This is a genomic window from Labrys neptuniae, from assembly GCF_040797145.1.
GTDB classification, from domain to species: Bacteria; Pseudomonadota; Alphaproteobacteria; order Rhizobiales; family Labraceae; genus Labrys; species Labrys neptuniae.
In genome coordinates this window covers 230,370-285,231 of the sequence record NZ_JBFNQD010000008.1, presented here as the reverse complement: position 1 = coordinate 285,231, position 54,862 = coordinate 230,370, and the positions used below count along the sequence as shown (strand labels likewise).

The following is a 54,862-nucleotide window of genomic DNA, read 5'->3' as shown; positions in this document are numbered from 1 at the left end:
TTGTTCATGGCTGTCGGCGCCGGCGCGCCCTATACGCTTGTCGCGGCCACGGGCGTCAGGCTGACGTCGGCCGGCCTTGGGGGTGCCATCACGGTCGGCCTCCTGCCGGCGTTCACCTTGATCCTGTCCGTGTTGTTCTTGCGCGAGGCGGTTACGCGAACGCTGGTCACCGGCATCGCCTGCATCGTCATAGGCGCAGGCTGCATGATCGTTGGTACATGGAATGCCGGCTATGACGGCTACGCTCTCGGCTTCTTCGTCGTCGGAGCGTTCATGTGGGCGGGCTACACCGTTTCGCTCAGGCGGACTGGATTGCAGCCTCTGACCGCGACGGCGATCATTTGCGTCGCATCGCTGCTGCTCTACACACCGGCCTGGCTGATCATGTCCGGTCCGGGACATCTGCTTGCCGCAGCCCCTCGAGAATTGCTGCTGCAGATTGTCTATCAGTCCCTGCTCTCGGCGATTGCCGCGCTCTACTGCTACGGCCGGGCCATCGGACGGCTCGGTGCCACGCGCGCCTCCGTCTTCGCAGCGATCGTGCCGCTGTTTTCGGTGATCATCGCGGCAGTCGCCCTGCATGAAAGCCCGAGCATGGTCGAGGCGTCCGGCGCAGCGCTGCTGACCATTGGTGCGATCGTCGCAGCACGAAGGACCGGCAGCCAGCTACGGCCTATTCCCGATGCCGGAAAACACCGAGCTTGAGAGCCGACCAATGGCCTCCCGACAAGCGTCCCCTCGCCGTCGCGACGGCCAACTCAGGAGCAGGCTATGACCGACAGGAGCAGCACTGCTGCAGCCACGCCCCCTTACCACAGCCTGGAAAGCCGAATGTACCGCGTGCCCGCAAGATGGCGACGCGATCGCAACATGGCGCGGACCACGGGAGTGCTTCACGCCCGGCCCGATTCCGCATGGCGCAACATCGACCGGTGTCGCCCGCTTCAAGCCCCCGATTGACCACTGACCCACATCGCCCCCGACACCTCCGGAAAGGATCCAACCATGTCCAACATTCACAGCTCCATTCTCGAAACCATCGGCAATACCCCCGTCGTACGCCTGGCGCGCCTTGAGCCGAAGGGGATCGAACTTTACGCCAAGCTCGAGGCATTCAACCCACTCGGCTCTGTCAAGGACCGGCTGGCGCTCGGCATCATAGAGGCCGCCGAGCGCGACGGCAGGCTGCAGCCAGGCCAGACCGTCATCGAAGCAACGAGCGGCAATACCGGCATAGGCCTTGCGATGGTTTGCGCGCGCAGGGGCTACCCGCTGGTCATCGTGATGGCCGAGAGCTTCTCGGTCGAACGCCGGAAGTTGATGCGCTTCCTCGGAGCGCGGGTCGTCTTGACACCCGCCTCCGAGAAAGGAACGGGAATGGTCGAAAAGGCGCGCGAACTTGCGGCTGCGCATGGATGGTTCTGGCCCCGGCAATTCGAGAACGAAGCAAACGCCGATGTTCACAGCGACACCACCGCGCGCGAGATATTGCGAGATTTCGGAGGGACCGGCCCCGACTATTTCGTCACTGGAGCGGGCACCGGCGGTACGCTCAAGGGGGTTGCGCGGATCCTGCGGGCCGAGAGCCCAAAAACGCGGATCATCGTGGCAGAGCCTGAAAACGCCCCGATGTTGGCAAGCGGCATGGGTCAGCACTACAAGAGCGACGCGACCCCATCCGAAAGCCATCCCCTGTTCCGCCCGCATCCCATGCAGGGATGGAGCCCTGACTTCATCCCCAAACTGACCGCAGATGCCGTCGCCTCCAGCTTGGTCGACGCCATCCAGCCCGTTGGCGGCTCGCAGGCCTTGCATCTGACCCGGGAACTCGCGCGGCAGGAGGGCATTTTCTGCGGTGTCACGGGCGGTGCGACATTGGCGGCTGCGCTTGAGGTCGCAAAGACGGCACGGCCAGGCAGCCGGATCCTGTTCATGGTTCCCGACACCGGCGAGCGTTACCTCTCGACACCGCTGTTCGAGGCGATCGAGCAGGAGATGGACGCGGCCGAGAGAGAAATCTCGAACTCAACGCCACTATGCCGCTTCGGCGTCCCGGCAGCACAACCTGCTGCGGTTTCCGCGGCGGCGATCGATACGGCCCCCGATCATGCGCACAGCTTCGTCGACCAGGCGATCAAGGATCCCGGCCAACCCGTGGTGATGTTCGCGCTGGAATGGTGCGAGTTCTGCTGGGCCGTGCGCAGGTTCCTGAAGGACATGGGCGTCCCCTTCCGTTCTGTCGATCTTGATTCGGTGGCGATGCAGGCTGGCGGTCTGGGCGGAGACATCCGCAAAGTGCTGCGCCCGATGACCGGCGCAGCCACGATCCCGCAGATCTTCATCGGCGGCATTCACGTTGGCGGTTCGGTCGATCTCCTTCAACTTCACGATGCCGGCAAACTGGTATCGCTCCTCGGCACAGCCGGAGTCACGCCGGCAGGCGACATCACGCTGACGGCGCGGAGTTACCTGCCAAAATGGCTCGCCGCCCGGCCCGCCGCATGATGTTCAGCGCATGTATTCCTGACGCCGGCCCAGGGTGACCTTCTTCGAGCTCCTCGAGGCCGGACGTGATCGGGATCGGCGGTGATGCACGAAGGTCCACCCCCACGATCTCCAGCCTGGTCGCGAAGGCCGAAGGTGAGATTTGCCGCTGCGGCACGAGGCAGCCGCAGCGCCATGGCGGTTCTGGATCTGTCCGCACTTCTTCGGCCAAACGCAAAAAGGCCTGAGGGACCCGCATGGAATCCCTCAGGCCTTTTGCGTGAGATGCGACGAAAAGTGCCCTCACCCAGCCTTGGCGGTCTTGGCCGGCGGGTTGTTGCGGCCCCAGCGCAACGACCCGAGGCCTGCAGCCTTGGCGAGGCGCGAGCGTTCCGCAGCATAATTCGGTGCAACCATGGGATAGTCCTCCGCGAGGCCCCATTTGCTACGGTATTCCTCCGGCGACATATTGTATTTGCTGCGCAGATGCCGCCTCAGCGATTTGAATTTCTGGCCATCTTCCAGGCAGACGATGAAATCGGGCGTCACGGACTTGCGTACTGGTACGGCTGGACGCAACGGTGTCGCTTCCTCGACTACCGGCTGTTCGCGAAGCTTGGACAGGCTGTCGTGAACCATTGATATGAAAGATGGCAATCCGTCCGTCGGAATAGAATTGTTAGCGACGTAAGCTGCGACGATATCCACCGTAACATCGATTAAATTATTGTCAGCTTCCTGCATATCCGGAATGATCCCCGAGTTACGTTTGATGAAAGCAGCATTTTGCCACGTTGGGGCAAAAAAGCACATTACATTTCGTTATAGTTAGGAACCTCTGCCTGGACCGACTGCCGACGACCGCGACATATTGAGGCAGCCTGACACCTAAGCCGGGAATATTTGTCCAAATACCATCCCTCCTCATTCGTCAGACATGATTTGGTGACCTGACGCAGGATAACCCGCGCGATCACCGCGCTTCTTCTCCCAACCGGCATCGGCGCCCTGGGTTGCATGAATCAGCTCGTGAGGGGCTTGTTTTTTGAAGAAACGGCCATCGGTGCGGGCAGCGCTCGCTTTCGACCGCCCCTTGGTTCCCATCCCTGCCGGCAGGGCTTGAGGCACTCGCATGCCGGTGGATGAAAGCCGCGCCGGCCCGCAGCCAGGTGTGATCACAATTGCGTGTTCAGCCCAATCGCGCCGGTCGGTGCACGGACGCCGCCTGCCGATGAAGGCATTCGGCATGGCCCCGCGACAGAATCGCATCGGCAGGCTCCCTCCTTTGAAGAGGTCAGGCATCGTCGAGGGCGGGATGTGGTCCTGGGCGCTGCGCGCGGATATGCAAGGCGAGTATCAACACCAGGGCCGCTACCAGCCCGACCAGACCGGCAAGGACGATGGCGAGGCGGAACCCATCCGCGAAAGCATGGGCGAGCAGGTGCCGGAAGTCGTCTGCAGCCATAGCCAGGCCAGCTGGCACCTGATGCCGCCGTACGGCGACGCTGGCCAGTGCAAGCGACGATGTCTGCCCGGTTTCGGCCAGGGCCTGTGCCATCGTCGCCACCGCGCGTCCCGCCATCATGGTGCCGAGCAAGGCGATGCCGATGGTCATGCCCCCCTGCCGCAGAGCGTTCATGGTTGCGGATGCGGCGCCAGAGCGTGTTCGCGGAGCAGAGGCCATGACGGCTGCGCTGGTTGCCGGCACCGCCAGCCCCATGCCGATTCCAAGCAGCGTGAAAAGCGGCGCGATGGCGACATACGACGTATCCGGCTCGAACCGTGACATCATCAGCATGGCGCCGCCGAGCAACGTATAGCCGAGCAGCATCAGACGCTGCAGGCCATAGCGGGCGGAGAGCCGGCCGAACAGCACCGCCGTTACCGCCATGGCGGCAAAGACCGGTGCCATGCGCCAGCCGGCCTGCATGGCCGGCCATCCCTGCGCCTGCTGCAGGAAGAGCGAGAAGAAGAACAGACTGCTATAGCCGGACACGCCGAGAGCGAAGGAAGCGAAATTGAGCGAGGCAAAAGGGATGTTACGGAAGAGATCGATCGGCAGCACAGGACGACTCGCTTTGCCCTCGATCACGATGAAGGCCGGCAGGGCCAGTGCGGCGATCGCCAGTGCCCCGAGTGTCGTGGGCGCGGTCCAGCCTGCCTGCCCCGCAGCGATCAGCGCATAGGTCAGCGTACCCAGGAACAGAATGCTGAGAAACTGGCCCGGCGGGTCAAGTGCGGCCTGACCGGGATCGGCACTTTCGGCGATGCCGACCAGCCCGAGGCCGAAGGCGAGCACGCCGAGCGGCAGATTCACCAGGAAGATGCTGGGCCAACCGACATTGTCGACCAATAGCCCACCCAGCATCGGGCCGAGAATTAGCGAAACGGCACTGAAGGATGACCAGCCACCGATGATGTGCGCACGCTCGGCGGGATCAGGATAGGCCTGCGTGAGGATCGATAACGCGCCCGGGATGACCAGAGCACCCGCGACGCCCTGAAGGGCACTGCCTGCCACCAGCACGGTGAGGGACGGCGCTGCGGCACAGATCGCCGATCCCAGAGTGAACAGGCCGATACCCGTAAGCCAGGCGCGCTTGCGCCCATAGCGGTCTCCAAGGGGACCGGCCGAGAGCATGAAGGCTGAAAGGCACAGGGCGTAGGAGCCAACCACCCATTGCAGATCGGAAAGTTCGGCGTCGAGCCCCTTCTGGATGGCCGGGAGCGCGACCGTGACGATACTGATCGCCAAGGTCGCCATGAAAGTGCCGAGATAGATCGCGGCGACAGCGGTTTTTCTGCGCAAGGGGGACATGACCGTCACTGGACAGGAGAGACTTTCAGCATCGATACATATCGACCGACGGTCGGTCAATTGTTATAAGCTATTCCAAAATCGTTCTAAACATGACAGAAAGTCATTCATTCGGACTCGGATGGAAGAGGCTGGGCATGGCCGGAAAGATGGGAGGCACCGGTGTGCCGCTGCGAGGCGAGCGACCGCGCCAACGGCGTATCCAGCCGGCCGAGGTGCGGGTCGACGACCTGATGTCCGCAGCAGCAGAGCTCTTCATTGCCCGTGGCATCGAGGCCACCACGGTCGACCATATCGTGGCACGCGCGGGTGTGGCCAAGGGCACCTTCTACCATTATTTCGATACCAAGACGGATGTCATCCGCGCCCTGCGCGAACGCTTCTCGCAGGATTTCCTGTCCCGGGTTGCTGCGGCCATCGACGCCTGCCCTCGCGACGACCATGCCGCGCGGCTTTCAGCCTGGATCAGCGGCGCCGTTGCGACCTATCTGGCGAATTTCCAGCTCCACGACGTGGTCTTCCACGATTTCCCCTATAGCCAACGGCAGTCGCGCGAGAAGGACGCCGTCATCGCCCAGCTCGCCACGCTGCTCGACGAGGGGCGGGCGGCGGGAGTCTGGGCCGTTCCGCAAAGCCGCGCCGTGGCGCTCATCCTGTTCGACGGCATGCACGGTGTCGTCGACGATGCCATCGCAGCGGGAGAGCATGCGCCCGAACCGCTATGCCACCTGCTGTCCGGCCTGTTTTTGCGCATGCTCGCGACCTGATCCGGCCGGGAGGGCAGCAGCATCCGAAGGCACCGGGCATCCTCTTCCTGACGAAACAGGCATCGATAATGCACCACCGCACTCTGGGACCGCACACCTAGCGCAGCGGCTGGCCAAGCGATACAGAGCGGCCCGGCCCCGACATCGGCCTTTTCCTCAAGGTGGCGGATTCTGCAATCATGGTCACCAGGATCGCGATCGCCAGAACGGCGACGATGCAGACGGAGAAATGGAATTGCCGGCCGGCATCGCCCCTTGAGACGCGGCGCAGGCGATGGTTTTCCTCGGTGAAGTCCAACAGCGTTTCGTCGCGAGGCATGGCAGCACTCCCTCTGTCACGACAGGCTTCCGATGCCTCTCAATGACAGCGGACCGGTGCTCCGCTCTGTGCGAAATAGCACAGCAGTCTTATGAATTCCTGGCGTTTCGGCTCAAGAAATGACGGTACATTTTGGTTCAAAATAGGAGACAACGATCGTAAAATGCGCGGAATCAAGGCGTTATTGGAGGAAGCAATTCTACGGGAATGCATGCCATTTGGATCCGCGAAAGCGACCGTGCACCCTTACGCTGCGATATCGCTTATTTCCTGTGATCGATCTCCACCCCGCAGGAATCGCGACGACATCGCAGGATGGGAGCTTCGTTCAATCGACGCGCCCTGCCGCGGAGCAACAAACCTGGCATCCCGCGCCTAATATAGGAACATTTGAGCGCCTGGATGCATTTGCTTGCAAAGAGGTATTGCAACCATGATCCTAGACGACAAGAACACCCTCGTGCTGGTCGGTGATGGCAGGAAGGCGCTTTTTCTGCGCCAGATCGGCCATGGCAACAAGGCCAGTCTCGCCGTGGACCAGGTCCTGCAGGAAGACAACCCTGCCACACGGGAGCAGGGCACAGACCAGCCCGGGCGTACCGGCACAGGCAGCAATGGCCGTACCAGCGCCATCAAGGAAACAGACTGGCATCGGCTGGGTGAAGAACGCTTTGCGGCCGGGCTCGCCGAAATACTCTATCGACGCGCTCATGCCGGCCAATTCGACAGGCTGGTCGTGATCGCCCCGCCAAAGGTGCTCGGCGACCTGCGCCAGGCCTTCCACCAGGAAGTCCTGGAACGCGTCAGCCGTGAAATCCCCAAACAGCTGACCTCGCATCCGATCGAGGATATCGCGAGGATGCTGCGGGAATAGTCACACCATCATCCGCTTCGGCCGGCCACAATGCCGATCCGGGATCGGATCGGCATTGTGGCCCGGGCCTTGCAAATGTCCTATCCGACCGCGCTCGCGGCTTCGTCGATCAGCTGGCTGACCTCAACCGGCCTGGAAGCGAGCGAAGCATGGCTGGCCTCGAGCGTGATGACCTTGCGCGGATTCATGCGCCCGGACATGCGCTTCTGGTTGTCGGGAGCGATCATGCGGTCGTGGCTGGAAATCTGGTACCAGACCGGCTTCACCTTCCAGGCCGGTGCAGTGACGTTGTCGCCGAAGGTGGAGGCCAGCGGCGCCTTCTGGGTGACAGCCATGATCCGGGCTTCCTCGGCGCTCAGATCCTGGCAGAAACTTTCGCCGAACTTGTCATATTTGATCCAGAGATAGCCATCGCTGTCCGGCGCGATGTTCGGAAACGCCTCGGGCGGGACCTGTTGGCTGATTGCACCGGGGCTCTCGCCGGCGTCGGGTGCGAAGGCGGCGATGTAGACCAGGCCCGCCACGTTCGGCAGGCCGCCGGCCTCGGTGATCACCGCACCCCCATAGGAATGGCCGACCAGCACCACCCTGCCTTCCTGCTGCTTGACCATCTGGCGGGTACGCTCGGCATCATCCGCCAAGCCGGTGAGCGGCAATTCCACGGCACGGACCTTGTCATACCCCAGGCGCGTGAGTTCCGTGATCACCTTGGCCCAGTGAGCCGCCCCGCCCCAGAAGCCATGGACCAGCACAATCGTCGTATCCTTAGCCATCGTATTCCTCACCCGTGTTGAGCGCGCATGCGCAGGCACCATCCTATCGCGCTTTTGTGTCGGCTCTGCATGAAACGACGCAAAGGAGGAGCGCGGGCCCGCCACGCGCCTGGACGGCGGCCCCCTCATCCTGAGCACCCCTGCGGGCGGAATGACCCGCCCGTGTCTCCCGCTGCGATCGTGGTTTCGAGACTGCCCCATCGGCGCCCATCACGGGGCTGGGCCGCACAACTCGTAGAGTGCCTGGCCCATCGTCGCATTGACCGGGCGCGATCTGGCCCGGGGATGGCGATCCACATAGCGGCCGAGCAGCTCCACTGCCGCCCTGTCGGTCATGCCGGCAAGGCACTGCCGGCGGTGGCGCGTGATACTGCAGCCGTCACCGAGGCAGGTCGAGAGCTGCTCCATCACGATGGCCAGCGCGAAACCCCGCCGATAGTCGTCGGGCCAGGCGAGCCAGGCATCATAGCTCTGCGCCTGCGCTGGGCCGCTGCAGGGCCAGAACGCTACCCCCATGAGCAATCGGCTCGCCACAAGCCAGTTGCCGCTCTTCATCGCGTGCTCCCGACGTTCCGGATTGCAATGTCGCATTTTTTGCCGAAAGCCGGCAGCCTTTTCAGGCTGGAAAAACACGCCCCAACAAGCTGTTGCGGACGAGGCCCGCTTCGCCGGGAGGTCCCTATTTGAACGGGCGCGCCCATTCGGCGAGCCTGCGCCTGAAGGCCGGCGGCCAGGCCTTCACGTCCGGCCGGACGGCGATGGGCTTGTCGCTTTCCTTCCAGGCCAGAAAGACCTGCTTCTTCGAGACGTCGACGACGTAGAATGCCGTCTCGTCCGGGCAGCGGATCTTCAGGCAGGACGAGCCGATCACCGCATCGCCCTCGACATCGACGCTGCCCAAGCCGTTCAGCAGGCGCTTGAACGTCGCCTCGTCCGGCCCGAGCATCTCGACCAGCCGGCTGGCGATCGTGCCATAGCTGAAGATCTGGCTGGGATGCTGCGCCTTCAGGTCGAGCGCGTTTTGCCAGATCATCGGATCGGGCGCGGTAGCCGTTGTCTGCGGGGCGGAAAAACCCGTCTCCGGCAGCCATACCCATCGGGTGCCGTTGCCATAGGACGTGGTCTCCTCGAAGACGAAGCCGACACCGGAACTCGTGAATTCCACATTCTGGCACTCCCCGATGGGGCCATCGAAACGGGCCGGCTTGCCCGGCGGGAAAGCAATGATGAACCGGGCGGGGGCGCAGGCATTGCCGCCGCTGCCGGCATAGCCGATCGCATAGCCCATCCCGCCGATGACGCCGATCTTCTCGAGGGCGATCACCCCGTTCTCGGCGACGATCTTGCCCTCGACCTCAAGCTGGCGGCCGTCATCGTCGGTCTCGATCAAGGCGATCTTGCGTCCGAACAGCTCCAGAGGCTGCCAGCGCACGGGCTTTCCGGCATGGGCAGACGCCGCCAGGAACAGGCCCAGCCCTATTCCCAGGCAGAGTGTCCCGGCAGGGCCGACGCGAAGGGATGGCACATTGCTGTTGCCTGTTGCTCGTTCCCACGGGCCAGCCGCCAGAAACCTGCCCCGCCTCATCGCACCCAGCATCGATGTACTCCTGCCAGACAGGCGTCGATAACGGGCATCTAATAGCACCCGGCCCGCCGCCGCCACTGTTCCGGCCGGAGCAGTTCGGGCCGCAAACCGCCGCTCCGGTTACGGCGCGCTATTTCAACTGGTTCCGCCCGGAGGCTGTTCGACGCGTCCACATGAGCACCCCACGGCCCACCCGATATTGATCCAACGCCATATTGATCCTGCAGGCGCGGCGTATGCGAATTCGACCTCCGCTCACGCCGGATTGTCTTGATGCCTGGAGCAATAAGAATGCCTCGAATAGTCTGGACAATGTCCTTACGCTCGTAGAGCGCATAGGATCAGGCAAAGCAATGCAAGAGAGAAGCCATATGTTTCCGGACCCATTGGTGCATTCTGGCCGAAACTGAAGCCCGGCGGCGTCATGGCTTTCGACGACTACACATTGAGCGGATGGTGGAAAGATGGCGTGGTCGCGCCCGTTCACGCCTTGCTCGGCCGTGAGCGCTGCCAATTGGAATTGGCGGTCGGCAGCCAGGTCGCCGTGCGCAAGCTGTAGCGCTGGATGTGCCTTCCTGTCATGCAGGCCTCCCGTTGCAGGAGGTCGGTCCCGAAGGCGGAACAGGTCACCGATTGATAGTTGATGAAAGAGGGAGGCCCGGGCGGACGGTTGCTGAGGCTGTCATCCGGGCCTCCGGCCTCCATCCTCGTCAGGCGGGAAGCGCACCGAGGCTATCCTGTGACCCGGTTCAGGAGCAATCGCCTCTTTAGTACTAGTGCTTCCAGATGCGAAGGTCCGGCCTTTCCGTCTTCGTTGAACGGACAGTTGCTCCCAATAACGTCATCCGGCTTTGCCCAATATCCGTTCTGCAGCACCTCATGCGTTTGTGGCCCGGCGAGGCATGCGCCATTGCCCGCGCCGACGATCAACGTATAGCCTGCCAAAGGGCCCTACTACCGCAACTGACAGTTTGAGAACCAGGAGGGATGCAAGGAATGCGACAGGCTGGAACGGCACCGCTTCATCCGCTCAAACTTGCCTTGCTGGGCGCGCTTGCCGTTCTTGCGCCCCCCGTGAACGCTAAAGATCTTTCCGATTTTGAGCGCATACTTCCCAAAAGCATTGCGGGCATGACTCAGGTCAAGATCCATAAAACAGCGACGGACGGGCAAGTCATTGCCTTTTACGGAGGCAAGGCGGGACGAGCCACGGTCTTCATCCTGCCCGTAAGCGGCGAGGATGCCCATGGCGTCACCCGGGCCTCGCAGGCCGTGCTCCTGGATGCCACGGCGGCGGGACTCAAGGAGGGTACCAAGGCACTGGGAGATAGCTACTGGACAGGCTCGGTTCAAACGCACACGCTCAAGGCCGACAATATTGAGATGGCCTGCACCAAGGTGGAAATGCGGCAGGCTGGCGAGAAGGGACCGCCAGACCAGATGCGTCTGATGGATCGCCGTTGCTTCACCCAGGTAGGAGACGTTGTGATCGGGACCTATGTGACGACGCCGTTCAAGGAGTCGCTTCGATCTGCGCTGGAAAAGGACCAGCTCATCTTCTGTGGTGCCTTCACCTCGGCGATGGTCAATGAAAAGCGATAGAAACGACTTTCCAGCACCGCCAAGACCGCGTCCTATGACATTTTTGTCTATCTGCGATCGTGCCCGGCCGCGCTCCAATCCGTAGAGACTGCGGCCAGTCAGGTCGTCGAGGTTCGGCACTATGCAAGCTGTTCAACCAACGGTTGGCGCAAGAAGCGTTTCGGCTTCTCGCAAGTGCTACGCACGAAAATCGCGCCGCGGTTCGATCATCTTTTCTATGAGAGAGATGGTAGCGGGAGAGCGTTTCGTTCGTTCTCACCGACAGAGCATCCCCTACGGCGTGGGGACGGTGGCTGTCAGAGGGTGGTGAAGGCGGTTCGCTCACTGTGTCACGCTGATATTCTGCGCTTTCGCTAAATTGCGCCCCGGTCGTCCACGGGGGTGCAGTACGCATGAGGATCCTCGCCATTGTCATACCTGTGGCATCGCTGGCGCTGCTTTCAGGTTGTGCCCCGAGCCAGGAGCAAATCAAGGCGGCTTGTGAAAAGGATGCCGGCACGAAGGGGGCCGATGCCGTCAAGGTGTGCATCGACAGGACAAACTTTGAACTGGCGCGGCAGTGGTGGAAGTTTAACAGGCCGTAGCGACACAATCTCCACGATCTGGCAGCGCACAAAGGTGCCGCCCGCTCCCACATGCCTGGCCACACAAAGGATCCTCCTGAATCACGGGAGTTTCACGCTTCGCTTGCACAGGTAGTTGGCCAGCAATGGAGCCGTGGAACTGATGACCGACAAACCAGCTATATCAGCAGATTGGTTTCGAGCACAGATCGGCCAATATCGAGCGATCCTTCGATCGATCGACGATAGGGAATACACGACTGGCGATGTTGGCAGGGACGGCGTTATCTCCGACCAGACCCCTGAGCTACGCGCTATCTGCGAGCAGGTCATAGAAGGCCTAGAGGCGGCCCTGAAAATGCTGGAGATCGATAGCCGTTGAATGCAACAAAGTCCTTTCGACCCGAAGATCGAGGTCTCGATCGGCTAGTTTTGGTATCGACATCGGATTGAGCAGAATTTTGAATGCATGTGTTCATACGAGCGCAGAGGATACAGAGGATAAGTTTACATGGATTTTGTCTACGTGGATAACTCTAATCTCTACATTGAGGGTCGGAGAGTAAGTGCTGTTGCCCAGGGAATTGCCTCCAATATTCGAGAGGCTATGGAAAAAGGCATTCTTGATCACGGATATACAATCAGCTTCGGAAAACTCTACGAATTTCTATGCGGAAGAGACAAGAGGGAGATCAAAAGAGCCGCCCTTTTTGGATCGCGGCCGCCCCCAAACGACGGAATATGGCAGCACGCCCAAAAGGCGGGCTTTACGCTTCACCTGGAGGATCGCAACTACGCGAACAAGGAAAAGAAAATCGACACCGGTATCGCAACCTTACTTACTAAGGACGCCTATAAAGAAGGGAAGCCCAAACAGGATGTATTCGTCCTCGTGGCTGGCGATAGTGATTATGTTCCGACGATTAAAGCCCTCCAGGAGGACGGATACATCGTGGAAGTTGTTTTCTGGAAACACGCGGCTAAGGAACTTCGCGACGTTGCCTCGAAATTCATACCGCTCGATGATTTCTTAGAGGCGTTGCGCCTTTGAATAATGTAAACTTATTCCCCTCAAGCCCACATGTGAACTGAATCTACCCGAAACCCTAAAAGAGGCTGTAGCTCCAAGGTCAGAGGGGGACGCTCAAATCTGAGCAGTCCAGCGATTTCAACGGGTTGGATGTAGGATGCCGTCGCGATGATTCCGGCACGGTATGGCGAGACGCCGGAGGATCTGGAGGGGTTGGAGTAATATTCCCAGTGCCAGTTAAGTTTGTCGCCTATATCGACGAAGCGGGAGACACCGGCCTACGGGCAGTTCGGCCGAGGAGCGTTGTGGGCGCGACTGAATGGCTCGTCCTGTCCTGCACGGTAGTTCGCATCGAAAACGATATCGCGCAGATTCAATGGATACGCGACATACAGGCACGCTTCAGGACCGTGCAGCGCCCTCAAATTCATTTCAAGGATTTGACGCCCGCTAAACGAGAAATTGCGACAGAAGTTCTTTCTGAAAAGCCATTTCGCGGCTTCGTTGTCATGTCGAACAAGAAGAATATTGTACAATACAATAATAAAAACATTAAAGACGGAAACAGAAATTGGCTGTATTGGTTTTTGTGTCGCATTCTCCTTGAGAGAGTCACAGGTCTATGCGGCAGGATTGCCGACAGAGAGGGCCTTCAAGACGCCAAGCTACGCATAGTTTTCTCAAAGCGCGGGAGGATGCCTTACGACGAGTTTGTTGAATACCTTCGGAAGCTAAAAGAACAAAGCATATCAGAATCTTTGTATCTGAATTCTGGAGATCTAGATTGGCGTTTGGTAGATTTTGAGGAGATTGTCGTACGTCGACACGAGGAAATGGCAGGTCTTCAAATTTCAGATATCGTGGCAAGTTCATTCTTTCATGCCGTTGAACGAGATCGCCCTGACGAATGCAACCCGCTTTATGCAAAGAAATTGAAGCCTATTATGACGAAATCCCGAGGTTTACATTTAGAGTTTGGCGTCAAAACGATGCCAGAGCTTTGGCGTATGGATTTAAAGCCAACTCAACGTGAAATATTTGTTGAGTATGGTTTCCCGCCAAATGGGTGGGATATCTAAAGAGAGGGAGGGGCGGCAGGCCCCTGGCCCACAATACCACCGTCTGTTTCACCGGCTGCCTCACGCGAATTGGAGACTCGGGGTTATTCCAGCGTTGCCTGCCAACACAACTTATATCACTCACAGCGACATATGAGAATCCCAGACCCGCCCACATGGCGGGTTTTTTTTGTTGGATCAGTCAACTAGCGACCGGGGATTCCCCCGAAACAAATTCGTGGTATGCAATTGCCCTCGGAGCGTCAGGCGGGGTCGTTTCCATGAAATTGGTCATCGAGAATTCGGACAAGGACCTGGCCCGGCACGCGGCTTCAGAGGAAGTCGAGAAGACGCTCAGGGAATTCGCGATCAATTTCCTGCGGGTAGTCGCCGGCGGTGGTCGAGCGTGGCAAGTCTATGGCGACATGTTCGAATGTCTCGAAGCCTTTCAGGCCTACGAGAAGGCCCATAACTCCGGTCCTTCCTCCTGGGACATCTCCAACGCGGTCGATGGCAATCGCGCCGATCGGGAGCGGATGGAAAATTGGTCGCAACGCGATCGAGAACGCTGGCGGGCAAGTGCCGAGATAGACAAGATCGAAGCGAAGATGGACATTCGCCAAGCAAGCTTGCGCATTATTGCCGCCCAAATGGCGCATCAGCTAACGATACAGCGCCATGCCGAGAACCTATTCGATGCCGGCATGCGACAGCTCGATGATATTCGCGAAGAACGGCGGCGAGCGCGCGCTGAAGCTGCTAGGCCACGGCCAAAGAAGGCCCGCAAGAAGACAGCACCCTAGACCACAACCCATTCGAGCCCGAAAAACCGTTGCTCGGTTATCCACGCCGACATTGATTTTGCTAGATAATTTTTAGAACAAATTGGGTACGGTTTCGTTGGGTGGGACTTTTTACCCGCACCTTTGTTCGTTTTATGTTCGAAGGCCGTCACCTTTCACAGGTACGTCACGAGCCCTGTCCTGTAGTCGCAACAGGCAAGAATTGGGGGGCGCGGGTGAACTGGAAAATCTCCGCATATATGAGCGCGATCGCAATCGCTGGTCTAGTCAGCCTGAGTACTTCAGGCCGAGCTCAGGACTTTTCTTGCCCTATAGGTAAGACGGCGGCGTGTTTGGACTACTCGGACAAAGTCTGCGACTCTACCTTTGGCGTGTGCGTTAGAAAAAACTCTCAATGTTTCGACGAACTGACGTGTTTCCCTGGTGGTTTCGTTTGCAAATCAGACATGGAAAGCTTGAGGAAAAAGGCACTTGAGGTAGCCGGCAATTACGATGACTTTAGATCTTGTATCAACCAAGCGTCGGATATGGACGCCATTAGGCAGTGCATCAACCTAGATAATATCAGGCGCTGATATGGCTGAACATTGCCACCGAGGGCCACAGCCAATGCTAAGTCCCGAAGCAAGGAATCCCGGCCAGGGCTACGCGGGAATAAGCGCCCCTGACCGGTTCCCATCGGCAGTTCGTGCCTCCTGCCGAGTGCTACTGCCATAGCAGCTTCTCAACCAGCTTGCTTGATAAATCGAAGCCCCGCGCACTTAGCATCGTTCGCCCCTGGCAGAAACCGTGACTTGTTCGGGAGCCACAATCAAGGGTATAAGTTCCACGCGCCGAAAGGCTTCTTACTCGGAAAAGGTCGAAATGAGCACTGGAACGGTCAAATGGTTCAACGAGCAAAAGGGTTACGGCTTCATTCAGCCGGATGACGGTTCGAAGGATGTGTTCGTTCACATCAGCGCTGTCGAGCGGGCCGGATTCCGCACGCTGCAGGAAGGCCAGAAGATCAGCTACGAAATTACCGAGGATCGGCGCTCCGGCAAGATGTCGGCTGGGAACCTGCGGGCCGACTAAGCGCCCTTGAAACCGTCCTCGGTCCTTCGGGACCGCGAGTTCGCAGACACCTGTTTGCGCCCGGCGTTTCGACAGCGCCGGGTTTTTCTTTCAGCACTGGATAGAGTGTCGCCTTGAAAACGGGCCGCCGGGATTCGCGCGGATCTCCGTTTGCTGTTAGAGGTGGGTGGCCAGTTCGTGATACCCGTTCTGCTCCGACATAGTCCCGGCTTCGGAACATGCGGGTATGGGTGAGGTGCCGAAGCGTTCGGAAGGAATGACTGATGGCCCGAAGTCCCCCGCCTCCCAGCAGATCGGAGAAGCGACACGCCGAAACCGATATCGTCGCCAACGCTCTTATCGAAGGTGAGACGCAGGCTCGCGACGCAAAGATTGCACGCCTAAAAGCCTTGCGGGAAAAGCGCGATGGGACCGGCGAGGAACCCAAGCCATCCGTTCAACATGCTCCAGTGAAACGGCAGCGCATTCGCCGTGCCACGACACAGGGGCGACGATAGGCCCAACGCCGGCATCGGAAGGGATGAGCAATGCCCAATAGCGTCGATCCAATTGAGCGCGTCTGTCGCGCCTTGTGCCGGTTTCACGGCAATCCCGAGAACTCGCAATTCGACGGCAGCCCGATGTGGGAGTCCTACAGGGACGAGGCAATGGTCATTCTGTGGGCGTTAAGAGAAGACGATTGGCTACCCAATGGCTTGGTCGTGAGGAAAGACATACGCCGAAGTGTGTGACCGTCGCGGCAGCGCCTCAGCATCGCTTGAGCACGAATAATCAATGACATATCGAAAGTGATGTGCTATTCCAACATATGTCAAAATTAGATTTTCTCGTTCCTGCCGAACTTTTTGTTAAATCAAAATCGGCCGGACGGGCCCGAAATTCCATAAGATATCGGCGCTTTGACAATTTATATTCTGCCGTTCATTTTGCTATGGACGAGTATGGGGCGGACCTTAACAGCATCTCCATACAAACGGATACAGATGAATATTTAGGGTTATCGATCCGATCTCTTTATGAGAATGAGGAATACCCACTAAAGGGAAGACCGGCCGTCAAGCAACGCGCCACGAGTTCAACGTCTAGCACAACTCCCTCGACTATCCGTAAATTCAAGATTGGCGACACCGTCAGATATTCACGTTCTGGTCTGACGGGCCAAGGTGGGCATTACGAGGTGGTCAAAGTCCTTCCTATCGAAAATGCCGAACCAACCTATCGCATTAAGAGCAAGAGCGAGCAGCACGAGCGCGCTGTCAAAGAGCACGAGATAGCACTGGCCTAATGCCCTGCCGCAGTCGGCTGTATTCGTTCGCTTAGCTTCAAATACTCGACCTCTCGAAGCAATGGACAGTGTCCAGATTGCCCTGAGTTTCACTCAACCGGAAAGGAAATGAGTCGTTGCAAGTATTGGTGCGGGACAACAATGTCGATCAGGCTTTGCGCGTTCTGAAAAAGAAGTTGCAGCGCGAAGGCCTCTTCCGCGAAATGAAGCGCCGCAGGGCCTATGAGAAGCCTTCCGAAAGAAAAACCCGGGAAAAGGCCGAAGCAGTGCGTCGAGCAAAAAAGCTGGCTCGAAAACAGGCGCAGCGTGAGGGCCTCCTTCCGCCTCCCAAACCACGTGATACCACGGCCAAGCGTGGAGCTTTAAAGCCACGTCCTGGTCCAGCTGCATAACGGAAGCAGCGGCGATCCATCCCTTTGGTTGTGTGGTCTTGCATTGCCTAGTCGGCACGGCGGCGCTCAGGGCACCGCACAGGAGACGACGTGATTAGCTTCAAAGGCTATGTCTACGAATCCACCAGCCCCGATATGCCCATTATCGCCGTAATTTTCGATGGCGAGGATAACCCAATTCAATTGCAAGTCGTCGCAAACATCGAGCAGGGAATGCAATTTCTCGCTGATTTTATATCCAATGGCGATGAACTCCGCGAGGTTCTGGGGCGAAGCCAACATTGGACCGCGCATTGAGAAGAAGCCAATATCTGATCACGAGGGCTTCCAGATGAAACCCGTTTTTGTTGTTTTCACACGCGTCGCAGCACCCCGGCTAAGTGTCGCGGTGAATGTTGCGCAAATTCAGTATGTCGAACCCATGCAATCTGGAGGTGGATCGCAGATATATTTCTCTGATAGCTCCCAAGTGAACGTATATGATCCACTCGATGAAGTGTTGCGCAAGATACGTCAGGCTACCAGCGAAGCGTATGCATGATGACGAGGCGTTTCCATCGAATCACGATAGTATAGTTGTCTTGACTCGCTTCGCTCACCCTCTGTGTGGCGGACGCTTTTTCGCGGGGAACAACCTGCTGTCCACTTAGTTTGGAGGTCTCTACTCCCGTGGGGACCTCGACCCTATCCCGCTCGCTGATTCCCCGCGCGCGGCATGCATTTTTCGCACTTGTCACGCCCAAACACATGGGCAGGAAAGATACGGCAAACCGCCATGGATGCCGCCCAAGACGAGTTTCTTCTCGCGTGTTATCGCCATTGGGCGAGGGATGCGGGTCTGTCGGAAATCGAAATCCAAATGGTTGAGCACGAGGCCAGAAGAAAGAGTGGCCTCGCCATCGAGCACACGATCGCTGAGCGTTTCTACGCGTTGATTTGCCACCTGATTGAGAGTGGGCACTCGTCAGCTGGGCCAGAGTAATGACGAGAAAAAATTGTGGTGATGGTGCATTCAATTGGCGGCGTGCGGCGCACAAAGCTACCGCCTTGCCAAAGCCGGCAAAAACACCCGGAGGAACGCAGCCATTCGCAATGGCGGCACACGAAAACCGGTCAATACTCAATCATCTTTTTTCTGAAGAGAGATGGTAGCGGGAGAGGGACTTGAACCCCCGACACGCGGATTATGATTCCGCTGCTCTAACCAGCTGAGCTACCCCGCCACGAGGCCCGGCGCTGCCGGACGGGCGGCTTATGCAAGGCTGGGCCGAAACTGTCAAGCGGGTGGGAGAGGAAATCTTCTCCCCTCCCCGTTTTTGCTACGGTTTCGCCCCTGCAGCCGCCCTGTCAGGCCTTGGCGAAGAGGCCGAGCAGGCCCTTGTGGATGGCCTCGTTGCCGGCCACGATGTCACCAGTGTCCAGCATGGTGTCGCCGCCACGAATGTCGCTGACGAAGCCGCCGGCTTCACGCACCAGCACGATGCCGGCCGCCAGGTCCCAGGAGGAGAGCCAGCGCGAGGCCAGACCGTCGAGGCGGCCGGAAGCGACATAGGCCAGGTCCAGGGCAGAAGCGCCGAAATTGCGCACGCCGGCGACCTTGCCCATAACGGCGCCGAGATCGGCAAGATTGGTCTGGTGCTGGCCGCGGCCGAGGCGCGCCAGGCTCATGCCCACCATGGAATCCTCCATCAGGCGGCGGCCGGAGACGCGGATGCGGCGTTCATTGTGGAAGGCGCCCTTGCCGCGCTCGGCCACGAACAGGTCCTCGGTGGCGGGATTGTAGACGACGCCGGCCACCAGCAGGCCCTCGCGCTCCAGCGCCACCGAAACCGCGAAGAAGGGCACGCCGTGCAGGAAATTGGTGGTGCCGTCGAGCGGATCGATATGCCAGCGATGGGTCTTGTCCGCGCCTTCGACGACGCCCGCCTCCTCCATCACGAAGCCATAGCCCGGGCGGGCCCGCTCCAGTTCCTGATGCAGCGTGCGCTCGGCCTTCTTGTCGGCGATGGAGACGAAATCGCCCGGCCCCTTGGCCGAGACCTGCAGGTTCTCCAGCTCGCCGAAATCGCGCTTGAGACCCTTGCCGGCCTTGAGCACGGCAGCAACCATCACATTCATCAAAGGTGAACGCAGCATCATGGAACTTTCAAATAACGGTCGCCCCGGAGATCGGGGCGCGGGAATGGGAAGCGGCCTGTCTAATGGAAAATGCCGCGGATATGAACGGGAAAATGCGACCTGTGTGAAAATTCGAATCGCCGCGGCCTGCGACGCTCACAGGGCCTGATAGTGAGCTTTCCAATGGCTACGCAGCGCCTCTTCCTCGGTGCCGATGTCATAGGCGGGCGAGGAGATCGGTTTCACTGCCTCGACGCGCACGCGCACGAAATGGCGGATGCGGTCGGCCAGCGCGCCCCAGCGATCGAAAGCAGGGCGCAGGGCCGCGAAGGCCACATCCTCGCGCGAGATGATCTCGCAGCGACCGCGAATGCGCACGCCCTTGCGGGCGAGCACATCGACGAAATTGATCTCCACCACCGGGCGCTCGCGGATGTTGCGCAAGGTGCCGGGGGACCGTGCCTCCCCGAAAACGACATGGTGGTCGTCCAGCACCAGAGCAAAGCGCGTTTTAGTAGAAACGCCCTTTTGCTCTCACTCTTTGGCTCGACGCGTCTTTGCGATTCGAGGTGAGGCCTCAAATCGCAAAACGCTTGGCATCATGCCCTTGGGCGACAGATTGGGCGTACCGTCAGGATTGACGCTCGCCACATAGCCGAGCGAATGGCGCTCGATCACTGCCCTCGCCGCTGCATCCAGCACCGCCGGCCTCCCCTTGTCGATCCCCTGGCCACCCCGCGGAAAATACCGGTTGGCATCACATGCCGTAGAAGCGGGCGCCCTGGATGGCGGCCGCCCGCACCTCCGGCGTCTGCCGTGCGACATATTCGTCGAGCTGCTTGTCCTCGAGCCCGGCCGCCTTGGCCAGCAGATGCCACATGCAGGCCAGAACCGGATTGGGCGCCAGGCCCATGCCGGCAGCATACATGCGCGCCAGGCGGTTGCGGGCGATCGGCGAACCGCGCAGCGCGGCGCGCTCGAACCAATCGGCCGCCATTTCCTGGTCGCGCGGCACGCCCTCGCCGTTGAAGAGGGCGATGGCATATTCCACCATGCCGTCGACATTGTTCGTATTGGCCGAGGCGAGGAAGTAGTCGGCCGCCTTCTTCTTGTCGAGCGTGACGCCCTTGCCTTCCTTGGTGAGCACGCCGAGCGAGTAGAGGGCATCGCCATTGTTGGCGAGCGCCGCCTGGCTGAAACGCTTATAGGCGGTGGCATAATCGGGCGGGCCATTCGTCGTGCGCAGGGCGATGATGCCGAGATTATAGGCCGCCTCCGGCACGCCCAGCTCGGCGGCGCGGTTGAGCAGCAACATGCCGCCCGGCTCGTCCTTGGGCACGGTCTTGCCCAGGAGCTTGGTCATGCCATAGGCGAACATGGCATTGCGGTCACCGCGCTCGGCCGCCTCGGAATACCACTGCGCCGCCTTTGCCGGATCGGGCGGCACACCCAGGCCATTGGCATAGAGCTGCGCGATCAAGGTCATCGCCGCAGGATCCTTGTCGGATACCACGCGCTTGGTGGCCTCCTCCAGCGCCTTGAGATAGTAGCCGCGCTGGAAGGCGCCATAAGCCAGATCCGGTGGCGGACCTGCCGGTGCGGCGGGAGCCGCAGCCTCGGCAGGCTTGGCCGAATCGGCCGGAGCGGCGGCTTCGCCAGGCGTACCCTCCGCCGGCTTGGCAGCGTCAGGCGCAGGCTGTGCCGGCGTACCCGTCTGCGCCGGCTTGACAGCCTCGCCGCCATCGGCGCCGGCGGATTGCGCGGCATCGGCCGGAGCCGATGGCTCCGCCCGGCCCGGCAGCGAGGCAAGAAGGACGGGCAGCGCCAGCGCGGCCGCAACAGCGATGCGCTTCATGCGAGACTCCCTCTCTGCTTCAGCAGCCGGTCCGCCAGCGCAACCGCTTCGGCAGGCCCCTGCTCGTGATTCCAGACGGCATTACCGAGCGCCACGAAATCGGCACCGGCGTCGGCGAGCAGCGGCACGGCCGCCAGATCCGGCGCGAAAGCGACGCAGGGCACCTCGAAAAGCTCGGACCACCAGGCGGTGCGCTCAACCACCCCCTCAAGCGGCGGCAGGCGCCCGTCGCGCGCCGGCTCACCGAACATGACATAGTCGACCCCGCTTTCGGCGACGGTCATGGCCTCATCGCGCGTCCGGATGCCGCCTGACCCGACGATGCGCTCCGGCTTGAAGCTGTCGAGTGCATCGGCGAGGCCCTTGCGGCCGTCATTGAGATGCACGCCGTCGGCACCCGCTCGTGCCACCACGGCGCTCCAGCCGCTGACGAGCAGCGCCGCGCCGGCGCCTTGCACCACCGGCGCGATCTCCTTGATCAGCTTCTTGGCGCTGCTGTCGTCGCCGGCCACCGGCGTGAACAGCACGCAGGCAATGTCGCCGGCCGACAGCGCGGCCCGCAGGGCCGGCAGGAAGGCAGCGACATCGTCGATGGCAGGGGTGACCAGATAGATCTGGACGGGGGGGCGGGGTGGAACTTCAGCCATGGCAGGAATCCCGGGTGTCCTTCTTCTCACTACGGCATCGGGGCCGATCCCGGAATCGGCGCCGATGCTGTAAGGTTTCGCCATCGCTTCGCATCGACTGGGGAACGCGAAACGGTTTTCCGGCGCCGCTCAAGCGAATTTCGGCTCGAACTTGCCGGCCTTGTAGTCCTTGGCCATCTCGTGAAGCGGAATGACCTTGATCTTGGCAGCCTGGCCGGCCGTGCCGAATTCCTCATAGCGCTGCTTGCACAGCTTGATCATCGCATCCTGGGCGGGTTTCAGATATTTGCGCGGATCAAATTCGCCCGGATTTTCGGCAAAGATGCGGCGGATCTGGCCGGTGATCGCCATGCGGCAATCGGTATCGATATTCACCTTGCGCACGCCATGCTTGATGCCGAGCTGGATTTCCTCCACCGGCACGCCCCAGGTCTGCGGCATCTCGCCGCCATATTTGTTGATGATGTCCTGGAGTTCCTGCGGCACCGAGGAGGAGCCATGCATGACCAGGTGCATCTCGGGCATGCGCTGGTTGATCTCCTTGATGACATTCATCGCCAGGATGGCGCCATCGGGCTTGCGCGAGAACTTGTAGGCGCCATGCGAGGTGCCCATGGCGATGGCGAGCGCATCGACCCTGGTGTCCTTGACGAACCTCACCGCCTCGTCGGGATCGGTGAGCAGCAGGTCATGCGAGAGCTCGCCTTCGGCGCCATGGCCGTCCTCGGCCTCGCTCATGCCGCTTTCCAGGCTGCCGAGCACGCCGAGCTCGCCCTCCACCGAGGCGCCGACCCAATGGGCCATGTCGACGACACGGCGGGTGATGCCGGCATTATAGGCATAGTCGGCCGGCGTCTTGCCGTCCTCCTTGAGCGAGCCGTCCATCATCACCGAGGTGAAGCCGGCCTGGATGGCAGTCAGGCAGGTGGCTTCGTTGTTGCCATGGTCCTGATGCACGCAGACCGGGATGTCGGGATAGATCTCGACCGCCGCATCCATCATCTTGGTCAGCATGACGTCGTTGGCATATTGGCGCGCCCCGCGGGAGGCCTGCATGATCACCGGCGAGCCGGTGGCCTTGGCGGCCTCCATGATGGCGATCACCTGCTCCATATTGTTGATGTTGAAGGCAGGGACGCCATAGCCTTGCTCGGCGGCATGGTCGAGCAGCTGGCGAAGGGTGATGCGTGCCATTGCGAGATCTCCGAGACGATCGGCGTGGACGGCGAGCCGTACGGCGCCGTTCAGGCGCGCAGGATCTCCACACCCGGCAACGGCTTGCCTTCCAGCCATTCCAGGAAAGCGCCGCCCGCGGTCGAGACATAGGAGAACTGGTCGGCGACCCCGGCATGGTTGAGCGCCGCCACCGTGTCGCCGCCGCCGGCAACCGACAGCAGCTTGCCGGCCTTGGTGCGCGCGGCGACATGCTTGGCCGCCGCCACCGTGCCGTGGTCGAAGGGGTGCAGCTCGAAAGCCCCCAGCGGGCCGTTCCACACCAGCGTCTCCGCCTCGTCGATGGCGCCCTTGATGCGCTCCACCGATTGCGGGCCGGCATCGAGGATCATGCCGTCGAGCGGGATCGAATCGAGGCCATAGGCATGGTTCGGCGCATCGGCGGCGAAATGATAGGCCACCACGGCGTCGACGGGCAGGATGATGGCGCAATTGGCCTTCTCCGCCTTGGCGAGGATGGAGCGGGCGGTATCGGCAAGGTCACGCTCGGCCAGCGATTTGCCGACGCCGACGCCCTGGGCATGCAGGAAGGTGTTGGCCATGCCGCCGCCGATGATCAGGGCATCGACCTTGGCGACGAGATTGCCGAGGAGCTCGAGCTTGGTCGAGACCTTGGCGCCGCCGACCACCGCGACGACCGGGCGCTTGGGCTGTTCGAGGGCGCGGGACAGCGCCTCGATCTCGGCCTGCATGGTGCGGCCGGCATAGGCGGGCAGGACGCGCCCGAGGCCTTCGGTGGAGGCATGGGCGCGATGCGCAGCCGAGAAGGCATCGTTCACCCAGATATCGCCATTGGCGGCCAGCGCCTTGACGAAGTCCGGATCGTTCTTTTCCTCGCCCGGATGGAAGCGGGTGTTCTCCAGGCAGAGGATGTCGCCCGGCTGCATCGCCGCCACCGCCTTGGCCGCGGCTTCGCCGATGCAGTCCTCGGCAAAGGCGACCGGCCGCTTGGCGATCTCGGCGAGCTTGGCGGCGACGGGCTTCAGGCTTTCCTTGGGGTCCACGCCCTTGGGCCGGCCGAAATGGGCGAGCAGGATGACCTTGGCCTTGGCACGAGCGAGTTCGAGGATGGTGGGGATGATGCGCTCGATGCGGGTGGCATCGCCGACGACGCCGTTCTCCATCGGGACGTTCAGGTCGACGCGGACCAGAACGCGCTTGTTTTCCACATTCACGTCGTCGAGGGTGCGAAAAGCGCTCATGCCTGTCCTGTCCATCTGTTTTCGGCAAAGTGCCCGAGGCGTCAGCATGGATTGGCACCAAGCCATACTCACCACACGCCCTAGCACACCCCGCCTGCCTCGCAAAATCACCGGCGAGCAATAGAGCAAGCCGGCGGATCGATAAAGCGTTCAAGACGGCCGAAGGATCTAAATTGCATCGAGAGATAGCTCGGCACGGACATATCGATCCTTTCGGCGTCGGCACTCATCGGAACAATTGCGCGTCGAGCTTTCGCACCGCCAGCTCGATGAAAGCCTTGACCAAAGGCGACAGATGCCGGCTGCTGGGATAGACGACATAGAGACCACCGGCTGACATGGTATGATCTTCGAGAATACGCTGCAGCCGCCCATCCTGCAGGGCCGGTCTTGCGAGCTGGTGGGGCAGTTGGGCGATGCCATAGCCGGCAATGGTCGCCGATAGCGCCGAATGCATGTCGTTGACGGCAAAGCGGCCTGAAACTGCCACTGTTTCCTGGCTCTCCGGCCCCTCAAGCAGCCATGACGCCCCCTCCACCGAGGGGCCGACGATCACGCAGGCATGCCGGGCGAGATCCGCTGGCACCTGCGGCGTTCCGAATCGCGTGAGATAGTCCGGGCTGGCGCACAAAATTCGATGCGTGGTGCCAAGCTTGCGCGCGATCAAAGTGGAATCCGGCAGGATCCCGGTCCGGAAGGCCAGATCGATGCCATGCTCGATCAGGTTGAGCCGGTCGTCGGTCAGGATCAATTCAGCCTTGGTCTTGGGATGGGCGGCCAGGAAGTCGAACACGGCACTGTTGAGCAGATGATCGGCAAATCCGGCAGGGGCGGAGATGCGGATCGTCCCCGAAGGTTCCGTTCTTGCTTCGGCAAGGCGCAGGTTTGCCTCGTCGATCAGCCTCAGCGCCTCGCTGCTGCGTTCGTAATAGAGACGCCCGGCCTCCGTCATGGCGAGGCTCCGCGTCGTGCGCTGCAGCAAGCGTGCACCGACGGCCTGTTCGAGCGCGGCGATGCGGCGGCTCACTGTCGTCTTGGGCGCGCGGAGCAGCCGCGCGGCCCCGGTGAAACTGCCGGCCTCGACCACCCGGGCAAAAACCAGAATGTCGTTGAGATCGAGCATTATATCCAAATTTGGGACGATGTTTTCCGATAATAGCCCATTATGGTTCGATGTGGCAGCGCTAAATTGGCTTCATCACAAGCAATGGAGCGATGCAATGACCACGAAGCGGACTATATTGGTGACCGGCGCCACGGGTCAGCAGGGAGGTGCCGTTACCCGCGCCCTGCTTTCCAGGGGACACAACGTCAAGGCATTGAGCCGCAGGCCCGACAGTGCCGGCGCGCAGGCCCTGGCGGCGGCGGGTGCACAGATCGTGCCTGGCGATCTCGACGACACGGCCTCCATCGTCAAGGCAGCCAGCAACGTCGACACCATGTTCCTGATGGGAACCATGCTGGCTGATGGCACAGACGGAGAAACCCGCCAGGGCATCGCCGCCGCTGATGCGGCCAAGGTGGCCGGCATCGGGCACTTGATCTACTCGTCGGTCGCCGACGCCGACAAGGCCACCGGCATCCCGCATTTCGACAGCAAATATCAGGTCGAACGGCATATTGCGGGGCTGGGTGTGCCCTATACGATCAGCGCCCCGGTCTTTTTCATGGAAAACATCGTGGCCTCCTGGTCGATCGGCGGCCTGCGCCAAGGCGTGCACGCCCTCGCTGTCCCGGCCAAGCGCGCCTTGCAGCAGGTGGCGCTGGCCGATATCGGTGCGTTCAACGCCGCTCTGGTCGAGCGCCGCGAAAAGGTCTTCGGCAAACGCTTCGACTATGCGGGAGACGAACTCTCCGGCGAGGAACAGGTGCGAATTCTCTCGCAGGCAACCGGTCGTCCGATCCGTTACCAGGAAGTGCCGACCGCCGCGATCCGCCAGCAGAGCGAGGATGCCGCCATCATGTTCGAGTGGTTCGATCGGATCGGCTACGACGTCGACATCGCTGCCCTGCGCAGGGATTTTCCCGAGGTGAACTGGCACAGCTTCGCCGATTGGGCCGGCAGCTTCGACTGGCGCATCCTCGACCCGCAGTGAACCCGGAGCCACTGCCAGCGGCGGTGATGCAAAAGACGGCGCCCGGGATGACGGGGCGCCGTCGGCCCGAAAGGGCAGGCGCACCGGTCCGCCGCCGTCAGACCCTCTTGCGCTCGAGCAGCACCGGCAGATCCTCCACTGCGAAAGACGGGTGTATCCTCAGATCGATGCTGACGACCCGCCAGCCCTCGGCCGCATATTCGTTCAGCCGCTGCACGATATAGGCGGAGCGATCGGCCCGGTCGGCGACGTGGATCTTTTCGAGACGATACTCCATCACAAAAGCCTCCTTTGTCGGCAAGGCGGCGAGCAGTGCGTTCGGCTTCAACTCGTCCGGGCATGGCGAAAACGCCACTCAGCCGCCAGGGAAATCACGATCACCAGCCCGCCCACCAGCCAATGGGCGCGTTCGGCCGCTGTGTCGGAGGAAAAGCGCAGCACCCATGGCGCCACGATGAGCCAGAGGCCCAGTCCCAGCGTCACCCATTCCTCCCATTGCCTGGCCTCGCTCAAAGCCGCCAAGGCCAGATAGGCAAGCAGGAAAGCCATCACCCAGGCGTGCCAAGTCGGCACCTCCATCGCCCTGAACCCGGCGAGCCAGGGCGTACTGAACAGACCGAGCGCCAGCAGGAGCAGCAACCAATCCTGTACCCGCTTTCCGGAAAAAAGAGTCGAAATCATCATGGTCTCCACGGTTGTCGCAAACGTGCTTGTGCATGACATTTATATCGTAATACGATATAAATTTCCAATGCGAAGCTATCGCTCGCGAGGCTGTGAAGGGAGCCGACCGTGACTACAGATCCCAACTCCGACCTATCCTCCCCTCTCATGACAATGAAGGGCAGTGACGATGCGATCGTCTGCGCCCGGCACTTGCTGCGTGCCGCCCGGAGGAAGTTCTTCACCAGGCCCTACGATGCCGTCAGCATGGAGGACATCGCCGCAAGTGCCGGCATTGCCGAGGCCAAGGCTTGCGGCCTGTTTGCCAGCAAGGAAGAGCTGTTCGCATCGCTCGTCGTGCAGGAGATGGCCGCCGCTGCGGTCGAGATCTGGTGCAGGACGGTCGGATCGACCGACATGGAAACCGTCTTGCTGCAGGTGGCGCGCAACTATGTCGGACTGTTCGGCTCGAACCGGGCCACGGAGATCTATCGCTCGCTGATCTGCGTGTCGGCACGCTTTCCCCATCTCGGCCGCATCATCTACGAGCACGGCGCACGGGTGCTGCTCGAAAGATTGTCCGCCTATATCGCGGCCCGCAGCGCGGAAGGCTGCCTGGCCGTCTCCGATCCCGATCTCGCCGCCCAGCAATTCCTGAGCCTGATCCACGGCAATCTGCACCTGCGCGAAGTGCTCGCCGCCCAGCCCGTCAGCGATACCGAGATCGACCGCGTGATCGAAAGCGGCGTCCGGCTCTTCCTGTCCGGATATCGGCGGGACCAGCACCAGGAGTCACGCCCAGCGCGCTCCGAACATCTCGAGAGATCTGCCGATGAGTGCCGCTCCGCCGGCGGCGCGACATCTCATTGAACGAGCGGCAAACGCATGATCCCAAGATCAAGGCCGCGCCGGATTCTGCAGGAACACGACATAGCCGCGAAACCAGGGATTGGCGGTGAGGCCAGGCGGCTCCTGCCAGTCGCCGGCCTGCACGAGGCCGATGCGGAAGGGCATCCGCAGCCGGCCCAAACGCGAAAGATAGGCGGCATAGCCGGGGATCGTGCGGCGTCCCTGATAGGTCTGAATGATCACTTCGTCGACGACGCCGCCGAGCGCTTCCAGCCCCTTGGGATCGCCATTGCTGCTCCAATCCATCAGGCCGGTAATGCCGAGCCTGTACTCCGCCGGCAATTGGCGGCGCAGGCCCGAGAGGAAGGAGGTGTAGCTCTCCAGATGGCGCGTCCGGGCGTCGAAATCGATCTGCAGGCCGATGACGCGGTTGCCTGCCGCACGCCAGCGCCCGAGCTGGGCGAGAACCTGGCCGTAGATCTGCGGCGGCCATGCCAGGGTCTCGACGCGCACCACCAGCCACAACGGCGTATCGGGAAGGTGGGGAACGGCGCTTCGCCGCGAAAGGAGGCGAACCGGTTCCCGTCCACCGACCTCCGACGCCAGGAGATAGAGCTCGCGGGCCCGTGCGAGTTCGGGCTGCGTCCTCACGCCCGCCCACAACCAGAAACTGTAATGGCGGGCGGCATCGACGGGAGCTTCCGCGGCCGCGACACCGCCAGCCGCCAAGGCAATGACGAGGGCACACGCCGAGCGCAGCATGTCTACCAGTAATATTCGAGAGACTGCGCCCAACGTGATTGCGCATAATCGCGTTTCAGCTTCTGGAACCAGGCCTTTCGCTGGGCAACGGGCACGACACTGTCGTCGCAGCCATTCTTGCTCGTCGGCGCGAAGCACCAGATGGCACGATAGAGAGCATAGGCCTTTTGATCGGCGGTCGCACCCGCCGCGCCTACAACGGAGCGATACACTTCGAGCCGCGAGAATTTCCGGCCCGGGAAAAGTACCCCATTGCCGCCGAGCTCATCCTTCGCCGGCAGCGTGTCCAGGAAAGCCTGATCGAGGCCGTTGAGACGGATGAACTCCCCCAGACACAAGCGTGCCCCGATGTGGCGTGGAGTGGCGGACAGCGTTGCAATGCTGCTCTTGAGATCGGGGCAAGGGAAATCCGACGCCGTTTCCGGTTTGATGAACACATCCGAGGATGGCGCGCCGTCGCCTTCGGCGTCACCGGGATCCGCCTCAGGCTTGGCATCGGTGGGCACCAGCGCCAAATCCCCTGGAAAGGCCTTGTAGGCGCCGCGGGTGAGATCACGATAGAGCAGCGTATAAAGGGCGGTCGCCCGCTCGGCCGGCGAGGCGGCGGTATCCTTTGCCTGGCCGCGCAGCAATTGGGGACCGGCGCTGTAGCGCAGCAAGGTTTGTCGAATGGTCTCGTTGCGCACCGGCGAGGCTGGCTCGAAGAGCCGTTCGGGCTTGCCCGCCCGCTCGTCATGCAGGGCCAGGGCAAGCTCGATGACGACACGCTGGCTGGTTGGGTTCGCCCCACCGACGAGATCGAGCCAAAAGCCGCGGGCATTGCGGTCCTTCACGGCATCCAGGGCCACCCCGCGCAGCACCTGCCGGCTGAATTCGAGATAGGTGTAGCTTTTCTGTTGCGCCCGATCCGGGATCAGACCCAGCACGGCACGCGGCTGGCGGGCGACATGCAACTGATAGGACGCGAGCAGAAAATCGAACAGCTCCGTCTTGCCTGCGAAGAATTCGCGTTGTCCGTTCAACTCATCCAAGGTCAGGGCCTTGCTGCAGCACGCCTCGCCGCCGAGGGCACCGCCCTTACGCATGCGGACCAGGTCCAGGGTCGCCAGCAGCAAAGGCGAGCGCACCTGTTCGGTCCCGAGCAGGGGCAACAGCTTGGTATCCAGTTCCTCGGCAAGGTCGGCAGCGGAAACACCCCGCTCGCTCGCCTTCTGGCCCAACAGGCGCTCATAGTCGGCGAGCAGCTTGGCGTTGGCGCCGCTCATCCAATAGACCCGTCGCAACAGGCCGCGGGCAGAGGCGGCATAGCGCCCGTTCGGATAGGCTGTCAGATAGCCCTGCAGGGCCGTTTCCGCCTCGGTCGCCTTGCCGATGTCGCGCTGCGCAACCTCCCTCAGATTGCCATACTCGTCGAAGGCACCGGCCTGCAGCCTGTTCACCTCGACGCGGCCCAGAAGATAGCGTCCGCTCTCCTTCAGCCAAGGTTGGGCAGAACCGCCCAGGGCTGCAAAATGCCGGGCAGCAGTGTCGAAATCGCCGGCATAGAAGGCCGCCGCTCCCGACAGATAGGCGGCAAAGTCCCTGGCCAGGGGCGAGCGCGCATGCGCGGCGGCCGCGGAAACGGCCTCCTGCCCAGCGCCGGCTCCCGTGCAATCGGGCCTGAGGCCCTGCCGGGCGACGATCAACTCGTCCCTTTCGCCCGCCGTCACGCCCTGCTCCGCCTTGAGCGTCGCCACGAAATCGGCGGCGCCTGCATCATTGCTGCGGCAGCGCGAGCCCTCGCCCGCGGCATAGGGCCCATTGCCGCCGATCGAAGCCGGCGGATAGAGCGCGCCGCGGAAGGTCGCCCAATCGCTCGGTTCTATGAGCGCCTTTTCCGCGCCCTCCTGATCCGGCCGAACCGGGGCAGGCTGCTTGTCCTCCAGATCGGCGAGCAGGAGCAGCAGATTGGCGCGCGTGTCATTACCGGGCTGCAGGACGGCCAGATTGCTGCAGCTGTTGGATTCGGTACCCGCCACTCTCCAGCCCGGTTTGCAGTCGCTATCGGAACTGGCTCGAGCCGCCATCGGGCTCAAAACGACGAAGAGCAGAACGAACAACCAGACGCCTCGCCGAGCCATGTGGCTTCACTCCCCTTCGCTGCAGCACCAGTCAATCACAGCCGCCTGCCCGGGGACAAGCAACCGATTTCGGCCGGCAGTACTTCCGGTCAGGAAGCTACTCAAAAGAAAAGGCGCCGCAGTTACCCGCGGCACCTTGCTCATTTCATTGAAAACGAACTCAGATCAGGCTGGCGAAATGCACCGCCGTGTCGGACATGCGGTTCGAGAAGCCCCACTCATTGTCGTACCAGGTCAGGATGCGCACGAACTTCTCGTCGATGACCTTGGTCTGATCGAGCGCGAAGATCGAGGACGCCGGGTTGTGGTTGAAGTCGCGGCTCACCAGCGGCTCGTCGGTATAGGTCAGCACGCCTTTGAGCGGGCCGCGCTTGGCAGCCTTGATGATGGCCTCGTTGACCTTCTCGACGCTGGTCTTCTTCTTGGTGTTGATCTTGAGGTCGACCACCGAGACGTTGGGCGTAGGCACGCGGACCGAGGTGCCGTCGAGACGGCCCTTCAGCTCGGGCATCACCAGGCCGACGGCCTTGGCGGCACCGGTCGAGGTCGGGATCATCGACAGCGCCGCAGCGCGGGCGCGGTAGAGATCCTTATGCATCTGGTCCAGCGAGGGCTGGTCGTTGGTGTAGGAGTGGATCGTGGTCATGAAGCCGCGCTCGATGCCGAAGGCATCGTGCAGCACCTTGGCCACCGGCGTCAGGCAGTTGGTGGTGCAGGAAGCGTTGGAGATGACCAGATGGTCCTTGGTCAGGTCCTGGTGGTTGACGCCATAGACCACGGTGAGGTCGGCGCCGTCGCAGGGCGCGGAGACGATCACGCGCTTGGCGCCGGCCTTGAGATGGGCGGCCGCCTTGTCGCGGGACGTGAAGATGCCGGTGCATTCCATCGCGATGTCGATGTTCAGCTCCTTGTGGGGAAGCTGGGCCGGATCCTTGATCGCAGTGACCTTGATCTTCTTGCCCTGCACGACGATGGAATCGCCCTCGACCTTCACCTCGGCGGGGAAAGTGCCATGGATCGAATCGTAGCGCAGCAGATGGGCGTTGGTCTCCACCGGCCCGAGGTCGTTGATGGCGACGACTTCGATATCCTTGCGCTTGCCTTCGACGATGGCGCGCAGGATGTTGCGGCCGATGCGGCCGAAGCCGTTGATGGCGACACGAACTGTCATCCGATATTTCCTTTCTCTGCCTTCAGCTAGAGCATTTTCCGGAAAAGCCGATCGACTTCTCGATTAGGAAAACGCGTCAAAACAAAGAGTTAGAGCGGAGCGCACTCATATGTGCCCCGCCCGTTTACAGCTCATGCTCAGCCGTTGTGGCGGCGCAGGGCGGTTTCGGCCACGGCTTCCGCCGTGATGCCAAAATGGTTGTAGAGGTCCTTGATCGGGCCGGAGGCGCCGAAACCGGTCATGCCGACAAAGCCGCCATCGGGACCGATCACGGCATCCCAGCCGAAGCGGACGGCCGCTTCCACGGCGACCTTCACCGGTGCATCGCCGATGATCTTGGCCTTGACCTCTTCCGGCTGTGCCAGGAGCAGTTCCAGCGAAGGCACCGAGACCACACGGGTCGGCACGCCGCGCTGGTTCAGGATGGAGCGGGCATTCATGGCGATCTCGACCTCGGAGCCCGAAGCGAACAGCGTCACCGCGGCCTTGCCGCCGCCGGTGCCCGCCAGCTCATAGGCGCCCTGAGCGCACAGATTGGCCGTGGTGGCTTCGCGCAGCAGAGGCAGATTCTGGCGGGTCAGCGCCAGGATGGTCGGGCCGTTGGTGCGCTCCAGCGCGAGCTGCCAGCACTCGGCGGTCTCGATCGCGTCGCAGGGACGGAAGACGCGCATGTTCGGGATCGCGCGGCAGGCGGCCAGATGCTCGACCGGCTGGTGGGTCGGGCCGTCCTCGCCGAGGCCGATCGAGTCATGGGTCATGACATAGACCGGGCAGGTGCCCATCAAGGCCGCCAAGCGAATGGCCGGGCGGGCATAGTCGGTGAAGACGAAGAAGGTGCCGCCGGCGGGCACGAAGCCGCCATGCAGATAGATGCCGTTCATCGCGGCGGCCATGCCATGCTCGCGAATGCCCCAATGGATATAGCGTCCCTTGAAATCCTTCGGGGTGATCTCGACCAGGCCCTTGGCCTTGGTGTTGTTGGAGGGCGTCAGGTCGGCCGAGCCGAGCACCAGTTCCGGCATGACCTCGACGATGACGTTGAGGGCTGCTTCGGACGACTTGCGGGTGGCCATCGCGGTGGGATTGGCGGCGAGCGCCTTCTTATGGGCGAGAATGGCCTTGCCGAGCTTGGCCGGGCGCACGTGATCCATGCGGCGCGTGAACTCGGCCTGCTTGCGCTCGGAGAGGGTCGCGAAACGCTCTTCCCAGGCCTGACGGGCGCTGGCGCCACGCGAGCCGGCCTCGCGCCAGGCCTTGAGCACGTCGGCGGGCACCTCGAAGGGTGCACCGGTGATGCCAAGATTCTCCTTGGAGAGCTTGGCTTCTTCCGGCCCCAGCGGTTCGCCATGGGCCTTGGAGGTGCCGGCGCGGTGGGGCGAACCGAAGCCGATCGTGGTCTTGCAGGCGATCAGCGTCGGCTTGTTCGACTTCTGGGCGGCCTCGATGGCGGCAGCGATGGCATCCTGGTCATGGCCGTCGACATTCACGGCGCGCCAGCCGGCGGACTGGAAGCGCTTGATCTGGTCGACCGAGTCCGAAAGCGTCAGCGGACCGTCGATGGAGATGCCGTTGTGATCCCACAGGACGATCATCTTGTTGAGCTTGTAGTGGCCGGCGAGCGCGATCGCCTCCTGGCTGACGCCTTCCATCAGGTCGCCGTCGGAAGCGATCACATAGGTGAAATGGTCGACCACCTTCTTGCCGAACTGGGCAGCCAGCATCTTCTCGGCGAAGGCAAAGCCGACGGCGGTGGAGATGCCCTGGCCGAGCGGGCCGGTGGTGGTCTCGACGCCGACGGTGTGGAAGTTCTCCGGATGGCCGGGGGTCTTGTAGCCGAGCTGGCGGAAATGCTTGAGCTCCTCGACCGTCATGCCCGGCACGCCGGTCAGATAGAGCAGCGAATAGAGCAGCATCGAGCCGTGGCCGGCCGACAGAATGAAGCGATCGCGATCGGCCCAATGGGGATTGGCGGCATCGAACTTCAGGAAACGCGTGAACAGGACGGTGGCGACATCGGCCATGCCCATGGGCATGCCGGGATGGCCGGACTTGGCGGCCTCAACCCCATCAATCGCCAAGCCACGGATGGCGTTGGCCAGGCGGTTCTGCATTTCGGTGAGTGCCATGGAGTGTTTCCTGATGAAATTCGCCGGAATTTGGCAAAAAGAGCGGTGGGTTCTTAGCACCTCATCCCCGACTGTCAATGATCCCCGGGCTTGTGCCTGAAATTCACGCAACCGATGGTGGGGTGATCGAAAGCAGGAGGTATCATCAGGGGAAGGCCGGCGGCTTTCGCTTGGCCGTGGTGCGAAACCGCGATACTTTGATATTTAAGCAAAAACGCGGAGCGGTCCCGTCATGATTCGATGGAATGCCGCCATAGGGAAAGAGTGAGTAGGCCCTTGTCTGTGGATGCAGCCTTGCAACGATTGAATACGGCCCTGGCCCAGCTCGAGGAGGCCGCCGAACATCGCGCGGAACTCGATCGCACCATCGGCGGACATCGCATCGAAGTGCAGGCACTCTCGGAGGATCGCAACCGTCTGGCTCTGGAACTCGACGCGAGCTATGCACGGTTCGCTGCTATGGAAACCGCCAATCGCGATGTATCGCGACGCCTCGACCAGGCGATGGATTCCATCCGTTACGTGCTTGAGCCGCAGGACAGCTAGCATGGCGCATGTATCCGTTACCATTGCGGGCCGCGCCTATCGCATGGCGTGCGACGAGGGCCAGGAAGAACATCTCCTCGGCCTCGGTCGTCAGCTCGACGCCAAGATCGATGCCCTGCGTTCCTCTTTCGGCGAGATCGGCGACATGCGCCTTGCCGTGATGGCCGGCATCATGGTCGCGGACGAATTGTCGGAAATGCAGCGGCGGGCGGCTTCCCTGCAGCATGATCTCGATGAATTGCGCCAGACCCGCGACAATGCGCTGCAGCGCGAGCAGCAGACCCAGATGCGCGTGACGCAGGCCCTGACGGACGCCGCCAGCCGAGTCGAGAAGCTGATCGATTCCTTGTCCAAGACCGGCGTCTAGCGCTTCCATATTTTCTGGGATCGCAGGCATCCCCGCCTGCTCTTGGAAACACTGTGCTTGCAGAAACGGCAGACAATCGCGACATGCAAGCACGTCGCTGAGATGCCCGCGATCCCGGGAAGTCCGCGCTCCGGGAAAACGCCTGAATATTTTCATCGACCTCTGGCGCTCGCACCGTCTCGCCCTTATTATCTCGGTGCGGTGCTGCCTGGTTCGTCAGGACAACTGTATCCCCGGGGCCATACGACTCCCAAGGGAGCTGTCACTGTTCTCGCTCGAGGGCTTGGACATTACGGCGCCCACCTACATCAGTAGGCGCCCGGGATCGAACCGTCCAACGGCCGAGGTGGCCCGCTCCCTCCTCATTCCAAATTTGTCTTTGCCAAGCGTGTAATGGCTTCCACCGATCACAAGACCCAGTTGCGCCACAAGGCAATGGCGGCGCGCTCAGAGATCCGCGGTCATCAGCGCCAGGCAGCGACGGCCAGAGCCGCCCATCACGCCTTCAGCCGCCTGAAATACACCAGCGGCATCGTCGGCCTCTACCAGGCTTTTCGCGACGAGATCCATCCGGACGAGATCGCCGAACGCCTGCACCATACGGGCCGCAGGCTCGCTTTGCCGACTACGCCTCGCTATGGCCACCCCCTCACTTTCCGCTCCTGGGCGCCGGGCGATCCCCTGGTGGTCGGTCGCCACAACATCCCCGAGCCTGCGCCCGAGGCGGAGGAAGTCCATCCGCAGGTGCTGCTGGTGCCCCCGGTCGCTTTCGATCGCCGCGGCTACCGCATCGGCTATGGCGCGGGCTTCTACGACCGCACCATTCCCCAATTGCGGGCAATGCACCCCGTCTTCACCCTCGGCTATGCCTTTGCCTGCCAGGAAGTCGCGTTCCTGCCGTCCGAGCACCATGACGTGCCGCTCGACGCCATCGCCACCGAAAACGAAATCATCACAGTGACGGGGCGTTGATATGCGTCTGTTGTTCTTGGGGGACATCGTCGGCCGCACCGGTCGCAATGCCGTGATCGAACGCCTGCCGGGCCTGCGCGAAGCCTGGAAGCTCGATGCGGTCATCATCAATGGCGAGAACGCCGCCGGCGGCTTCGGCCTGACCGAGGCGATCTTCGACGAGGTCGTCGCCGCCGGTGCCGATGTGGTCACGCTCGGCAACCATTCCTTCGACCAGCGCGAGGCCCTCGTTTTCATCGAGCGAGCCCCAAGGCTGATCCGCCCAGCCAATTATCCCAAGGGCACGCCGGGGCGCGGCGCGACCCTGGTGGATCTGAAGAACGGCACCCGCCTGCTCGTCATCCAGGTGATGGGCCGCGTCTATATGGATGCACTCGATGACCCCTTCGCAGCCCTCGAGCGCGAGCTCGCCGCCTGCCCGCTCGGCCTTGGCGCCGATGCGGTGGTGGTCGACGTGCATGCTGAAGCGACCAGCGAGAAGCAGGCCCTCGGCCATTTCGCCGATGGGCGGGCCAGCCTGGTGATCGGCACCCACACCCATGTGCCGACGGCCGATCATCAGATCCTCAGCCATGGCACCGCCTATATGTCGGATGCCGGCATGTGCGGCGACTATGACAGCGTGCTCGGCATGGACAAGGAGGAGCCGGTGCGCCGCTTCATCCAGAAGACACCGGGCCTGCGCTTCGAGCCGGCGACCGGCGAGGCGACCCTGTCGGGCCTGGCGGTGGAGACCGACGACCGTACGGGCCTGGCGGTGAAGATCGCCCCGGTGAGAATCGGTGGAAAATTGTCGCAGGCCGAGCCGGCGTTTTGGTGAATCCACGGCAAACGACGCGGCGGGATGGATTTTTCTCGCCACCAATTCTATAAGCCGCGCCACAATTGCCGATCTTCGGACCGGCGTTTCATTCGGCTCGTACTTCACCGAGTCCCCAAGACGACATCAAGGCAAGACATATGGCCGGTCATTCCCAGTTCGCCAACATCATGCACCGCAAGGGCAAGCAGGATGCCAAGCGCTCGAAGCTCTTCTCCAAGCTCGCCCGTGAAATCACGGTGTCGGCCAAGCTCGGCCTGCCCGATCCCAACATGAATGCGCGCCTGCGCGCGGCCGTGCTGGCCGCCCGGGCCGAGAACATGCCCAAGGACAATATCGACCGCGCCATCAAGAAGGCTGCCGGCGCCGATGGCGAGAACTATGACGAGATCCGCTATGAGGGCTATGGGCCCGGCGGCGTGGCGCTGATCGTGGAAGCCCTCACCGACAACCGCAACCGCACGGCCTCCGACGTGCGCTCCTATTTCACCAAGGCCGGCGGCAACCTGGCCGAGACGGGCGCGGTGTCCTTCATGTTCGACCGCGTCGGCGTGATCGAATATGACGCCGACAAGGGTTCGCCCGATGCCATGCTGGAAGCGGCACTGGAAGCCGGCGCCGACGATTGCGCCTCCTCGGAGGACGGCCATGAATTCATCTGCGCCGCCGAGAACCTTGCCGAGGTCACCAAGGCTCTGGAAAACCAGCTCGGCGAAGCCCGCAAATCCGGGCTGGTCTGGCGTCCGCAGAACACCATCGCCGTCGACGACGAGACCGGGGAGAAGCTGATGCGCCTGGTCGACAATCTCGACGATCATGACGACGTCCAGCATGTCTACGCCAATTTCGAGCTCTCCGACGCGCTGATGGCGAAACTGGCGGAGTAACCCCTTCCGGGTGCGTGGACGTCACAGCGACATGCGAGCATGTCGCGACGTCCGCATCTGCCCATCCTTCCGCGCGCTAGGGTTCCAAGATGCGGACGAGACGTCCGCGCACCCGGGAAAATCATGTCACAGACCCCCATCCGCATCCTCGGCGTCGACCCAGGCCTGCGCCGCACCGGCTGGGGCGTGATCGAGGTGCTGGCCAACCGGCTGTCCTTCATTGCCTGTGGCACGGTGTTTTCCGACGACAATGAGGAGCTCGCCCACCGCCTGCTCGAGCTGCATACGGGCCTCACCGAGGTAGTGACGCGTTTCGAGCCGGACGAGGCGGCGGTGGAGAAAACCTTCGTCAACAAGGATGCCACGGCGACCCTCAAGCTCGGCCAGGCCCGCGGGATCGCCATGCTGGTACCGGCCCAGGCCGGCCTCGCCGTCAACGAATATGCACCAAACCTGGTCAAGAAGACCGTGGTGGGCTCCGGCCATGCCGACAAGAAGCAGATCCGCCTGATGATCAAGGTGCTGCTGCCCAAGGCGGATCCGAAATCGGACGACGCGGCCGACGCCCTCGCCGTCGCCATCACCCATGCCCATCATCGCACCAGCCACAATCTGGCAGCGCTCCTGAAATAGGTTCCAGGCCGGCCGACGGCTGGCGGTCCCGGGAAATTGCGCTTGCCTCCCGCGATCTCCATCCTTAGAACAAATCGTGAATTTATCCAAGGATTCGCCATGACCCAGGCCAGCCGCGCCGCCGTCTTCTCCGAACTGCATCAGCGTCCCGAACTCTTCCTCATTCCCAATGCCTGGGATGCCGGATCGGCGAAATTGCTGGATTCCCTCGGCTTTTCGGCGATCGCCACCACCAGTGCCGGCCTGGCCTTCACGGTGGGTCGCAAGGACGGCCAGATGTCGCGCGAGGAAACCCTCGCCAATGCGCGAGCCATCGTGGAGGCGACCAGCCTGCCGGTAAGCGCCGATCTCGAAAACGGTTTCGGCGACGCTCCCGAGGACTGCCGGCTCACCATCCTTGCCGGCATCGAGGTGGGGCTTGCCGGCGGCTCGATCGAGGATGCCACCGGTCGGCCCGACCAGCCGATCTATGAATTCGGCCACGCCGTCGACCGGGTGCGTGCAGCGGCAGAGACGGCACGCGCCGGGGGTTTCGTGCTCACCGCCCGCGCCGAGAACTTCCTGCACGGCATCGCCGACCTCGACGACACCATCCGTCGTCTGCAGGCCTTCCAGGAAGCGGGGGCGGAGGTGCTCTACGCACCGGCCCTGACCCGGCTCGACCAGATTTCCAGCGTGCTTAGCTCGATCGACAGGCCGCTCAACGTCCTGTTCACCGTGGGCGGCCAGGATTTCACCGTTGCCGATCTCGCCAGGCTCGGCGTGCGCCGCGTCAGTGTCGGCGGCTCCTTCACCCGGGCGGCTTTCGGCGCCCTGAAGCGGGCTGCCCTCGAACTGCGCGACCAGGGCACCTTCGGCTTTGCCAAGGACGCCATGACCTATGCCGAACTCAGCGCCCTGTTCGGTAAGTGAGAAACCCCGGGGCCGCTGGCGACCAGGATCGCCCCATGCCGCGAATCACGGCAAAGCGCTAGAACTGCCGTGAGAGGACCTTCATGATCGGCAAATTGCGCGGCATCGTTGACAGCTATGGCGAGGACTGGGTGATCCTCGACGTGCAGGGCGTGGGCTACATCGTCTATTGTTCCAGCCGCACGCTTGGCACCCTGCCCTCCCCGGGCGAGGCGACCATGCTCGCCATCGAAACCCATGTGCGCGAGGACCAGATCCGCCTGTTCGGTTTCTCCAGCGACAACGAGCGGGACTGGTTCCGCCTGCTGCAGACCGTGCAGGGCATCGGCACCAAGGTGGCGCTCGCCATCCTGTCGACGCTCAAGCCTGCCGATCTCGCCTCCGCCATCGCCCTCGGCGACAAGGGGGCGGTGGCACGCTCGCCGGGCGTCGGCCCGAAGGTCGCCCAGCGCATCGTCACCGAGCTCAAGGACAAGGTGCCGAGCTTCGGCCATGTTCCTGCCGACGTCATCAGCCTGCAGGCCGATATCGGTGAGCAGCGTGCCGCCGGTCCCGTCAGCGATGCGGTGTCGGCTCTGGTCAATCTCGGCTATGCCCAGACCCAGGCCTCGGCGGCCGTCGCCGCCGCTCTGCGGGAGGCGGGTGAAGGCGCCGAGACGGCCAAGCTCATCCGCCTCGGCCTGAAGGAATTGTCACGATGAAGCCCACGCGCAAGAGCGCCGGCGGCGAGGCGCCCAAATCCGCCCGCCTCCTGAGCGGCGATTCGCGTGACGAGGATGCGACCGATTCCAAGCTGCGCCCGCAGGACCTCGGCGAATTCGTCGGCCAGGCCAAGGCCCGCGAGAATCTGTCGATCTTCATCGAGGCCGCCCGCAAGCGCGGCGACGCCCTCGACCATGTGCTGTTCGTCGGGCCGCCGGGCCTCGGCAAGACCACCTTGGCCCAGATCGTCTCGCGCGAACTCGGCGTCAATTTCCGCGCCACCTCCGGGCCGGTGATCGCCAAGGCCGGAGACCTCGCCGCTTTGCTCACCAATCTGGAAGAACGCGACGTCCTGTTCATCGACGAGATCCACCGCCTCAATCCAGCGGTCGAGGAAATCCTCTATCCCGCGATGGAGGATTTCCAGCTCGACCTCATCATCGGCGAGGGACCGGCAGCGCGATCGGTGCGCATCGATCTCGCCAAGTTCACTTTGGTGGGCGCCACCACCCGCGCCGGCCTGTTGACCACACCGCTGCGCGACCGCTTCGGTATTCCGATCCGCCTGCAGTTCTACACGGTGGAGGAGCTCGAGCTGATCGTGAAGCGCGGCGGCCGGGTGATGGGCACGCCGATCGCCGAGGACGGCGCCAACGAGATCGCCCGCAGGGCTCGCGGCACCCCTCGCATCGCCGGCCGCCTGCTGCGCCGCGTGCGCGACTTCGCTTCGGTGCTCGGCGCCGAAACCATCACCAGAGCCATCGCCGACAAGGCCTTGAGCGCGTTGGAAGTCGACCAGGCCGGGCTCGATGCCATGGACAATCGCTATCTCAACCTGGTGGCGCTGAGCTTCGGCGGTGGCCCGGTGGGCATCGAGACGATCGCCGCCGCGCTATCCGAACCGCGCGACGCCATCGAGGACATCATCGAGCCCTATCTGATCCAGCAGGGCTTCCTGCAGCGTACCCCGCGCGGCCGGGTGATGACGCCGCATGCCTATCGCCATCTGGGCCTGGCGGTACCGAGTTCTACACCACCGCAAATGCCGCTGTTCGGCGACGAGGATTGACGCAACTTTTGAAAAGCAAGAGGCGGACGAGACGTCCGCGGTCCCAGCCTTGACGTTGCCGTTGCAAACCTCGCAAGGTTCGTGTGGTCAACGCGTCGGCTGGGACCGCGGACATTCTGTCCGCCTCAAATACACGCAGGATCAGGCGGGTCCGAAGACCCGCCCGCAACTCAGGAATTGCCGCCGTTCAGCACGGTGACGGCGCGGCGGTTCTGCGACCAGCAGGAGATGTCGTTGCAGGTCGCGACCGGGCGCTCCTTGCCGTAGGAGATGGTGCGCATGCGGCCACCGGAAATGCCCTGCGCCATCAGATAGTCGCGCACCGACTGGGCACGGCGCTGGCCGAGGGCGAAGTTGTAGTCACGCGTGCCGCGCTCGTCGGCATGGCCTTCGATGGTCACGGAGTAGCGCGGATAGGCCTTCAGCCACTGGGCCTGCTTGTTCAGCGTCTGCTGGCCTTCGGGGGTGATGTCGGACTGGTCGACCAGGAAGAGCACGCGATCGCCGACATTCACGACGAAGTCCTGCTGGCTGCCGGGCGATGCAGCACCGCCCGCTCCATAGCCGCCGCCACCGGCACCGCCGGGGCCACCGAGACCGTCGCCGGCACCCGACTTACTCTTACAGGCCGCCAGTGCGAGCACGCAGGTCAGTGCAGCGGCGAAGCGCAGTGCAGGGACCGCGCGCAGGGACGTCATCATTCCGGTTACTCCTCCGGTCGTCAGAATTGGTAAATCAGCCATAGCGAAAGCTGGTTAATCGAACGTTCTGGAAACACGGCTCGCGACGATTTCTTGGCGGTCGCGCAGCCGTCGCGCCTCACTGCAAGAGCCAAACTGCCACTATGGTTAACCAAGTGCTGATCAATTCCGGCACAATGGTGGCCCCGGCTGGGCTCAAGCGAGGCGCACCGTCATTCTCCACCACTGTCGCATTCATGTCACACACACCCGGCGTGTGAATTGATTTATAATACCATTACTCTATGCATTTTATAGATTGACAAGGTTGATTGATTTAGTGGAGATTTGGCCAAGCTTCTCTCGACTGGAAACCGAACCCATGACGATCAAAACGCTTCGCCTGGCGCGCCTGAGGGATACGCTCGGCGTCCTCCTGGTTCTCGGCCTCGTGCTCTGGCTGATTTTCGGCGCGCTCGCCGGGGCTCGCGCTGCCGAATTGCTGAATGTCTCCTACGACCCGACGCGCGAGCTCTACAAGGAGGTCAACACGGCCTTCATCGCCGACTGGAAGGCCAAGGCTGGCGAAGATCTCACCATCAAGCAATCACATGGCGGCTCCGGCAAGCAGGCGCGCTCGGTCATCGACGGCCTCGAGGCCGATGTGGTCACCCTCGCTCTATCCGGCGACATCGATGCCATCGCCACGGCGACCAAGAAGCTTCCCGACAATTGGCAGTCGCGTCTGCCGCACAATTCCTCACCCTACACCTCCACCATCGTCTTCGTGGTGCGCAAGGGCAATCCCAAGGGCGTCAAGGATTGGGACGATCTGGTCAAGCCCGGCATCGCCGTGATCACGCCCAATCCCAAAACCAGCGGCGGCGCGCGCTGGAACTATCTGGCGGCCTGGAGCTATGCTTTCGACAAGAATGGCGGCGACGAGGCCAAGGCCCGCGATTTCGTGGCCGCCCTCTATCGCAACGTTCCGGTGCTCGACTCGGGCGCCCGCGGTTCCACCGTCACCTTCGCCCAGCGCGACACCGGCGACGTGCTGATCGCCTGGGAAAACGAAGCCTTCCTGACGCTGCAGGAGTTCGGCGCCGACAAATACGAGATCGTCTCGCCCTCCTCCTCCATCCTGGCCGAGCCGCCGGTCGCCATCGTCGATGCCAATGTCGACGCCAAGGGCACCCGCAAGCAGGCCGAGGCCTATCTCAACTTCCTCTACACCCCGGCCGCCCAGAAGATCATCGCCCACAATTTCTATCGGCCGATCGATGAGAAGGCCGCCGATCCGGCCGACCTCGCCCGCTTTCCCAAGCTCAAGCTGGTGACGATCGACGACGCCCGCTTCGGGGGCTGGAAGACCGCCCAGCCCAAGCATTTCGGAGATGGCGGGGTCTTCGACCAGATCTACAAGCCGCAATGAGGCAGCGCAGCAATTTTTCGGGGGCGGGTCTTCAGACCCGCCTTTTTTGTACGTGCGCCGGTTCCAGGCGGGTTTGGAGACCCACCCCCAGGAAACCATATAACACATTATTCTTGTGGATTTTATCACATTTAACACATTGACAATGTCGATTGATTTAGTGGATATATGAAGAAGTTGTAAATTCTCCTTTCCCACTTCCAGGTTGTGAAATGAACGGCATGACCAGCCTCACCCGCCTTCGCGACACCCTTGCCGTGCTGCTGGCCCTCGGCTTCGTGCTGTGGATGACCTTCGGCGCGCCTTCGCGCGCTCACGCCGCCGAGCTCCTCAACGTCTCCTATGATGCCACGCGCGAGCTGTACAAGGAGATCAACAAGGCGTTCGCGGCGGATTGGAAGGCCAAGACGGGCGAGGACCTCACCATCAAGCAGTCCCATGCCGGTTCCGGCAAGCAGGCCCGCGCCGTCATCGACGGGCTCGACGCCGATGTGGTGACGCTGGCCCTGTCCAACGACATCGACTCCATCGCCAAGGCGACCAAGAAGATCCCGGAGAACTGGCAGTCCCGTCTGCCGCGCAATTCCACGCCCTACGCCTCCACCATCGTCTTCGTGGTGCGCAAGGGCAATCCCAAGGGCATCAAGGATTGGGGTGACCTCGTGCGCCCCGACGTTGCCGTGATCACCGGCAATCCCAAGACCGGCGGCGGCACGCGCTGGAACTATCTGGCCGCCTGGGGCTATGCCTGGGACAAGACGGGCGGCGACGAGGACAAGACGCGCGAATTCGTGGCGGCCCTCTATCGCAATGTGCCGGTACTCGACAGTGCCGCCCGCGGCGCTACCATCACCTTCGCGCAGCGCGAGGTGGGTGACGTGATGATCGCCTGGGAGAACGAGGCCTTCCTGACGCTGAAGGAATTCGGTGAGGACAAGCTCGAAGTCGTGGTTCCCTCGATCTCGATCCTGGCCGAGCCGCCGGTCAGCATCGTCGACGCCAATGTCGACGCCAAGGGCACCAGGAAGCAGGCCGAGGCCTATCTCGACTTCCTCTACACCCCGGCCGCCCAGAAGATCATCGCCCATAACGGCTATCGTGCCAGCGACGAAGCCGCCGCCGATCCGGCCGATCTCGCCCGTTTCGCCAAGCTGAAGCTGTTCACCATCTCCGATCCGCAATTCGGCGGCTGGGCCAAGGTCCAGGCCAAGCATTTCGCTGACGGTGGCATCTTCGACCAGATCTACAAGCCGAAGGGGTGAAAACCTTCTCCCCTTGCGGGATCTGGCATTTCCTATGGAAGTGCCTTAGGTGGCGCGCAGCGCCGGACGAGGGGTCTTGCGACCTGCCCGGTACGTCTTGCGGCCGCGCGACGAGATAGCGCATCGTTTCACCCCTCATCCGCCCCTCCGGGGCACCTTCTCCCACAAGGGGAGAAGGAAGTCGCCCCACCAGGAACCGCCCATGGCTCTTGCCGCCACCTTGCGAGCTCCCTTCGTCAAGCCGACCGCCCTGCCGGGCTTCGGGCTGACGCTCGGCTACACGATCTTCTATCTCAGCCTGATCGTGTTGATCCCCCTAGCCGCGCTGCTGCAGAAGGCGGCCGTACTCGGCCCTTCCGGCATCCTGGCCATTGCGGCCGAGGGACAGGTTGCCGCGGCCCTCAGGGTCACCTTCGGCATTTCCCTCATCGCCGCCCTGGTCAATGTCGTCTTCGGCGTCATCGTCGCCTGGGTGCTCGTGCGCTATGACTTCCCGGGCAAGCGCCTGGTCGATGCTGCGGTGGACCTGCCCTTTGCCCTGCCGACGGCCGTGGCGGGCCTCGCTTTGTCGAGCCTCTACGCATCCAATGGCTGGATCGGCCAGTTCTTCGCTCTTGCCGGCATCAAGGTCGCCTTCACCACCAAGGGCATCTTCGTCGCCTTGGTCTTCATCGGCCTGCCCTTCGTGGTGCGCACATTGCAGCCGGTACTGGCCGAGATCGACAAGGAGATCGAGGAAGCCTCCGCCACGCTCGGCGCCACCCGCTTCCAGACCGTGACGCGCGTATTGCTGCCCCCGCTGCTGCCCGCCGTGCTGACCGGCTTTGCCCTCGCTTTCGCCCGCGCCGTCGGCGAATACGGTTCGGTGATCTTCATCGCCGGCAACATTCCCTATGTTTCGGAGATCGTGCCCAGCCTGATCTTCCAGAAGCTCGAGCAGAACAAATATGCCGATGCCGCCGCCATCGCCATCATCATGCTGGCGATCTCCTTCGCCATGCTGCTGGCGATCAACCTGATCCAGGCCTGGAGCCGCAGGAGGATGGGCGATGCCTAATTCGACCTCTGAACTGGCGATCGAGCTTTATCGCGAACCGCCCGTCAGCCGTGAACATGCCGTCACCACCGAGACATCCTGGGTCCGCCGCGTGCTGATCGGCATCGCCCTGGTCTTCCTCGCAGCCTTTCTGGTGATGCCGCTGATCGAGGTGTTCTACCAGGCCTTCCGCAGCGGGGCCGCGGCCTATTTTGAATCCTTCGAGGATCCGGACACCCGCACCGCCGTGTGGATGACCGTTATCGTCGCCCTGATCGCCGTACCGCTCAACATCGTCTTCGGGGTGATCGCGGCCTGGGCCGTAGCCAAGTTCGACTTCAAGGGCAAAAGCCTGCTCATCACCTTGATCGACCTGCCCTTCTCCGTCTCCCCGGTGGTGGCGGGCCTAGTCTTCGTGCTGCTGTTCGGCGCGCAAGGCCTGCTCGGTCCCTGGCTCTCCGCGCATCGCATCCAGATCATCTTCGCTCTGCCCGGCATCGTGCTCGCCACCATCTTCGTCACCTTTCCCTTCGTGGCGCGCGAACTCATCCCGCTGATGCAGGCCCAGGGCAAGGCCGACGAGGAAGCCGCGCTGACCCTCGGCGCCTCGCCGCTGAAAATGTTCTGGACGGTAACCATCCCCAATATCCGCTGGGGCCTGCTCTATGGCGTGCTTCTGTGCAATGCCAGGGCGATGGGCGAGTTCGGCGCGGTCTCGGTGGTGTCCGGCCACGTCATCGGCGGCACCAACACCATGCCGCTGCATATCCAGATTCTCTATGAAGGCGGAGGCTCGGCCGCGATCGCCGCCTTCGCCGTCGCTTCCCTGCTCGCAATGCTCGCGCTCGTCACTCTCGTCGCCAAGACCATCCTCGAATGGCGTTATGGCGACGAGTTGGCGCATGGCGCCAAACACTGAGGACCGTCCCATGGACATCCGCGTAACCGGCCTGACCAAGAGCTACGGCGTCTCGCCGGCCCTGCACGGCATCGACCTCGAGATCAAATCCGGCGAGCTCCTCGGCCTGCTCGGCCCCTCAGGGTCGGGCAAGACCACACTGCTGCGCATCATCGCCGGGCTGGAGCGCCCGACCACGGGCACCGTCTTCTTCGGCGCCGACGATACCGCCGGCCTCACCGTGCAGGAACGCCGGGTCGGTTTCGTGTTCCAGCATTACGCGCTGTTCCGCCATATGAGCGTGGCCGACAATGTCGCCTATGGCCTGCGCGTGCGCCCCCGGGCCAAGCGGCCGGCCGAGGCGGAGATCGTCAGGCGCGTCAACGAATTGCTCGATCTCGTGCAGCTCGGCGCCTTCGGCCAGCGTTTCCCCTCCCAGCTCTCCGGCGGCCAGCGCCAGCGCGTCGCCCTCGCCCGTGCGCTCGCGGTAGAACCCAAGGTACTGCTGCTCGACGAGCCCTTCGGCGCCCTCGATGCCAAGGTCCGCAAGGATCTGCGCAGCTGGCTGCGCACCATCCACGACAAGACCGGCCACACCACCATCTTCGTCACCCATGATCAGGACGAAGCGCTGGAACTGTCGGACCGCATTGCCGTGCTCGACAAGGGCCGCATCGACCAGCTCGGCGTGCCCGACGAGATCTACGACCATCCGGCCACGCCCTTCATCTTCGGCTTCATCGGCGAGTCCAGCCGTGTGCCGGTGGCGATCTCGCAGGGCCGGATCCTGCTCGACGGCACGGCCCTGCCCTTCAATGCCGACGGCCTGCCGGACGGGCCGGCCAGCCTGTTCGTACGCCCGCACGACGTCACGCCGGTCGACCCGGGCGCATCGGCTCTCAATGGGCTGATCGTGGCGCAGCGCCGCGTCGGCGCCACCCGCCGCCTCGAGGTCGCCCTCGGTACCCAGGGCACGGTGGTGGAGGTCGACACGCCGAGCCTGCGCAGCAGCGAGAACAACAAGCCGGTCGGCCTCAAACTGCTCAACGCCGCCGTTTTCGCCGCCAATGGCGAGGCCCGCTATTTCCGCGGCGCGGCCACGGAGCCTGTGGTGGTCCGGCCGAGCGCCTTCCAGCGCGCCTGAGCCTACCGATGCCGTGGAGCGGCTGCATCTCCAGTACCCTCGGCCCTACGGCGCGTGCATAGCAGGTCTGCACCGGCACGCGCAGCCGCGAGTGAGGCTTCCGCCCCTCGCAAGGATGGGTTAACGCTGGGCGGCGTTCCAAGGCAGCGGTTCCGGCGCCGGCCCATGAGGCAACGCCGTCTTTCCCGGTCAGGTGGTCATCAACTTGCTTTCGCGCTTCCGCCCCGACAATTTCATGCTGATGCTTCTGGGCGTCGTGGCGTTGGCGAGCTTCCTGCCCATTGCAGGACGGCCAGCCGAAATATTCGCGGCCCTGGCCAATGGTGCGATCGCGCTGCTCTTTTTCCTGCACGGCGCCAGGCTTTCGCGCGACACGGTGATTGCGGGCCTGTCGCACTGGCGCCTGCACCTGACCATCCTGCTCGCAACCTATGCCCTCTTTCCGGTGCTGGCGCTCGCGCTCGATTATGGCCTGGTCTCGGCGCTGACGCCGACGCTCGCCAGCGGCATCCTCTTTCTCGCCATCCTGCCCTCGACGGTGCAGTCCTCGATCGCCTTCACCTCGATAGCGGGCGGCAATGTTCCCGCTGCAGTCTGTGCGGCATCGGGCTCCAACATTCTCGGCATCTTCATCACGCCGCTGCTGGCCGGCCTGCTCTTCGCCTCGCGCGGCGTGGGCTTTTCGGGCTCGGTGCTGATCACCATCGTCACCCAGCTCCTGCTGCCCTTCGTGCTCGGCCAGGTGCTGCAGCCCTGGATCGGCGGTTTCGTGCGCCGGCACCGCTTCGTGCTGAGCTTCGTCGACCGCGGCTCGATCCTGATGGTGGTATATCTGGCCTTTTCCGAGGCGGTCACGGGCGGGCTGTGGCGGCAATTCTCGGCCACGGCCTTACTCACCATGGTGTTCGTCGATGCCGCCCTGCTCGCTTTGGTGCTGTTGATCACCACCTATGGCAGCCGCCGTCTCGGTTTCTCCAAGGAGGACGAGATCACCATCGTGTTCTGCGGCTCCAAGAAGAGCCTGGCCACTGGCGTGCCGATGGCCACCGTGATCTTCGCCGGCCAGAACATCGGGGCCATCGTGCTGCCGCTGATGCTGTTCCACCAGATCCAGCTGATGACCTGCGCCATCCTGGCCCAGCGCTATGCCCGCCGCCTCAAGGCCCTCGCCGCGAGCAAAGAGGAAGACCCCACCGAGGATTGGCCCGAAATCGAGCCCGGTGCTCAGGAAGCGTCATCCCGGGCCAAATAAAAACCCCTCCCCGGCATTGAAACCGGAGAGGGGAACATTCGCATGCTCGAGCATCCTGCCCGTTCTTCCTATAACCCAAACGCTGCGTTTCCAGGCACGGGCCGGATGACCCACGCCCCCCCGGAGCTCGCCCCCGGCGTCAGGCCTGCTTGGACAAGGAGGCGGACCAAGCCGGGTCAGAGGCAAAGCCCTGCGTCGGCACCCGCTGCTCAGGCGTGCCGAAGATCGAGGCCTGCCAGAGCTGCGGCCCCTGGCCGAGATCGCGGAACCACATCAGATAGAGGCCGTTCGGCGCCCAGGTCGGGCCTTCATTGTGGAAGCCCTCGGTGATCATGCGCTCGCCCGAACCGTCGGGATTCATGATGCCGATGCCGAACTGCCCCCCCTTCTGGCGGGTGAAGGCGATCAGGTCGGAGCGGGGCGACCAGACCGGCGTGGAGTAGCGGGCACCGCCCTCGCCGGAGGTGATGCGCTGCTGGTTTGAGCCGTCGGCACCCATGATGTAGATCTGCTGGGTGCCGCCGCGATCGGACTCGAACACGATACGGCCGCCATCCGGCGAATAGGAAGGCGAGGTATCGATCGCGCTGCCATTGGTGAGCTGCGTCGCCTGTTTCGTCTGCAGGTTCAGCAGCTGGATTGTCGAGGAACCGTTTTTCTCCAGGCTCATGATGACCTTGCGCCCGTCCGGCGAAAAGCGCGGCGAGAAGGTCATGCCGGGGAAGTTGCCGACAACCTGGCGCTGGCCGGTCTGGACATTGGTCAGGAAGACGCGCGGATCGGCATCAGCGAAGGAAAGATAGGTCAGTTCCTGCGTGGTCGGCGAGAAGCGGGGCGTCAACACCAGATCGGTGCCGCGGCTGAGATAGACGGTGTTGGCACCGTCCTGGTCCATCACAGCGAGGCGCTTCACCCGCTTGTCCTTGGACCCGGATTCGGAGATGAAGGCAATGCGCGTGTCGAAGGGACCGGGTTCGCCTGTTACCGCCTTGAACACGGCATCGGCAGCGACATGGCCCAGTCTCCGCCAGCTGTTGGCCGGTGCGGAGAACTGCTGGCCGGCAATCTGCCTACCCTGCGCGACATCCCAGACCCGAACCTGGATGCCGAGGCCGCCGCCTGCGGGCACCACCTGGCCTGCGACGACCACCTGTGCGTTGAGAGTCTGCCAGCTGCCGAAATTCGGCGTGGCATTGGGGCCGACCTGTTCGACGAAGGCCTTGGAATCGATCGGCTGGAACAGGCCGGAGCGGCTGAGATCGTTGCTGATGATGCCGGAAAGATCGCGCCCACTGCCGCTGATGCCCATGACGGCAACCGAGACGGGCTGGATACCGCCCTGACCTCGGCCCCTGAGTTCCAGGATGGGAGCAGCCGACTGCGCCCAGGCCGGCATGGCCGCGAGGCCTGCGAGCGCAGAAATCGCCCCAGCGCCAGCCTGCATAAATCCGCGTCGATTCAGATTCATTCGCATGTGTCTCTCGTCACGTTCGGCCATGTTGCCCGGAAGATCAGAAGCCGCCGGGTTCATGGGTGTAGTTGAATTCTTTCCATGCCGCGTAGGTCTGCGGATTGAACGGCAGGGGGTTGTCGGCGGTGATGCAGCGCTTGATCGCCCGGATCAGGGCATTGCCGGTCGCAGCATCGCTGGAATTCACCAAGGTCGGGGCAGCAGCAAGGGTACCGTCGGAGTTCATCGACAGCTTGACCTTGGCAAAGGCCGAGCCTGCATTCACGCCGAAGTTCGGCGGCATGCAACGCGTTACCTGCTTCTCGACCATCCGCCCCATCGCAGCCTGTTCGCTCAGGCTGAGCCTGGGCGCATTGGCATCCTGTCTGCCGGTCGTCCCAGTCTGGTTGACATTGTCGCGGGTGTTGCCAGCCCGTCCGGAGGGCTTGCTCGGTGTCGTGGCGGGACCATTGCTTGCCACCTGCTGGCCTTCCTTGGCCTTGCGCTTCTCCAGGAGGCCAGCGACACCGTCGAGCGCCTTGGCGTTCTTGGCCGCTGCCGCCTGCTTCGCCGCCTCGGCCTTCTTGTCGGCAACGGCTTTGTCGATGGCAGCCTGGCGCTCGGCGTCAGCCTTGGCCTTGGCGTCCGCCAGTTGCTTCTGCTTCTCGGCCTCGGCCTTCTTCGCAGCCTCGGCTTCGGCGAGCTTGCGCTGCTTCTCGGCTTCCGCCTTCTTGGCTGCCTCGGCCTCGGCAATCTTGCGCTGCTTGTCGGCTTCGGCTTTCTTCGCAGCCTCAGCCTCGGCGACCTTGCGCTGCTTGTCGGCTTCCGCCTTCTTGGCCGCCTCAGCCGCCTCGGCGAGCTTCTGCTGGCGCTCGGCCTCCGCCGCTTCCTTGGCCGCAGCCTCGGCCTTGGCGGCAAGCTCGGCACGAGCCTCGGCCTGCGCCTTGGCAGCGGCATCGGCGGCAGCCTTGGCTTGGGCCGCCTTCGCGACGGCGTCCGCCTTGGCCTGCGCGGCCTTCGCTGCGGCAGCGGCCTTGGCCTGCTCCTGCGCCTTGGCAGCCGCCTCGGCAGCGGCAGCAGCCTGCGCCAGCTTGGCGAGGGCCTGCGTGTCCGGTTTCGGATCGGGCTTGGGCGTCGGCGCGGGCGGCGGGGCGTCGTCGGACGTGTCGGCGACTTCGGCATCCGGCACGTCACGCGAAGGCGGCGTCGGCGGAGCCTGCACCTGCTGCGGCGCTTCCTGCCCGCCGCCACCACTGGCCGACGGTGTCGGATCGCCCTTCATGATCTGGTCGTATTGTTCCGGCGTGACCATGTCCACCGGGACGGCCGGGGCCGAGTCGAGCGGCTTGGCGGCCGGAAACGCGAACAGCAACGCTCCCAGCAAAATTACATGCACCGCCGCCGAAACGGGAAGTCCATAATCACGCATCGTACTCAAACCGGCCTTTCAAACCCCAACCCCGACGTCTTCGTTCGCCCCTTCGACGTCGCCAAGCCATCCCTGTCTCTGTGTCATCCGCCTACCCATGCGGTCATCGGTCGAGACAGGGGAATGTGAATGCCCCGTTCCTAGCTCTGCGGCTGGGTCACCAGCGCGGCCTTCTTGAATCCGGCGCCGGTGATGTCGCTCATCACCTTGGCGATCTGATCCCAGCTCGCCTTGCCGTCGCCCTTGACGAAGATACGCTCATCCGCCCCAGCCCCGTTCTCCGTCATCGCCTTGAGGCGACCGAGCAGATCAGGCTCCGGCTTGTCGCTGTCGTTCAGATAGGACTGGCCGTCCGCCTTGATGGAGACGGTGATCGGGCGCTTGTCCACCGAGATGGCCTTCGCCTGGGTCTGCGGCAGATCGATATCGACGCCCTGGGTCAGCAGCGGCGCGGCGACCATGAAGATGATGAGCAGCACCAGCATGACGTCGATGAACGGCGTCATGTTGATATCGGCGATCGGCGCCTTGTGACGGCGCCGGCGGCGCGTCCCGCCGCCCGAGCCGCCGGATCCTGTCGCAACACTTCCACCCATGATGCTTTCCTTGAGATGAAGGACCGAACGAGGTGACCGCTCAGGCGGCCAGGCGCTCGTCGATCTGCCGCGACAGGATGGCGGAGAACTCGTCGGCGAAGCCTTCCAGGCGAGCCTGCTGCTTGGCGACTTCCGCGTTGAACTTGTTGTAGGCGATCACCGCGGGAATGGCGGCGACCAGGCCCATCGCCGTGGCGAAGAGCGCCTCGGAAATGCCGGGCGCCACGGCCGCGAGCGAGGTGTTCTTGGTGGCCGCGATCGACTGGAAGGCGGTCATGATGCCGACGACCGTGCCGAACAGGCCAATGAACGGGCTGGAGGAGCCGACGGTGGCGAGCACCAGGAGCTTGGATTCAAGACGCTCCACCTCGCGCTGAACGGTGACATCCATCACCTTCTCGATGCGCGCCTGCAGGCCGAGGAAGGAACGGCCGGGCGATTCGAGCGAGCGCTTCCATTCGCGCATGGCCGAGACGAACAGGCCGGCCATGCCGTAGTTCTGGCGCTGCGACAGCGAGCGATAGAGCTCTTCCAGGCTCTGGCCCGACCAGAACACCTGCTCGAAGCGGTTCATGGCGGCGCGCGACCGGGAAAACAGGATGGCCTTGTCGATGATGATGGCCCAGCACCAAACCGAGGCTGCCATCAGGCCCAGCATGACGATCTGGACGACCAGACCGGCATTCATGATCAATCCGAGCAGGCTCACATCGGTTACCGGAGCCAGGGCCGTCTGGGCCATATCGGCGGTCGCTTCCATTCCTTCAATTCCTCGTCCTGAGGCCGGCGGGCCAAAGCCGATCCCGAGGATCGGCGTCTTCTCAGTCTATCCGGTCCGCGGAGGATCGGCACATTCGTAGCCAGGCAGATCCGCGCAAGATCGGCCTATTCGCCACAATACTCGGCGAGTTCGATCCCGATCCTGAGCTTCAAGCCAAGATCAAGCCTGCCGAAGGCGTTTTGCTCTAGGGCGCCGCCCCGGCACACACCAAACGTTACTCGGGAAATCCACGCGCCTGATTGTGCAGAGCAACAACTCCAGGCGTCACGGGCTCCTTTTGACGTTTGAATGTGACCGCAGTGCGGCACCCCTTCCCAACCGCGATAAACGGCGGATTCCAGGCCTATTGATCATCGGTACCGTTAATGTCGGGTTACGGCCGGCTTCGATTCGCGAATTCTTATTTACGATGCGCTGCAACATTGATGGCAGCGACTTCAACGCCGGCCGATTACTGATTCCGACTGATGCGTTCCGCGATTTGAGGACAACGACCCAAACCGCGAAGAAGTGTTGAAACAAAAAGTTCGAGCCAAAAAGCGTTCACGCCTTGAGCCATCATGCTTTGGACAGCACAGTGCGCAGACTCTCCGGCAGACGCTGGGGCCTGCCGTTACGGATACATACCACCAGCACCTTGGCAGTGGTCAGGACTTCCGCGCCCCGCCGGATCGACTGTTCGAGGTGCAGCGAAGGCCCGCGCACCTCGCCAGCCTTGGTCTCCACCTCGATGATGTCGTCCATCAAGGCAGGACGCAGGAATTCAACCTGGATCGAACGTACGGCGAAGGCGATTCCCTCCTCGCGGTGAAGGGCGAGTTGGTCGACGCCGAGCGCGCGGATGAACTCGGTCCGCCCGCGTTCGAAGAAGCGCAGATAATTGGCGTGGTAGACGATACCGGAGAAATCGGTGTCCTCGTAATAGACCCGAAGAGGCAGCCTGTGGCAGATATCGTTAAGCACGCCACCGAAATTTGGCGGGGTTTGCGCCTTTTCTATCATGGGGAAAGCCGTTTGTTCAAAGTTTCGCCTGACTTGACCTGTGTGGTATCGACGTGACCGGAGCATGATGCGTTGTGGTGAGAACGCGCCTTGCTCGAATGCCGAGTTTCGACCCATCCTTGCGATTTACGGCGATTCCGCCAGATCGCAGAACGCCTTGGATTGATTGCAACCGAATGAGCCGCCCTATGCTCCGCCCCGCTTCCGCCGCGCTTTTGCTGGCCGTGACCCTGGCCCTGCCCTCGGGCCCGGTGCGCGCAGCGTCCTATGACGAAGGACTGATGCCGCCCGGCAGCGTCGGGCAGGACCAGTCCGCGCAGGATAATGGCTACACGCCCGACCAGCCCTATCCGCAGCCGCCTGCCCAGGCCGCGTATCCTGCCCAAACCGAGTATGACGGCAACGTCACCGGCTCGACCGCCGAGCCCCCCCCGGCGGCCACGGCTGCGGCACCCAGCCCGTCGCAAGGCGGCTATGTCGTGGCCCAGGAATCCACCATGGGCGATCTCCTCGTACGCGTACAGCGGCTGGAGGGTGAGAACCGCCGGCTGCTCGGCACCGTCGAGGATCTGCAGTCGCAGGTGCGCCGCCTCCAGGATGACATGAAGCGTCAGCAGGAAGATACCGAATATCGCCTGCAGGCCCTTGAAGGCGGTGGTGGCAAGGCGTCCGCTCCGAAGCCGGCCCCCAGCACGCCTTCGCGCCAGAAGAGCGGTCAGAACG

At 62.6% G+C, this 54,862-nt stretch carries 58 protein-coding genes, 1 tRNA gene and 1 other RNA gene (2 of these 60 only partly in view); 33 read left to right on the top strand and 27 right to left on the bottom strand.

What is annotated here, in order from left to right:
• Together ABXS05_RS22730 and ABXS05_RS22725 are read left to right on the top strand one after the other, a co-directional pair.
• Nucleotides 1-705 carry the 3' portion of a DMT family transporter gene (locus ABXS05_RS22730; protein WP_367625473.1) on the top strand. 321 nt of this gene lie to the left of the window's left edge, so the window shows 705 of its 1,026 coding nt (coding positions 322-1,026); the start codon falls outside the window, past its left edge; the stop codon is at nucleotides 703-705.
• A 300-nt stretch (nucleotides 706-1,005) separates the two neighbouring features.
• Nucleotides 1,006-2,505, top strand: a complete 1,500-nt coding sequence (locus ABXS05_RS22725) for a pyridoxal-phosphate dependent enzyme (protein ID WP_367625472.1) — start codon at nucleotides 1,006-1,008, stop codon at nucleotides 2,503-2,505.
• Between the two features lie 282 nt (nucleotides 2,506-2,787).
• Here the strand turns inward: ABXS05_RS22725 and ABXS05_RS22720 are convergent, their stop codons facing one another.
• The 3 genes from ABXS05_RS22720 to ABXS05_RS22710 form a co-directional block, all read right to left on the bottom strand.
• Nucleotides 2,788-3,228 (bottom strand): Ros/MucR family transcriptional regulator, encoded by a 441-nt coding sequence (locus tag ABXS05_RS22720; protein ID WP_376717803.1) that lies wholly within the window; start codon nucleotides 3,226-3,228, stop codon nucleotides 2,788-2,790.
• A 180-nt stretch (nucleotides 3,229-3,408) separates the two neighbouring features.
• Nucleotides 3,409-3,732, bottom strand: coding sequence for a hypothetical protein (locus ABXS05_RS22715; protein WP_367625471.1), 324 nt, complete (start codon nucleotides 3,730-3,732; stop codon nucleotides 3,409-3,411).
• 46 nt (nucleotides 3,733-3,778) lie between these two features.
• On the bottom strand, nucleotides 3,779-5,302 hold the full coding sequence (locus ABXS05_RS22710; RefSeq protein ID WP_311945162.1) for an MFS transporter: 1,524 nt from the start codon (nucleotides 5,300-5,302) through the stop codon (nucleotides 3,779-3,781).
• 137 nt (nucleotides 5,303-5,439) lie between these two features.
• On the opposite strand from ABXS05_RS22710, the gene ABXS05_RS22705 reads away from it, so the two are divergent.
• Complete coding sequence (locus ABXS05_RS22705) at nucleotides 5,440-6,069, top strand: TetR/AcrR family transcriptional regulator (protein ID WP_367625470.1); 630 nt, start codon at nucleotides 5,440-5,442, stop codon at nucleotides 6,067-6,069.
• Nucleotides 6,070-6,166: 97 nt separating this feature from the next.
• On the opposite strand, the gene ABXS05_RS22700 is transcribed toward ABXS05_RS22705, so the two are convergent.
• Entirely contained in the window at nucleotides 6,167-6,388 is a 222-nt protein-coding gene (locus ABXS05_RS22700; protein WP_311945159.1) for a hypothetical protein, read from the bottom strand.
• Between the two features lie 433 nt (nucleotides 6,389-6,821).
• Between ABXS05_RS22700 and ABXS05_RS22695 the strand changes: the two genes are divergently transcribed.
• Nucleotides 6,822-7,262, top strand: a complete 441-nt coding sequence (locus ABXS05_RS22695) for a baeRF12 domain-containing protein (RefSeq protein ID WP_311945157.1) — start codon at nucleotides 6,822-6,824, stop codon at nucleotides 7,260-7,262.
• Between the two features lie 80 nt (nucleotides 7,263-7,342).
• On the opposite strand, the gene ABXS05_RS22690 is transcribed toward ABXS05_RS22695, so the two are convergent.
• The 3 genes from ABXS05_RS22690 to ABXS05_RS22680 all read right to left on the bottom strand — a co-directional run bounded on the left by ABXS05_RS22690 (nucleotide 7,343) and on the right by ABXS05_RS22680 (nucleotide 9,560).
• A complete protein-coding gene (locus tag ABXS05_RS22690) occupies nucleotides 7,343-8,035 on the bottom strand; it encodes an alpha/beta hydrolase (protein WP_367625469.1) in 693 nt (230 codons plus the stop codon).
• Nucleotides 8,036-8,245: 210 nt separating this feature from the next.
• Nucleotides 8,246-8,590, bottom strand: coding sequence for a hypothetical protein (locus ABXS05_RS22685; RefSeq protein ID WP_367625468.1), 345 nt, complete (start codon nucleotides 8,588-8,590; stop codon nucleotides 8,246-8,248).
• A gap of 124 nt (nucleotides 8,591-8,714) precedes the next feature.
• Nucleotides 8,715-9,560, bottom strand: a complete 846-nt coding sequence (locus tag ABXS05_RS22680) for an Ivy family c-type lysozyme inhibitor (protein WP_367625467.1) — start codon at nucleotides 9,558-9,560, stop codon at nucleotides 8,715-8,717.
• Between the two features lie 484 nt (nucleotides 9,561-10,044).
• Here ABXS05_RS22680 and ABXS05_RS22675 point away from each other — a divergent pair, with 484 nt between their 5' ends.
• From ABXS05_RS22675 to ABXS05_RS22630, 10 genes are all read left to right on the top strand, one after another.
• A complete protein-coding gene (locus tag ABXS05_RS22675) occupies nucleotides 10,045-10,179 on the top strand; it encodes a hypothetical protein (RefSeq protein WP_367625466.1) in 135 nt (44 codons plus the stop codon).
• A gap of 437 nt (nucleotides 10,180-10,616) precedes the next feature.
• On the top strand, nucleotides 10,617-11,222 hold the full coding sequence (locus ABXS05_RS22670; protein ID WP_367625465.1) for a hypothetical protein: 606 nt from the start codon (nucleotides 10,617-10,619) through the stop codon (nucleotides 11,220-11,222).
• 392 nt (nucleotides 11,223-11,614) lie between these two features.
• Complete coding sequence (locus tag ABXS05_RS22665) at nucleotides 11,615-11,806, top strand: hypothetical protein (RefSeq protein WP_367625464.1); 192 nt, start codon at nucleotides 11,615-11,617, stop codon at nucleotides 11,804-11,806.
• A gap of 142 nt (nucleotides 11,807-11,948) precedes the next feature.
• On the top strand, nucleotides 11,949-12,167 hold the full coding sequence (locus ABXS05_RS22660) for a hypothetical protein (protein WP_367625463.1): 219 nt from the start codon (nucleotides 11,949-11,951) through the stop codon (nucleotides 12,165-12,167).
• A gap of 129 nt (nucleotides 12,168-12,296) precedes the next feature.
• A complete protein-coding gene (locus ABXS05_RS22655) occupies nucleotides 12,297-12,836 on the top strand; it encodes an NYN domain-containing protein (RefSeq protein WP_367625462.1) in 540 nt (179 codons plus the stop codon).
• Between the two features lie 209 nt (nucleotides 12,837-13,045).
• Nucleotides 13,046-13,894 (top strand): DUF3800 domain-containing protein, encoded by an 849-nt coding sequence (locus ABXS05_RS22650; protein ID WP_367625461.1) that lies wholly within the window; start codon nucleotides 13,046-13,048, stop codon nucleotides 13,892-13,894.
• 260 nt (nucleotides 13,895-14,154) lie between these two features.
• Nucleotides 14,155-14,676, top strand: a complete 522-nt coding sequence (locus tag ABXS05_RS22645; protein WP_367625460.1) for a hypothetical protein — start codon at nucleotides 14,155-14,157, stop codon at nucleotides 14,674-14,676.
• An 864-nt stretch (nucleotides 14,677-15,540) separates the two neighbouring features.
• Complete coding sequence (locus ABXS05_RS22640) at nucleotides 15,541-15,750, top strand: cold-shock protein (RefSeq protein WP_367625459.1); 210 nt, start codon at nucleotides 15,541-15,543, stop codon at nucleotides 15,748-15,750.
• A 1,401-nt stretch (nucleotides 15,751-17,151) separates the two neighbouring features.
• Entirely contained in the window at nucleotides 17,152-17,427 is a 276-nt protein-coding gene (gene rpsU, locus ABXS05_RS22635; protein WP_367625458.1) for a 30S ribosomal protein S21, read from the top strand.
• Between the two features lie 90 nt (nucleotides 17,428-17,517).
• Complete coding sequence (locus tag ABXS05_RS22630) at nucleotides 17,518-17,724, top strand: hypothetical protein (RefSeq protein WP_367625457.1); 207 nt, start codon at nucleotides 17,518-17,520, stop codon at nucleotides 17,722-17,724.
• 849 nt (nucleotides 17,725-18,573) lie between these two features.
• Here ABXS05_RS22630 and ABXS05_RS22625 read toward each other — a convergent pair.
• From ABXS05_RS22625 to ABXS05_RS22590, 8 genes are all read right to left on the bottom strand, one after another.
• A tRNA-Met gene (locus ABXS05_RS22625) sits at nucleotides 18,574-18,650 on the bottom strand.
• A 124-nt stretch (nucleotides 18,651-18,774) separates the two neighbouring features.
• A complete protein-coding gene (locus tag ABXS05_RS22620; protein WP_311940142.1) occupies nucleotides 18,775-19,563 on the bottom strand; it encodes an inositol monophosphatase family protein in 789 nt (262 codons plus the stop codon).
• Between the two features lie 138 nt (nucleotides 19,564-19,701).
• Complete coding sequence (locus ABXS05_RS34875) at nucleotides 19,702-20,040, bottom strand: pyridoxamine 5'-phosphate oxidase family protein (RefSeq protein WP_437178689.1); 339 nt, start codon at nucleotides 20,038-20,040, stop codon at nucleotides 19,702-19,704.
• A 262-nt stretch (nucleotides 20,041-20,302) separates the two neighbouring features.
• Entirely contained in the window at nucleotides 20,303-21,400 is a 1,098-nt protein-coding gene (locus tag ABXS05_RS22610; RefSeq protein ID WP_367625456.1) for a tetratricopeptide repeat protein, read from the bottom strand.
• Nucleotides 21,397-22,047 (bottom strand): thiamine phosphate synthase, encoded by a 651-nt coding sequence (locus ABXS05_RS22605; RefSeq protein ID WP_367625455.1) that lies wholly within the window; start codon nucleotides 22,045-22,047, stop codon nucleotides 21,397-21,399. The genes ABXS05_RS22610 and ABXS05_RS22605 overlap by 4 nt, the downstream gene beginning before the upstream one ends.
• 129 nt (nucleotides 22,048-22,176) lie before the next feature.
• On the bottom strand, nucleotides 22,177-23,241 hold the full coding sequence (gene fba, locus ABXS05_RS22600; protein WP_367625454.1) for a class II fructose-bisphosphate aldolase: 1,065 nt from the start codon (nucleotides 23,239-23,241) through the stop codon (nucleotides 22,177-22,179).
• Between the two features lie 50 nt (nucleotides 23,242-23,291).
• The gene (locus tag ABXS05_RS22595) at nucleotides 23,292-24,482 is read right to left on the bottom strand and encodes a phosphoglycerate kinase (protein ID WP_367625453.1); all 1,191 of its coding nucleotides are present in this window, start codon (nucleotides 24,480-24,482) and stop codon (nucleotides 23,292-23,294) included.
• A gap of 226 nt (nucleotides 24,483-24,708) precedes the next feature.
• Nucleotides 24,709-25,605, bottom strand: coding sequence for a LysR family transcriptional regulator (locus tag ABXS05_RS22590; protein WP_367625452.1), 897 nt, complete (start codon nucleotides 25,603-25,605; stop codon nucleotides 24,709-24,711).
• Between the two features lie 97 nt (nucleotides 25,606-25,702).
• Here ABXS05_RS22590 and ABXS05_RS22585 point away from each other — a divergent pair, with 97 nt between their 5' ends.
• The gene (locus ABXS05_RS22585; protein WP_367625451.1) at nucleotides 25,703-26,578 is read left to right on the top strand and encodes an NmrA/HSCARG family protein; all 876 of its coding nucleotides are present in this window, start codon (nucleotides 25,703-25,705) and stop codon (nucleotides 26,576-26,578) included.
• 97 nt (nucleotides 26,579-26,675) lie between these two features.
• Here ABXS05_RS22585 and ABXS05_RS22580 read toward each other — a convergent pair whose 3' ends face one another.
• A complete protein-coding gene (locus tag ABXS05_RS22580; RefSeq protein ID WP_311939945.1) occupies nucleotides 26,676-26,855 on the bottom strand; it encodes a DUF4177 domain-containing protein in 180 nt (59 codons plus the stop codon).
• A 47-nt stretch (nucleotides 26,856-26,902) separates the two neighbouring features.
• The gene (locus tag ABXS05_RS22575) at nucleotides 26,903-27,259 is read right to left on the bottom strand and encodes an SPW repeat protein (RefSeq protein WP_367625450.1); all 357 of its coding nucleotides are present in this window, start codon (nucleotides 27,257-27,259) and stop codon (nucleotides 26,903-26,905) included.
• A gap of 111 nt (nucleotides 27,260-27,370) precedes the next feature.
• Between ABXS05_RS22575 and ABXS05_RS22570 the strand changes: the two genes are divergently transcribed.
• Nucleotides 27,371-28,111, top strand: coding sequence for a TetR/AcrR family transcriptional regulator (locus ABXS05_RS22570; protein ID WP_367625449.1), 741 nt, complete (start codon nucleotides 27,371-27,373; stop codon nucleotides 28,109-28,111).
• Between the two features lie 27 nt (nucleotides 28,112-28,138).
• Here ABXS05_RS22570 and ABXS05_RS22565 read toward each other — a convergent pair whose 3' ends face one another.
• The 4 genes from ABXS05_RS22565 to tkt form a co-directional block, all read right to left on the bottom strand.
• Complete coding sequence (locus ABXS05_RS22565; RefSeq protein ID WP_367625448.1) at nucleotides 28,139-28,852, bottom strand: DUF3142 domain-containing protein; 714 nt, start codon at nucleotides 28,850-28,852, stop codon at nucleotides 28,139-28,141.
• A 2-nt stretch (nucleotides 28,853-28,854) separates the two neighbouring features.
• Nucleotides 28,855-30,972, bottom strand: a complete 2,118-nt coding sequence (locus ABXS05_RS22560) for a PA5441 family protein (RefSeq protein WP_367625447.1) — start codon at nucleotides 30,970-30,972, stop codon at nucleotides 28,855-28,857.
• A 160-nt stretch (nucleotides 30,973-31,132) separates the two neighbouring features.
• Nucleotides 31,133-32,143: a type I glyceraldehyde-3-phosphate dehydrogenase gene (gene gap / locus ABXS05_RS22555; protein ID WP_311939954.1), complete on the bottom strand. Its 1,011-nt coding sequence runs from the start codon at nucleotides 32,141-32,143 to the stop codon at nucleotides 31,133-31,135.
• 137 nt (nucleotides 32,144-32,280) lie between these two features.
• Entirely contained in the window at nucleotides 32,281-34,269 is a 1,989-nt protein-coding gene (tkt, locus tag ABXS05_RS22550; RefSeq protein WP_311939956.1) for a transketolase, read from the bottom strand.
• Nucleotides 34,270-34,563: 294 nt separating this feature from the next.
• Here tkt and ABXS05_RS22545 point away from each other — a divergent pair, with 294 nt between their 5' ends.
• The 10 genes from ABXS05_RS22545 to ruvB all read left to right on the top strand — a co-directional run bounded on the left by ABXS05_RS22545 (nucleotide 34,564) and on the right by ruvB (nucleotide 41,177).
• On the top strand, nucleotides 34,564-34,815 hold the full coding sequence (locus ABXS05_RS22545) for a DUF4164 family protein (RefSeq protein WP_376717717.1): 252 nt from the start codon (nucleotides 34,564-34,566) through the stop codon (nucleotides 34,813-34,815).
• Between the two features lies 1 nt (nucleotide 34,816).
• Nucleotides 34,817-35,182, top strand: a complete 366-nt coding sequence (locus ABXS05_RS22540) for a cell division protein ZapA (protein ID WP_068285691.1) — start codon at nucleotides 34,817-34,819, stop codon at nucleotides 35,180-35,182.
• A gap of 198 nt (nucleotides 35,183-35,380) precedes the next feature.
• Nucleotides 35,381-35,538, top strand: a non-coding RNA gene (gene ssrS, locus ABXS05_RS22535) — 6S RNA.
• Between the two features lie 37 nt (nucleotides 35,539-35,575).
• On the top strand, nucleotides 35,576-36,154 hold the full coding sequence (locus tag ABXS05_RS22530; protein WP_311939962.1) for a 5-formyltetrahydrofolate cyclo-ligase: 579 nt from the start codon (nucleotides 35,576-35,578) through the stop codon (nucleotides 36,152-36,154).
• A 1-nt stretch (nucleotide 36,155) separates the two neighbouring features.
• Nucleotides 36,156-36,974: a TIGR00282 family metallophosphoesterase gene (locus ABXS05_RS22525; protein ID WP_311939964.1), complete on the top strand. Its 819-nt coding sequence runs from the start codon at nucleotides 36,156-36,158 to the stop codon at nucleotides 36,972-36,974.
• 140 nt (nucleotides 36,975-37,114) lie between these two features.
• On the top strand, nucleotides 37,115-37,861 hold the full coding sequence (locus tag ABXS05_RS22520; protein WP_367625446.1) for a YebC/PmpR family DNA-binding transcriptional regulator: 747 nt from the start codon (nucleotides 37,115-37,117) through the stop codon (nucleotides 37,859-37,861).
• A 123-nt stretch (nucleotides 37,862-37,984) separates the two neighbouring features.
• On the top strand, nucleotides 37,985-38,494 hold the full coding sequence (gene ruvC, locus ABXS05_RS22515; RefSeq protein ID WP_311939967.1) for a crossover junction endodeoxyribonuclease RuvC: 510 nt from the start codon (nucleotides 37,985-37,987) through the stop codon (nucleotides 38,492-38,494).
• A gap of 99 nt (nucleotides 38,495-38,593) precedes the next feature.
• Nucleotides 38,594-39,406: an isocitrate lyase/PEP mutase family protein gene (locus ABXS05_RS22510; RefSeq protein ID WP_311939969.1), complete on the top strand. Its 813-nt coding sequence runs from the start codon at nucleotides 38,594-38,596 to the stop codon at nucleotides 39,404-39,406.
• 83 nt (nucleotides 39,407-39,489) lie between these two features.
• Complete coding sequence (gene ruvA, locus ABXS05_RS22505) at nucleotides 39,490-40,107, top strand: Holliday junction branch migration protein RuvA (protein ID WP_322434809.1); 618 nt, start codon at nucleotides 39,490-39,492, stop codon at nucleotides 40,105-40,107.
• The gene (ruvB, locus tag ABXS05_RS22500; protein WP_068285677.1) at nucleotides 40,104-41,177 is read left to right on the top strand and encodes a Holliday junction branch migration DNA helicase RuvB; all 1,074 of its coding nucleotides are present in this window, start codon (nucleotides 40,104-40,106) and stop codon (nucleotides 41,175-41,177) included. The genes ruvA and ruvB overlap by 4 nt, the downstream gene beginning before the upstream one ends.
• Nucleotides 41,178-41,347: 170 nt before the next feature.
• Here ruvB and pal read toward each other — a convergent pair whose 3' ends face one another.
• The gene (gene pal, locus ABXS05_RS22495) at nucleotides 41,348-41,878 is read right to left on the bottom strand and encodes a peptidoglycan-associated lipoprotein Pal (protein ID WP_068285675.1); all 531 of its coding nucleotides are present in this window, start codon (nucleotides 41,876-41,878) and stop codon (nucleotides 41,348-41,350) included.
• A 361-nt stretch (nucleotides 41,879-42,239) separates the two neighbouring features.
• On the opposite strand from pal, the gene ABXS05_RS22490 reads away from it, so the two are divergent.
• From ABXS05_RS22490 to ABXS05_RS22465, 6 genes are all read left to right on the top strand, one after another.
• Nucleotides 42,240-43,289 (top strand): sulfate ABC transporter substrate-binding protein, encoded by a 1,050-nt coding sequence (locus ABXS05_RS22490; RefSeq protein ID WP_437178688.1) that lies wholly within the window; start codon nucleotides 42,240-42,242, stop codon nucleotides 43,287-43,289.
• 221 nt (nucleotides 43,290-43,510) lie between these two features.
• Nucleotides 43,511-44,551 carry a sulfate ABC transporter substrate-binding protein gene (locus ABXS05_RS22485; protein WP_376717719.1) on the top strand — a complete coding sequence of 347 codons (1,041 nt, stop codon included), beginning with the start codon at nucleotides 43,511-43,513 and terminating at the stop codon, nucleotides 44,549-44,551.
• A gap of 202 nt (nucleotides 44,552-44,753) precedes the next feature.
• Nucleotides 44,754-45,608 (top strand): sulfate ABC transporter permease subunit CysT, encoded by an 855-nt coding sequence (cysT, locus tag ABXS05_RS22480; protein ID WP_311939975.1) that lies wholly within the window; start codon nucleotides 44,754-44,756, stop codon nucleotides 45,606-45,608.
• Nucleotides 45,601-46,506, top strand: a complete 906-nt coding sequence (cysW, locus tag ABXS05_RS22475) for a sulfate ABC transporter permease subunit CysW (RefSeq protein WP_311939976.1) — start codon at nucleotides 45,601-45,603, stop codon at nucleotides 46,504-46,506. Before cysT ends, cysW begins: the two co-directional genes overlap by 8 nt.
• Nucleotides 46,472-47,629: a sulfate/molybdate ABC transporter ATP-binding protein gene (locus ABXS05_RS22470; RefSeq protein ID WP_415086443.1), complete on the top strand. Its 1,158-nt coding sequence runs from the start codon at nucleotides 46,472-46,474 to the stop codon at nucleotides 47,627-47,629. The genes cysW and ABXS05_RS22470 overlap by 35 nt, the downstream gene beginning before the upstream one ends.
• Nucleotides 47,630-47,864: 235 nt before the next feature.
• Entirely contained in the window at nucleotides 47,865-48,881 is a 1,017-nt protein-coding gene (locus tag ABXS05_RS22465) for a bile acid:sodium symporter family protein (protein WP_311939978.1), read from the top strand.
• A gap of 139 nt (nucleotides 48,882-49,020) precedes the next feature.
• Here the strand turns inward: ABXS05_RS22465 and tolB are convergent, their stop codons facing one another.
• The 5 genes from tolB to ybgC all read right to left on the bottom strand — a co-directional run bounded on the left by tolB (nucleotide 49,021) and on the right by ybgC (nucleotide 54,139).
• Nucleotides 49,021-50,349, bottom strand: coding sequence for a Tol-Pal system beta propeller repeat protein TolB (tolB, locus tag ABXS05_RS22460; protein WP_415086491.1), 1,329 nt, complete (start codon nucleotides 50,347-50,349; stop codon nucleotides 49,021-49,023).
• 43 nt (nucleotides 50,350-50,392) lie between these two features.
• Nucleotides 50,393-51,760 carry a cell envelope integrity protein TolA gene (gene tolA, locus ABXS05_RS22455; protein ID WP_367625444.1) on the bottom strand — a complete coding sequence of 456 codons (1,368 nt, stop codon included), beginning with the start codon at nucleotides 51,758-51,760 and terminating at the stop codon, nucleotides 50,393-50,395.
• Between the two features lie 140 nt (nucleotides 51,761-51,900).
• On the bottom strand, nucleotides 51,901-52,356 hold the full coding sequence (locus ABXS05_RS22450) for an ExbD/TolR family protein (RefSeq protein ID WP_311939984.1): 456 nt from the start codon (nucleotides 52,354-52,356) through the stop codon (nucleotides 51,901-51,903).
• Nucleotides 52,357-52,396: 40 nt separating this feature from the next.
• Entirely contained in the window at nucleotides 52,397-53,116 is a 720-nt protein-coding gene (tolQ, locus tag ABXS05_RS22445) for a protein TolQ (protein WP_068285660.1), read from the bottom strand.
• Between the two features lie 579 nt (nucleotides 53,117-53,695).
• Nucleotides 53,696-54,139, bottom strand: coding sequence for a tol-pal system-associated acyl-CoA thioesterase (gene ybgC, locus ABXS05_RS22440; RefSeq protein WP_367625443.1), 444 nt, complete (start codon nucleotides 54,137-54,139; stop codon nucleotides 53,696-53,698).
• 188 nt (nucleotides 54,140-54,327) lie between these two features.
• Between ybgC and ybgF the strand changes: the two genes are divergently transcribed.
• Nucleotides 54,328-54,862: the start of a tol-pal system protein YbgF gene (gene ybgF, locus ABXS05_RS22435; protein WP_367625442.1), read on the top strand. Its footprint extends 626 nt past the window's final position; only the first 535 of its 1,161 coding nucleotides appear in the window; the start codon lies at nucleotides 54,328-54,330; its stop codon lies beyond the right edge, outside the window.

Bases quoted from the DNA above. Each gene is read 5' to 3' on its own strand.
- ABXS05_RS22725 (WP_367625472.1), top strand. From the start codon at position 1,006: ATGTCCAACATTCACAGCTCCATTCTCGAAACCATCGGCAATACCCCC.
- ABXS05_RS22720 (WP_376717803.1), bottom strand. From the start codon at position 3,228: ATGCAGGAAGCTGACAATAATTTAATCGATGTTACGGTGGATATCGTC.
- ABXS05_RS22715 (WP_367625471.1), bottom strand. From the start codon at position 3,732: ATGCCGAATGCCTTCATCGGCAGGCGGCGTCCGTGCACCGACCGGCGC.
- ABXS05_RS22710 (WP_311945162.1), bottom strand. From the start codon at position 5,302: ATGTCCCCCTTGCGCAGAAAAACCGCTGTCGCCGCGATCTATCTCGGC.
- ABXS05_RS22705 (WP_367625470.1), top strand. From the start codon at position 5,440: ATGGCCGGAAAGATGGGAGGCACCGGTGTGCCGCTGCGAGGCGAGCGA.
- ABXS05_RS22700 (WP_311945159.1), bottom strand. From the start codon at position 6,388: ATGCCTCGCGACGAAACGCTGTTGGACTTCACCGAGGAAAACCATCGC.
- ABXS05_RS22695 (WP_311945157.1), top strand. From the start codon at position 6,822: ATGATCCTAGACGACAAGAACACCCTCGTGCTGGTCGGTGATGGCAGG.
- ABXS05_RS22690 (WP_367625469.1), bottom strand. From the start codon at position 8,035: ATGGCTAAGGATACGACGATTGTGCTGGTCCATGGCTTCTGGGGCGGG.
- ABXS05_RS22685 (WP_367625468.1), bottom strand. From the start codon at position 8,590: ATGAAGAGCGGCAACTGGCTTGTGGCGAGCCGATTGCTCATGGGGGTA.
- ABXS05_RS22675 (WP_367625466.1), top strand. From the start codon at position 10,045: ATGGCTTTCGACGACTACACATTGAGCGGATGGTGGAAAGATGGCGTG.
- ABXS05_RS22670 (WP_367625465.1), top strand. From the start codon at position 10,617: ATGCGACAGGCTGGAACGGCACCGCTTCATCCGCTCAAACTTGCCTTG.
- ABXS05_RS22665 (WP_367625464.1), top strand. From the start codon at position 11,615: ATGAGGATCCTCGCCATTGTCATACCTGTGGCATCGCTGGCGCTGCTT.
- ABXS05_RS22660 (WP_367625463.1), top strand. From the start codon at position 11,949: ATGACCGACAAACCAGCTATATCAGCAGATTGGTTTCGAGCACAGATC.
- ABXS05_RS22655 (WP_367625462.1), top strand. From the start codon at position 12,297: ATGGATTTTGTCTACGTGGATAACTCTAATCTCTACATTGAGGGTCGG.
- ABXS05_RS22645 (WP_367625460.1), top strand. From the start codon at position 14,155: ATGAAATTGGTCATCGAGAATTCGGACAAGGACCTGGCCCGGCACGCG.
- ABXS05_RS22640 (WP_367625459.1), top strand. From the start codon at position 15,541: ATGAGCACTGGAACGGTCAAATGGTTCAACGAGCAAAAGGGTTACGGC.
- ABXS05_RS22620 (WP_311940142.1), bottom strand. From the start codon at position 19,563: ATGCTGCGTTCACCTTTGATGAATGTGATGGTTGCTGCCGTGCTCAAG.
- ABXS05_RS22610 (WP_367625456.1), bottom strand. From the start codon at position 21,400: ATGAAGCGCATCGCTGTTGCGGCCGCGCTGGCGCTGCCCGTCCTTCTT.
- ABXS05_RS22605 (WP_367625455.1), bottom strand. From the start codon at position 22,047: ATGGCTGAAGTTCCACCCCGCCCCCCCGTCCAGATCTATCTGGTCACC.
- fba (WP_367625454.1), bottom strand. From the start codon at position 23,241: ATGGCACGCATCACCCTTCGCCAGCTGCTCGACCATGCCGCCGAGCAA.
- ABXS05_RS22595 (WP_367625453.1), bottom strand. From the start codon at position 24,482: ATGAGCGCTTTTCGCACCCTCGACGACGTGAATGTGGAAAACAAGCGC.
- ABXS05_RS22590 (WP_367625452.1), bottom strand. From the start codon at position 25,605: ATGCTCGATCTCAACGACATTCTGGTTTTTGCCCGGGTGGTCGAGGCC.
- ABXS05_RS22585 (WP_367625451.1), top strand. From the start codon at position 25,703: ATGACCACGAAGCGGACTATATTGGTGACCGGCGCCACGGGTCAGCAG.
- ABXS05_RS22580 (WP_311939945.1), bottom strand. From the start codon at position 26,855: ATGGAGTATCGTCTCGAAAAGATCCACGTCGCCGACCGGGCCGATCGC.
- ABXS05_RS22575 (WP_367625450.1), bottom strand. From the start codon at position 27,259: ATGATTTCGACTCTTTTTTCCGGAAAGCGGGTACAGGATTGGTTGCTG.
- ABXS05_RS22565 (WP_367625448.1), bottom strand. From the start codon at position 28,852: ATGCTGCGCTCGGCGTGTGCCCTCGTCATTGCCTTGGCGGCTGGCGGT.
- ABXS05_RS22560 (WP_367625447.1), bottom strand. From the start codon at position 30,972: ATGGCTCGGCGAGGCGTCTGGTTGTTCGTTCTGCTCTTCGTCGTTTTG.
- gap (WP_311939954.1), bottom strand. From the start codon at position 32,143: ATGACAGTTCGTGTCGCCATCAACGGCTTCGGCCGCATCGGCCGCAAC.
- tkt (WP_311939956.1), bottom strand. From the start codon at position 34,269: ATGGCACTCACCGAAATGCAGAACCGCCTGGCCAACGCCATCCGTGGC.
- ABXS05_RS22540 (WP_068285691.1), top strand. From the start codon at position 34,817: ATGGCGCATGTATCCGTTACCATTGCGGGCCGCGCCTATCGCATGGCG.
- ABXS05_RS22530 (WP_311939962.1), top strand. From the start codon at position 35,576: ATGGCTTCCACCGATCACAAGACCCAGTTGCGCCACAAGGCAATGGCG.
- ABXS05_RS22525 (WP_311939964.1), top strand. From the start codon at position 36,156: ATGCGTCTGTTGTTCTTGGGGGACATCGTCGGCCGCACCGGTCGCAAT.
- ABXS05_RS22520 (WP_367625446.1), top strand. From the start codon at position 37,115: ATGGCCGGTCATTCCCAGTTCGCCAACATCATGCACCGCAAGGGCAAG.
- ruvC (WP_311939967.1), top strand. From the start codon at position 37,985: ATGTCACAGACCCCCATCCGCATCCTCGGCGTCGACCCAGGCCTGCGC.
- ABXS05_RS22510 (WP_311939969.1), top strand. From the start codon at position 38,594: ATGACCCAGGCCAGCCGCGCCGCCGTCTTCTCCGAACTGCATCAGCGT.
- ruvA (WP_322434809.1), top strand. From the start codon at position 39,490: ATGATCGGCAAATTGCGCGGCATCGTTGACAGCTATGGCGAGGACTGG.
- ruvB (WP_068285677.1), top strand. From the start codon at position 40,104: ATGAAGCCCACGCGCAAGAGCGCCGGCGGCGAGGCGCCCAAATCCGCC.
- pal (WP_068285675.1), bottom strand. From the start codon at position 41,878: ATGATGACGTCCCTGCGCGCGGTCCCTGCACTGCGCTTCGCCGCTGCA.
- ABXS05_RS22490 (WP_437178688.1), top strand. From the start codon at position 42,240: ATGACGATCAAAACGCTTCGCCTGGCGCGCCTGAGGGATACGCTCGGC.
- ABXS05_RS22485 (WP_376717719.1), top strand. From the start codon at position 43,511: ATGACCAGCCTCACCCGCCTTCGCGACACCCTTGCCGTGCTGCTGGCC.
- cysT (WP_311939975.1), top strand. From the start codon at position 44,754: ATGGCTCTTGCCGCCACCTTGCGAGCTCCCTTCGTCAAGCCGACCGCC.
- cysW (WP_311939976.1), top strand. From the start codon at position 45,601: ATGCCTAATTCGACCTCTGAACTGGCGATCGAGCTTTATCGCGAACCG.
- ABXS05_RS22470 (WP_415086443.1), top strand. From the start codon at position 46,472: ATGGCGACGAGTTGGCGCATGGCGCCAAACACTGAGGACCGTCCCATG.
- ABXS05_RS22465 (WP_311939978.1), top strand. From the start codon at position 47,865: ATGCTGATGCTTCTGGGCGTCGTGGCGTTGGCGAGCTTCCTGCCCATT.
- tolB (WP_415086491.1), bottom strand. From the start codon at position 50,349: ATGAATCTGAATCGACGCGGATTTATGCAGGCTGGCGCTGGGGCGATT.
- tolA (WP_367625444.1), bottom strand. From the start codon at position 51,760: ATGCGTGATTATGGACTTCCCGTTTCGGCGGCGGTGCATGTAATTTTG.
- ABXS05_RS22450 (WP_311939984.1), bottom strand. From the start codon at position 52,356: ATGGGTGGAAGTGTTGCGACAGGATCCGGCGGCTCGGGCGGCGGGACG.
- tolQ (WP_068285660.1), bottom strand. From the start codon at position 53,116: ATGGAAGCGACCGCCGATATGGCCCAGACGGCCCTGGCTCCGGTAACC.
- ybgC (WP_367625443.1), bottom strand. From the start codon at position 54,139: ATGATAGAAAAGGCGCAAACCCCGCCAAATTTCGGTGGCGTGCTTAAC.